The organism is Sphingomonas sp. GW821-FHT10F11, from assembly GCF_058809095.1.
This window is the reverse complement of sequence record NZ_JBXASH010000012.1, coordinates 1-57,186: the sequence shown is the minus strand read 5'-3', so window position 1 is coordinate 57,186 and position 57,186 is coordinate 1. Positions and strand designations below refer to the sequence as shown.

The window sequence follows — 57,186 nt, the reverse complement described above, 5'->3', positions numbered from 1 at the left end:
CGAGCGCCTCGCTGGTCAGCTTCGCGTTCTCCAGTTCCGGCAGCAGGCCGATGACAAAATCGACGTCGCCGACAAGCAGGCTGCGCGACATCGCCGCGGCACCGCCGTTCACGATGCGAATATCCGCCTTGGGATGCAGGCGCAGGAAATCGTCCAGCACCGACGCCAGCAGAACACTGCCGCCGAACGGCATGGCACCGATGACGAGCCGGCTGCCGCCATCGTTCTTCAGAGCCCGGACTTCCTCGATGCCCCATTCGATCTCCTGAGCGGCAAGCCTAAGCCGCAAGCCCAGTTTCTCGCCGGCGGGACTGGCGATGACGCCGGCGGCGGTCCGATAGAGAAGGGAAATCCCAAGATTCGCCTCGAGTGCCTGAATCGACTTGTGCAGAGCAGAGGTCGATATCTTGAGGGCCTCCGAGGCTCCGTGAAAGGAGACATGCTCGATGGTGGCGGTCAACGCGCGTATCTGCGGGCGTGTGAGGCGGTTAATGGCGGCCTGCCGCGCCGCGGGCGGTGCCCAAGGCCCGACTTCGGCAAGTGCCTCCCCAATTTGTTCGAAGAACCGGCTGACTCGGGTGTGAAAAATCTCCCCAAAGCGGTTTAGTTGGGTCCCCCTCGGCAGGCGGTCAAGCAGCGACACGCCCACCGCGCCTTCCAGTGATGACAGGGAATAGGTGATTGCGGGTTGCGATAGGCCGCAGCGTTCCGACGCCATCCTCAAACTTTGAGAGCGGCCAACTTTCTCAAATGTGCCAAGCTGACGTAGCGTGATATCGCCAGCAAGTTTCGAAATATTGTCTGTTGGCATTGCGTCTCTCCTGCCGCAATTGTCCATTTATTATTGTCGTTATTGAATCCATTTTTGTCGATCATCGACAGGCATAATTATATACTATTGGTGTTCGAGCATCTCGGTGTGCAAATGCATCTCAATTCCCGCTCAAAAATACCGCGATCAACCCCGCTTTCGAGGAGTTTAGGCGGTGGATCAGTGTTCGTCTGCCGGTGTTCCCGCAACTCACTGTTCACGCGGATTGGACAATCGGCAGGCCTGTCCCGGGTACCGCGCGGGGAGCAGAAGTGAATGCTTGCCACGCTTATCTATCGCCGCTGCCCTCGTATCGGTGGCACAGCGATGCGGGCGTGCGACGAAGCGGCACGCCATGACATCATGGACGAGGATCCAATGTTGAAGCGCTTTTCGTGACGAACCTGCTGACACGGCTGTTCGTCGGAACACAGAGCAGTGGCCCGGACGGCGGAATCTTCGCTGCCTGGCTGGACGAGGCAACGGGCCGGCTCTCCGCGCTCGGTCCGGTTGCCGATGTCGAGCGGCCGACCTGGCTCGTCACGGATCCGCAGCGGCCCATCCTCTATTCGGTCAGCGAAGTCGGGAATGCGGGCGATAAGGAAGGGCAAGTCCTGAGTTTCGCGATCGGTGCCGAATGTGGGCTGCGGGCAGTGAGCCGCACGGAAGCGGGCGGCGGCGGGACGACCCATCTCACACTGGCCCCCGACGGCACGGCAATCTTCGCCGCCAATTTCGGCGGGGGGCAGGTCGCTGTCTTTCCGGTCGGCGGCGACGGCGCGGTGGCGCCCTATTCGTCGATCCGGCAGCAGACGGGCTCCGGACCGCATCGGCGGCAGCAATCGGCGCATCCGCATGGCGTCACGCTCGATCCCACCCAACGCTATCTGCTGGCGCCAGACATGGGGGCGGACCGCGTCTTTATCTATTCATATGATGCGGTTACAGCGACACTTGCCGAGGCGGGGCCCTCCGAGAAATTGCCGGCCGGCTCCGGTCCGCGATTGATCCTTTTTGGCCGTGACGGGCGCTTCGCCTATCTGCTGACCGAATTGTCGGCCGAATTATTTGCGTATCGCTGGGACGAGCGTGCGGGCCGTCTCACCCGGATCGGACGCACGCCGCTGGATGAGCCCGGGGCTGATGGCGATCGCAGCGCGGCTGCGATCACGATCTCCACCGATGGCCGCATTCTCTACGCATCCAACCGGATGACGGACGAAATCCAGGTCTATGCGATCGTCCCGGAGACGGGGTTGCTGAGCGAGACCCAGCGGATCGCGGCCGGTGGCGCCACGCCCTGGAGCATGGAAATTTCGCCGAGCGGGCGGTGGATGGTGGTCGCGAACAAAGGCTCAAATCTGCTCGCCGTATTCGGGGTCGACCCCGGAAGCGGCAGGCTGACCGCAGTCGAGAGGGGGCTCGCGGTTCCAGCACCGACCAGTATCGCGTTCGCCTGAGCTACGGTGTGACCGGTTCGCCGATGCGGACCGTGGCGCTGGCCATCGATCCGGGCACGCCCTGTGGTTTTTCGACTGTCACCGCGGCGCCGAGGACCAGATTATGTTCGAGGCACGCCTCGGCGACGCGACGGGCGAAGGTCTCGATCAGGACGATACGCTCGCGGGAAAGCGCATCGGCGATCCCCTTGATCCGTGCACAATCGAACACGTCCTCCGCCGAGTCCCCGTCCGGTGGCGTGACGGCCAGTGCGACATGGAGAATGAGCGGCTGAGGTCGGCCGATCTCGTGATGATGGACACCGATGTCGGCAAGCAGTTGGACATCGCGCAGCGCGATCGAACAGCGAAGGGGCGTGATCATCACATCATGGCGGTTCATCAGGCGGCCACCGGCTCCCCGGCCTTGGCTTCATCCCGCACCAACTTGTCGATCATACGAAGCGCGACGGTGGGCGCGCGATCGATCTCGAGCGCGACGAACTGGCGTACGCCCAGCTCATCCTGTGACTGCTGCATCGCCATTTCGATGTCGCGATCCTCGAGGAAGGTCTTCTCGAAGATGCCGCGCATCTTGCCCGACCACTCCTTGTCGCCGACCCTGTAGTTGCGCAGGTGCATCCAGAAGAAGTGGGTCGCGCCCGCGGTCTCGGGGGTGAGGAATTTGTAGCTGTTGTTGCGTAACCCCTTGTTGAAATTCTCTTCGGTCGGTTCCAGTCCCGCGGGCATGGTGATGATGTCGACGCGAGAGACGGTGGGGATATAGTAATAGAAGAACTGCCCGCGATCGACCTTCTGGTCACCAAAATCCTGGATCGCGGTGTCCATCGGGGAAGGTGTCGAGCCCAGCAGCCATTTGTACGCGACGATATAGTCGTCGGTCTTCTCCATTTTCACCGGCTCGCTCTTCGCGGCGGGGTTCCCGATGGTCATCTTGTGGACGAAGGTGGTGTGCGCCGGATCCATCAGATTCTCGACGATGTTGAGATAGCTGGATGGATGGTGCTGATAGCCGCCGTCGATCCGCTCCCAGCCATCGTCGTCATAATAGGCGATCCGGGGGAGCCGGGCCGGATCGGCGCACTCGGCCTCGCCCATCCAGATCCACGCCATGCCGTAGCGCTCCGCGATCGGATAGCTGCGCACCACCGCGCGGGGGGGCACCATGTCCTGACCCGGAATATGCGCGCAGCGACCGCCGCCGTCGAACACCATGCCATGATAGCCACACTGGATTCCGCGATCGACCAAAGTGCCCATCGACAGCGGCACCAGACGGTGCGGGCAACGATCGGCGAGCGCTGAGATCGCGCCGTCCTTGCCACGGAACAGCACGATGGGTTCGTCGAGGATGCGCCGGCCCAACGGAGCGTCGCCCAGCTCTTCCAGCCACGCGGCGGCATACCATTGGTTCTTGGCGAATTTGGCCATCGCTTCCTCTCCCGTCCCGCCATGCGGGGTTGTTCATTCGTTGCGCGGATTGCGCACTTTCCGTGGCGTCATACGCCGGGTGGGCGGCGCACCGAAGGGGCTGCGGCCTTGAACAATGATGTGCAGGGCTGTGAACAATGCGGTGTTCGCCGATGCGCGCGCGTGAAATGCCGGAGTTCTGCCGATCCGCTCGGTCCACCGGCCCGTCATGGCGACCGTTCAGGTTTCTGCACCAATCTGTTGTCCGAACCGGCAATTCCGGTGCCCTGACTTGGTGCCTACCCCCCGCGTCGGATGGGGCGCCGGGCTCGAAGCGCCCCGATCGCGGCGACGGCGCATGCCGCCCGCCTTTGGGAGAGGGAATGTGATTGCTGTTGCAATGGCGGACATGGCGCCGGTGGCCGAGGCTGTGCTGCTGGACGGTTATTCTTTCGAAATATCGGCAAGGGACGCGGGCTGGCTCGAAGCCATCAGCGCGATCGTGCCAGCGGGCACGGTGGTGTCTATCACCTACCTGCCGAACGAAACCGACGAGGCGCGGATAGCCGCCGCGTGTGAGGCGCGCCGGGTCGGGCTAGTGCCGATGCCCCATATCGCGGCGCGGCGCCTCCTGTCCGCCGAGGCGTTGCAGCGGCTTCTTTCGGGCCTCGCTTCCCGGGCGGCGATCGACCGGGTCTTTGTCATCGCGGGCGATCTTGCGGCCTCGACTGGCCCGTTTGCCGATGCGCTGGACCTGATCCGCAAGGCCCAATTCGGTCGGCATGGCGTGCGGCTGGTGGGGATCGCGGGCTATCCGGAAGGACACCCCCAGATCGCGTGCGACACGCTCGACCGGGCGCTGAAGGACAAAGTCGACGAGCTGGCCCAGCTGGGGCTGGCGGCGGAGATCATGACTCAGTTCGCCTTCGACGCCGACCCAATGGTGGCATGGCTGTCGCGCCTGCGCGCCGAGGGTGTTCAGGCGCGGGTCCGGTTGGGCCTGCCTGGGCCTGCCAATGTTGGCACGTTGCTCCGCTTCGCCGCGCGCTGCGGCGTGGGCGCTTCGGCCAAGGTGATGACCAAATATGGCGTGTCGATCACGCGACTGCTGAATACCGCGGGACCGGACAGGTTATATGGCGATCTGGCCCGCGGCATTTCGCCTGAAACGCATGGCGATGTCGCCATTCATCTCTATCCGTTCGGCGGCTTGCAGAAGATGGCCGAATGGGCACGCGACAACGCGCCGCGAGCCGCGAGCTGACCTTTCCCCGACCAGCTGGAATTTACCATGAACCCGACCCAAAGCGTATTCCGCATGACCATCTCGTGCCCCGATCGTCCGGGGCTGGTCGCTACGGTGAGCGGCGCCCTGTTCGCGACCGGCGCCAACATCCTCGAAGCGCAGCATTTCGCCGACCGGCTCAGCGGCCGCTTCTTTATGCGGCTGGAATTCCACAGCAATCTGTCGAAGGAGGCGCTCGACGAGTCATTCGCGGCGCTGAAGCGCGACGGCATGACGATCAACCTGAGGTCGGCGGGCGAAAAGCACCGCCTCCTGCTGCTCGTCTCGAAGTTCGATCACTGTCTGGTCGATCTGCTCTACCGCCACCGCATCGGCGAACTCGATGCCGAGATCGTCGGAATCGTGTCGAACCATTCGAAGGAGGCGCTCAAGACCTGGCTGCCCGAGCACATCTCCTTCCATCATCTGCCGGTTACGCCCGATACAAAGGCGGAGCAGGAGGCGCGGATCAAGCGGCTGGTCACGGAGACTGGCACGGACCTGATTGTCCTCGCGCGCTATATGCAGATTCTGTCCGACGACCTTTCGACTTTCCTAGAAGGACGCTGCATCAACATCCATCACAGCTTTCTGCCCGGCTTCAGGGGCGCGCGGCCCTATCATCAGGCGCACGCCCGTGGCGTGAAGATGATCGGTGCGACGGCGCACTATGTGACGTCGGATCTGGATGAAGGACCGATCATCCGCCAGGAGGTAGAGCCGGTGACGCATGCCGATTCCCCCGAGGACATGATCCGCAAGGGGCGCGACGTGGAGCGGCGCGTGCTGGCGCGCGCCGTACGCGATCACCTGGAACTGCGCACGCTGGTCGACGGGCATCGCACCATCATCTTCGGCGACTGATCATGGTGCAGGTGTTGCGTGGCGACGTCGTCGCAAACGCGCTGTGCGGCCGCCTCGCCGAGGAGGTGGCGTGCATGGCGGCGGGGGAGGGGGTGGTCCCGGGCCTCGCCGTGGTGCTGGTCGGCGAGGACGCGCCGAGCCGGGTCTATGTCGCGCGCAAGGTGATCAAGGCGCGCGAGGTCGGCATCCGCTCGTTCGAGCACCGCCTGCCCGCGGCAACTGGCGAAAAGGAATTGCTGGCGCTGATCGCCATGCTCAACGCCGATCCCGCGGTGCATGGCATCCTGATCCAGCTGCCGCTGCCGCCCCAGATCCGCTCGGCCCGGGTACTCGACGCGATCGATCCGGCCAAGGATGTCGACGGCTTCCATCCGGTCAATGTCGGGCGGCTCTCGACCGGCGGCGACGGGCTGACGCCGTGCACGCCCCTGGGCTGCATGCTGCTGCTCGAGGAAGTCGTGAACGATTTCCGCGGGCTCAAGGCGGTGGTCATCGGCAAGTCGAACATCGTCGGCAAGCCGGTCGCGCTGCTGCTGCTCGAGCGCGAATGCACGGTGACCGTCACCCATATGCACACCCGCAACCTGCCGGAGATTGTGCGGGGTGCCGACATCGTCGTCGTCGCCGCCGGCTCGCCAGGTCTGGTGCGCGGCGATTGGGTGAAGCCGGGGGCGATCGTGATCGATGTCGGGATCACGCGGGTGACCGGTGAGGGCGGCAAGGCGTGGCTGATCGGCGATGCCGCGGCCGACGAGATGGATCATGCCGGCGTCGTCACCCCGGTGCCCGGCGGCGTCGGGCCGATGACTATCGCCTGCCTGCTGAGCAACACCGTCAAGGCCGCCCGGGCAAGCCGCTGACACGCAAAAGGGGCGCCCGCCATATGGCGCGGGCGCCCCTCTCGCTTTTCCGCTGGGAAGGATCAGGCGCGATAGCCGGTGCGCGCGAACTGATCATAGGGCGAGGGTTGCACCGTCGCGCGGATCCGCGGGAAATCCTTGTGCGCGTCGAGCGACGCATCGCCGCCCGGATGTTCGCCCCAGGCGATAGTGACCTCGGTACCCGGCTCGGCATAGCGCTTGTCGATCACGCCAAGCGACAACAGCGTGCCGTAGCGCGGGAAGTTGGCGGTATACATTGACAGGCCGACCATCTCGCCATTCACCTCGACCCGGTCGCGCGGGTAGCGGAGCAGATAACCCGGATCGCCCATCACTTCCTTCACGTCGTCGGCATTGAAGACGAAGGTCACGCGGGTGCGCTTGACATCGTCCCTGGCCTTCTCCAGCGCCTCGCGGCCGATGAAATCATGGTTGAACGCGATCGAACGGCCATAGCCCAGCTCGTACGGCGAGACATAATAGTCCGCGATATTGTCCGAATAGAAGCTGCCATGAAGCGGCTTCTGCCCCTCGTACGAGAAGAGCGAGACGAACTTGCGGTAATCCTCCAGTTCGGGGTCGCTGTAGATGCCGGGGGTAGGGGTTGGGATCCAGCCGCTTTCGATGCCGTTGGTGTAATAGGCCTTGCCGCCCACCTGGACGAGGCCCGACGGTTCGCCCGCATCGAGCAGGGCCTGTTTGACCGCGTCATTGTCTTCCCACTGCCCGAGCAGCTCGAAGCCCGGCTGGCCAGCCATGCCATGGCGGAAGGCGCGCAGCGTGCGGCCGGCGATCGTCACCTCCTCCGAATGGAAGAACTTGACCTTGGGCGGAGTGGCACCGAGCGCGCGCTCGACCACTTCCATCGCCCTGGGCCCCTGCACCTGATAGCGGAACATCGCGGGCGGACCGTCCTTGCGGTTATGCGAGTCCGCATCCGCGCGATAGGTGACGTCATAGCCGCCGCGATCGGCGTGATAGCGCACCCAGGTCTGCGATGCGGGCACACCGCTGAGGATGAAGCTGTTCTCGCCCATCCGCATCAGGATGCCGTCGGTGATGATGTCGCCGTTCCTGGTGACGGGGACGAACTGCTTGGCCTGGCCGATCGCGAACTTCTCGTAATCGTTCGCGCTGACTGCCTTGAGCAGCTTCATCGCATCGGGACCGTCGATGAAAAGGTCGTTCATGTGATGGCACAGGTCATAGAGGATCACGCCGCTTTCATAGGCGTGCTGCTCCTTCTCCCATCCGCTGAATTCGGGCTGGACGACCGGCACGGTCTGCGTCGCTGGATCGGGTTTCCACAGCAGCTTCATCGGCGAACCCGCCTTGTCGATGCCGTCTTGCAAGCTGGGTGGTGTCATTGAATCCTCATCCTGGAAATGATTGTTTCTGAGTGTGGGATGCAGCGAAGGCGGGTGCCGGGCAACGGGGCTATGGCTGAACTCACTGTTGCGCATAGATGACCAATGGCGTTCCGCAGGTGCTCGACAGCGGCCTGCCGGAGGTGCACATCTCCGCTCCAAGCAAAGCAATGCAAAGCCCTTGAACAATGAGGGCGGGGAGCAGGATGGACAGACTGGTGACGATGACCACCTTTTCGAAAGTGGTCGATTATTCCAGCTTCACCGCGGCGGCGGAGGATCTCGGCATCTCGCGCGCACTGGTGTCGCGTCACATCACCGACCTCGAAGCCTATTTCGGCGTGCGGCTGCTCAACCGCACGACGCGATCGGTGAGTCCGACCGAGGCGGGGGTCAAATATTATGAGGTGTGCAAGCGTGTGCTCGCCGATCTGCGCGCGGGTGAGAGCGAAGTCACGTCGATCAAGGAGAATATCGGGGGAAATATCTCGATCGTCTGCCCGAAATGGGTAGGCAATTTCGACATCTCCGACGCCTGTGTCGATTTCTGCCGCGAGCATCCCGAGGTTACGATCCAGCTGCATGTCGGCGAGATTTCGCTCAACCCGCACGAATTCCTGAGCCGCGGCTTCGACGTGTGCATCCAGCCGCGACGGGTGCGCGATTCGGATATCATGGTGAAGAAGATCGGCGGGATCACCTATGTACTCGTCGCCTCGCCCGACTATCTGGCCGACCGCGGCGAGCCGGTGACGATCGCCGAACTCTCGGAGCATGATTGCCTGACCAAACTCTCCGAGGGGCATTGGGTGTTCGAGGACGGATCGCGCATCGCGCTGAAACAGCCGCCGCGCTTCGCTTCGAACAGTTTCTTCTCCTTGTGCACGGCCGCGGTGAAAGGCCTTGGGATCGCCATGCTGCCGCACCGGGTTGCGGTGCTCGATCTGTCGCGGGGCACCCTGTGCCAGGTTCTGCCCACGCTCGCGCTTGAGGAGGCGCCGCTCTATGCCGCCTATGCTCCCGGTGGAAACGTGCCGCGCAAGGTCCGCGAGCTGATCAATTTCCTCGGAGTGTGGTTCAAGAACCGGGCGCCTGACGATTATGGCGGCTCGATCCAGATCTACAACGACGCGCGGACGCCCGGCGGCCGGTGAACCACCCTCAGCGATGGCTGGCGTCGATCGTTGCCAGATCCTGTCCGACGATAATCTCGCCCTTGTAGAACGGCCTGATCCTCGCGACGAAATGCTCCGGATCATAATCCTGTCCCATGACATAATGGCTGAGGACAAGCTTCCTTACACCCGCGTCTGCCGCCAGCTTGCCGACCTGTTCGGGGCTCAGATGCTGCTCGCGCATATGCGTGATGAGTTTGTCGTATTTGCCGTTCGGATTGATCGCCAGCATCGCCGCGAGGATGCTGTCGACGTCGCAAATTTCGCTGACAAGGATGTCGGCGCCCTGCGCGAGCTGGGTCACTGCGTCCGAGGGGCCGGTGTCTCCGGTGAAGACCACCGATCCGAGCACGGTATCGAAGCGGTAGGAATAGGATTTGTCCTTGCCATAGCTGGCGCGGGTCGTGTGGAGGACCGCGAAATGCGTATTCGGCACCGCCGTAACGCGGACCTGGGCGTCCTTGAAGATCTCGGTGGGCCCGGCGAGATCGACGTCATGCGCGGGATAGAGGCTCTTCAGCGCCGGCCGGTCCGGAGACTGAACGCGGAAGATCTCCTCGCCGATCAGGAGCGCACTGTTTTCTCGCTCGAGATAGGTCTGGAGGCCAGGCGGCGCGAAGATCGGCATGGGTGCCGTTCGCCCCAGCATCCAGCCCGTCGCCATCACATAGCCGATGCCGAGCACATGGTCCCAGTGAAGATGGCTGATAAAGGCAGCCTCGACCGCGCGAGACGGCACGCCGGCCTTCATCAGCTGCTGGCCGGCACCGTCGCCGGCATCGATCAGGTAGTTCTTGCCGCCGATCTGCAGCAGGTTCGCCGGCTGGGAGCGCGCGGCGTGCGGCGGCGGACCGCCTGCGGTACCGAGCAGGGTGACACGAAGCCCCTTAAAGGGCGCCGGCCGGGCTGCACCGCTGGTTTGTGAGAACGAAACGGCCGGCAGGAGCATAGCGGCACAAGCCGCCGCCATCAGAGCCGGGGCCAGATAACGGCGGCGACGTGTCATGATACGCTTTCTCTTTCTTCAGGCCGGGCTCAGAAATCGAACCCGACGGTCGCGCCATAGGTACGCGGCGCGGCAACGGTGCCATTGTCCGCGCTGTTCGACGCGCCGATCTGCGAGCGGTAGAAGCTGTCGCCCAGATTCTTGCCCCATAGACGGACGAACAGAGTGTCGTTTGGCCGCCACGTCAGCGAGGCATCGATCGTGGTGTAGTTCTTCTGCAGCACGCGGTTGTCCGCATCGCCGTAATAGCCGTCATTATAGTAGAAATTCCCGGCGAGCGTGAACTTGCCGATGGAGGTCGGCACGTCCAGCGATCCGCCGATGCTCGCGGTGAATGCCGGGGTATTCTGCAACCGGTTGCCCGACGCATCGCCGCGCAGGAGGCAGTTGCCGCCGAGCGCCGTGAACGGGTTCCCGAACAGGCCGAGGCAGGACTGGCCGGGGGGAATGACGAACCCGGTCGGCAGCGGCAGCGGCACGGTGATGATCGCGTTCTTGAAATTGCGATACTCGGAATGCGTATAGTTGACCCCGCCGAACAGCCGGAAATTGCTGGTGACCCGCACCGACATGTCCGCATCTATCCCGTAAATCCGCGCACCGTCCGCCGTGTACACATTTTGCACGCCGGAAATGATCTGCTGAACCTGGATATTGGACTCGTCGTAATAATAGCCGGCGACGTTGAGGCGGACGCGGCGATCGAACAGGTCGGTCTTCAGCCCGATTTCATAGGCATCGACCACTTCCGGCTGGAGCAGCAGGATGGGGGTCGCCTGCGGGATGAACGTGCCGCTGCGGAAGCCGCGATTGTAGCTGGCATAGGCCAGCACCTCGGGCGAGAAGCGGTGATCGACCGACAGCCGCCACGAAACCTTGCTGAAGCGCTCGCTGTCCGTGACGACCGGCCCGGCATTGGTGACGTTGGTGTTGCTGTTGAAGGTGACGGTTTGCGCCCAGAGATCGCGACGGTCGGTCGTGTAGCGGACGCCCGCGGTAAAATTGGTGCTTTCCCCAAGGTGCAGCGTGCCTTCGACGAAACCGGCGAAGGATTCGAGCTTGTTGCTGTTGTTGTTGTCCGAACGGCCGTTGGCGCCGAGGAAGATGTTCGTGCCGGTGGTGCGCGACGGCAGCAGGCCGGCCTTGCTCCGCATGTAGAAGCCCCCGACCACCCAGGTGAAGGGGCCGCCGGCGTCGGAGATAAGGTTGATCTCCTGAGTGAACTGATTGTCGTAGTTGAAATTGTCGATGACGAGCTGGCGGTTGGTGGTGCCGTCCGGATCGAACACGGTCCGCAGTTCGGAATGGCGATAGGCGGTGACGCTCTTCAGCATCACGCTGCCCAGATCCTGCGAGATGGTCAGGCTGCCACCATATTGGCGTGCGCGCAGCAGCGGATCGGTATCGGCATAGATGTCCCGTTCGGGATTGCCGCCCAGGTTGATGATCTGCTGCGTGACGCTCTGGCCCAGCGTGTTGCGCGGGGAGAAGGCGCGGAAGGCCGGTTCGGTCGAATCGCGGCCGTTGAAGTCGCCCGCCAGAAGGACGCTGGTTCCGGCGCTGGGCTGCCACAGGATCTTGGCGCGGCCGGCCCAGGTGCGTGCGCTCTGGATATCGTGGCCGGTGAACAGGTTCTTGCCGAAGCCTTGGTCGCGATTTTCGTACTGCGCAGAAAGGCTCACCGCGATCGTGTCGCTCAGGCCGCCTGAGACATAGCCCGCAGCGGTCACCGTGTCGAAGCTGCCATAGCCGAATTCGGCACGAGCGGTGGGCTTGAAGCTGGGGCCCCGCGTGTTGATCTGGATAAGTCCGCCGGTCGCGTTGCGGCCGAACAGCGTGCCCTGCGGGCCCTTGAGCACGGTCACCTGCTCGACATCGTACAGCGACTGGAGCACCCCGAAGGCCGACCCGTAATAGACGCCGTCGACATAGACCGCGACTGGGTTCTCGATGCCCGGACCGACGCCCGTCGAACCGATGCCGCGGATACGCGGAAGCCCGAAGCCGGCGGTCGCCACGGTGATGTTGAGCGACGGGACGGTCGCCTTGAGATCCTCGGTGCTGGTCACGCCCGACGAGCGGAGCTGTTCGTCGCTGAGCGCGGTGATCGCGATCGGCACGTCCTGCGCGTTCTGCGAGCGCTTTTGCGCGGTGACGACGATGTCGTCATTGCCGGTGGTGGAATCGCGCGATGTCGCGTCGTCCTGCGTGGCCGGCGCGTTCTCGGTCGGCAGCGGTGCCGTAGGCGAGGTCTGGGCGAAGGCGGTGCCGCCCAGCAGCGACGCGATGCCGACTCCGGCGAGCAGCGCCGAACGCGCGGTGAAATGGAAACCCTTGGGCATCAAACCCCTCCCCTAAAATTGTCCCGCCGCATTTCATGCGCCGGGCTTGATCAACCGCTGGAAGGTTCGAGCGTGCTTGGGGTCGAGCTTGCGAGACGGTGCTGCGCAAATTCGACCTCAGGGCACGCATCCCTCCTATGTCGGCCATTGAACGGTAAAGTGTGATCGCCGTGTGAGTGATCAACATACCGCGCCCGACGATAATTTCTGCGCAGCCGCCCATGAAGCCGCGCTCCCGCCCTGATAGAAGCCGCCATTCGCACAGGCGAAGTGCAGGCCGGCGCCAGGCCTTGGATTGACATTGAAACGAATCAAGATATATCTTAATCATATCTTGAAGTTACGGAGTTGATGACATGCGTCCCTTTGGGCGGGGTTCACGCGGCTATGGTGGTGGCCCCCAATTCGACCCGATGGGTGAAGGCCGTGGCGGTTTCGGGCGCGGCTATGGCCGGCGGCGGATCATCGACGGAAGCGAATTGCGGCTGCTGCTGCTCTCGCTGATCGCGGTCGCGCCGCGGCATGGTTACGACCTGATCCGCTCGATCGAGGAACTCTCGGGCGGCGCCTATGCGCCGAGCCCGGGTATCGTCTATCCGGCGCTCGCGATCATGGCGGATCTCGATCAGATCGCGGCGGGCGAACAGGGCGGCGGTCGCAAGGTCTTCTCGATCTCGCCTGCCGGCGAGACCGAACTGGCGGCCAGGGCCAGGGAAGTCGAGGCGCTGCAGGCCCGGCTGAAGGACCTCGCCGGCGCAGATGCCGCGCAGCACGCGCCGGTCCGACGCGCGATGGACAATCTCAAGATGGTGCTCGGCAACACGCTGACCGGCCGGGCCGGCGTGGACGTGCACGCGGTCGCCGCCCTGATCGACGAGGCGGCAAGCAAGATCGAGCGGCTGGGCTGACCCGGCTTCGCCACTACCGCCAGATGGAAGAACCCAGGAGAAATGAGTTGAGCGAACAAGCCGGATCGAATGCAGCACCCGGCGCCACGGAGCGCGCGATGCCGGGCCTCTCCAAGGCCGGACCCGGCAAGAAGGGCGTGATGCTGATGAACCGGATCGGCCCGTCGGGGTCCCGGCTGTATATCGCCAATGCCGACGGATCGGACGAGCGTGCGCTGCCGCAATTCTCCGCGATGGATTATCACCCCAGCTTCTCGCCCGACGGTGAATGGATCAGCTTCACCAGCGAACCCGATGGCGATGGCCAGCCCGACGTCTTTCGCTGTCGCATCGATGGCAGCGGCCTTCAGCCGATCATGGCGACGTCCTCGCTCGAGGACGCCGCGGTGATCTCACCCGATGGCAAGAAGGCCGCTTATGTCTCCACGGCCGAGGGCTATAAAGCCAATATCTGGCTGCTCGATCTCGAAACCGGTGAGAAGGTCAATCTGACCGCCGACCCTGTCATTGCCGGCGATCCCGAAAGCCCGGACGGCTATTTCCGCCCGGCCTGGTCGCCTGACGGGCGCTGGCTGGCCTTTTCTTCCGACCGCAACACCAGCTGGACCGGGCATAGCGGCGGGCACGGCTGGGAACACACCCAGGAATTGTCGATCTACATCGTCGGAATGAATGGCGAGTTTCGCAAACTCGCCTCGAAGCCCGGCTATTGCCTCGGCTCGCCCAAATGGTCCCCGGACGGTAGCCGGATCGTCTTCTATGAAATCGAGACCGAACACACATGGGGCGCGCGCCGTCCCGAATGGATTGGCCGCTGCGGATCGCAGATCGTGTCAGTGGATGTCGCCACCGGGCAGGATCGCATCGAGCATACCAGCGGCCCCGAGCTGAAGCTGGCGCCGCAGTTCATGCCGAACGGCAAGGATATCGCCTATTTCGTCAAGGCTGGCGGCGGGCAGGGCGGCATCCGCGCGACCGACGCCGCCTGGATGACCAAGGATGTCCCCAACACCGGACTGCACTACACCTCCGGCGCCGAGTCCGTGCTGCGCCAGCTGCGCTCGCCCTGCTGGTCGCCCGATGGAAGCAAGGTCGTTTACGAGAAGGTCGACTTCACCTTCCGCCCGCAGGACAAGCTGCTCTACAGCTGGGATGACGAGTGGGAATATCGCTCGACCGACATCTACCCTGTGCTCTCGCGTCAGGGCCGGCTCGCTATCACCCAGAAGCAGCTCGGCACCTCGTCGATCGTGACGATGAAGCCCGATGGCAGCGACCAGAAGATCGTATTCGACGTCGCGGGCAAGGGCCTCGATCCGATCCTCAACAAGAAGGGGATCGCGGGCGCCTTCCAGCCGACCTGGTCGCCCGACGGTGCGTGGATCGCGTTCGGGCTCGGCAACTGGTTCCAGCATCGCACCGATCCGGGCAAGGCCAAGCTGCTGCGGGTGAAGAGCGACGGCTCCGACTATGAGGTGCTGACCGACGGCACCGAGCATTCGGGCTTCCCTAGCTACGCCGCGGATGGCCGCTATCTCGTTTTCCGTGTGTGGGGCGACGGCGCGTTCGGGCTGAGGATCATGGACCTGGAGGACAAGAGCGTCCGGGTGCTGACCACGGAGAGGGACAATCTGCCCTTCTGGTCACCCGATGGCACGCTGATCACCTTCACGCGCCAGTACGGGCCGGCGAACTATCATATCTGCACGATCCGGCCCGACGGTTCGGATTTCCGCGCGCTTACTGAAACCGGCGCCAATGATGCGCATTCGGTGTGGACGCTCGACGGCAGGATCCTGTGGTCGAGCGGCACCTACGGTTTCCGCGACGAGGCGGCGATCTACGACTTCACCTTCCAGCCCTATGGCCAGATCTGCATCATGGATGCCGACGGCGGCAACAAGCGGCTACTGACCGACAGCCTGTGGGAGGATTCGATGCCGCTCTATATCCCCAACGAGTTCCTGTGATGGAGGGACCCGCCACGCGTCACCAGGTAACGCGCATCCGCCGTGAGCCCCGTCGCCGCGCGCTCACCGTCACCGCCAGCGAACGGCTGGGGCCGCATATGCTGCGGCTGCACTTTACCTCGCCCGATCTTGCCGATTTCGAGAGCGCGGCGCCCGACGATCACATCAAGCTGTTCGTGCCGGATGGGGCAGGGGGGATGGCGATGCGCGACTATACCCCGCGCGCCTTCGACATAGCGGCACAGACATTGATGATCGACTTCGCGCTGCACGAGGCCGGGCCGGCGACCGCCTGGGCGCTGAGTGCCGCTCCGGGGGACCAGGTCCAGATCGGCGGGCCCAGGGGGTCGAATGTCATTGCCGATGATTTCGACTGGTATCTGCTGATCGGTGACGAGACCGCATTGCCGGCGATCGGGCGCAGGCTTGAGGAACTCCGGCCGGCCGTGCCGGTGCTGGTGCTGGCGGTGGTGGATGCGCCGGGCGACCAGCTCGCACTGCCCGACCGTGATGGACTTACGATCGAATGGAGCTGCCGCAGCGAGGGGCGCGATGATGCCACGCGCATGGCGGCGCGGCTCGATGCGATGCCGCTGCCGGCAGGGGAGGGCTATGTCTGGATCGCGGCCGAGTCATCGTTGGCGCGCGCTCTTCGGGTTCATATGGTCGAGAAGCTCGGCCATCCGCGCGAATGGGTGAAGGCGGCGGGCTATTGGATGCAGGGCGTCGCCGATGCCCATGAGCGGATTGACGACTGAGGCTCCACGCCCCGGTGCAGATACGGGCTCAGTCAAACCTGTCGAGCAGCGGATAGAGCGACGTCCGGCCGTCGGGTCCCACCGTGACCCAGGCGTTGGCGGTGAGGAACGGGCGCAGCCGGTGCGATTGTTGGCCGGGCAGGGTCGTGACCTCGCCGGTGGCGGGGCAGCGATAGGCCTTCAGGATCTGCGTCGTGCCGTCGCGACGCGGGGCGTCGATGGCCACCGCCATACCACGCTCGGGATCGCTTCCGATCGCTGCGCGGACGGCGCGCATCACGAAAAAGCGCAGCGCGACGAGCGCGGCGGCGGGATTCCCCGGCAGCGCCAAAAAAGGGCGGCGATCGGGCAGGCGTGCATAAAGGACCGGCCTGCCCGGCCGCATCCTCACGCCATGGAATTCGATCGTGGCGCCCAATTCCCATAAGACCCATGGCAAGGGATCGCGATCGCCCACCGAAACGCCGCCGGTGGTGACGAACATGTCCGCATCGGTTTCGACCAGGGCCCTGATCGCATCGAGGCAGGTCGTGGGATCATCGCCGACCGGCCGATGCAGCCGGAACGGGATGGCGGAATCGCGCAGGCATCCCGCCAGCATCGGCCCGTTGGTGTCGATCACCGAGGCGCCGCCGATGGCGCAGAGCTCATCCCCGGTCGGCTGAAGGGCGATGGTGGGAAGCCGGCGTACCAGAAGTTCTTCGACCCCGTAGCTGGCCAGTGCGCCAAGCGCCGGGCCGTGGATCATCCGGCCGCTCGTCAGCACAACCTCGCCCGCGGCCGCATCTTCTCCGCACCGGCGGATATTCATGCCGGGGGGCAGGGCCTCAGCGAGATGCAGCAGGTTTCCCCGCAGCGCCGCGCGTTCCTTTACGAGGATCGCGCCGCATCCGGCGGGGACAGGAGCGCCGGTGCCGATCGGTGCCGCCGTGCCACGGGCGAGCGGGGCGCCGCCGCTACCGGCGGCGATCGGATCGGTAAGCCTCAGCACCGCGTTGCCCGCTACGGCGTCGAGCGCGTGAATGGCAAAGCCGTCCATCGCTGAGGCATCGAAGGCCGGATAGGCCGCGCGCGCCATGACCGACGATGCGGTGCAGGCGCCATATGCGTCGCCCAGCGCCGACAAGGTGGCGGGTTGCATGCCTGTCGTATCGCCGATGATTCGCATGGCGTCGGCAAAGCTGGGCCGGAGCGGCGCTTGTGCTGGCGGTTCGGGCTTCACCCGGATCAAGGCCGCCGCCATCAGCCGGCGTCCGATCCGGCGACGTCGTCGAATTCGGTGGCGCGGCTTTGATGTGGAGCGGGCGGTGCATCGCGCAACCGCGTGATCGCCGCCGCCGCAATCGGGGAGAGGCCTGAAGGATCGGCGAGGATCGCCGCCTTCATCCGCGGATCCCAGAAGGCGATCATATGATCCGCCGTTGCGGCCGCCGCATTCCTGTCGCCCATCGTCGCGAAGTTCTTCGCGATCTGGTTGGCCATATGGATCAGGCGCTCGTGCTGGTTCACTCGGCCGGCTCCGCCGGGGCGGCGATCCGACGCGCGCGCGCGCTCAGCGCCTGATAATCCGCCTGCCAGTCGCTCGGGCCGTTGGACGGCGCGACCTGGACCGCGGTGACCTTGTATTCGGGACAGTTGGTGGCCCAGTCAGAATAGTCGGTCGTGATGACATTCGCCTGCGTCGTCGGGTGATGGAAGGTCGTATAGACCACCCCCGGCGCAACCCGATCGGTGACCTTGACCCGCAGCGTCGTCTCGCCCGAACGGCTGGTGAGGCGCGCCCAATCCCCCTCCTTGAGTCCGCGATCCTCGGCATCGGCCGGATGGACCTCGAGCAGATCCTCGGGATGCCAGGCGACGTTCTCGGTCCGTCGCGTCTGGGCGCCGACATTGTAATGGCTGAGGATGCGCCCAGTGGTGAGCAACAGCGGAAACCGCGGCCCGGTCTTCTCGTCGGTGGGGATATAGTCCGTCACCACGAACTTGCCCTTGCCGCGCACGAAGCCGTCGATGTGCATCACCGGCGTGCCCTCGGGCATGGCGGCGGTGGCGGGCCATTGCATCGAGCCGAGTTCGTCGAGCCGGGCAAAGCTCACCCCGGCGAAACTGGGGGTCAGCCGCGCGATCTCGTCCATGATCTCCGATGGGTGGCTATAGTTCCAGCCCAGGCCGAGCGCCATGGCGAGCCCTTGAGTCACTTCCCAATCGGCAAGCCCGTTGAGCGGCGTCATCACTTTGCGCACCGGCTGGATGCGGCGCTCGGCATTGGTGAAGGTGCCGTCCTTTTCGAGGAAGGTCGAACCGGGCAGGAAGATGTGCGCGTAATTCGCGGTCTCGTTGAGGAAGAGATCGTGGACGATCACGCATTCCATCGCGGCGAGCCCCGCCGAGACGTGGTGCGTATTGGGGTCGGACTGGAGGATGTCTTCGCCCTGGACGTAGAGCGCCTTGAAGCTGCCATCGACCGCGGCGTCGAGCATGTTGGGGATGCGCAGGCCCGGCTCGGGATCGATTGCGACGCCCCAGTCGGCCTCGAACAGCGCGCGGGTCCCGGCATCGGAGACGTGGCGGTAACCGGCGAGTTCGTGCGGGAAGCTGCCCATGTCGCACGCGCCCTGGACGTTGTTCTGGCCGCGCAGCGGGTTCACGCCGACGCCGGGGCGGCCGATATTGCCGGTCGCCATGGCGAGGTTGGCGATGGCCATCACGGTCGAGCTGCCCTGGCTGTGCTCGGTGACGCCAAGCCCATAGTAGATCGCGCCGTTGCCGCCGGTTGCGTAGAGCCGGGCGGCGGCGCGCAGCTCCTGCGGATCGACGTTGGTGACCGGCTGAAGCGCCTCGGGTGAATTTCTGGGGTTCGCGACGAACTCGGCCCAGAGCTGATATTCGTCCCAGTCGCAGCGTTCGCGCACGAACGCCTCGTTTGCCAGCCCCTCGGTGACGATCGTGTGCGCCATCGCGGAGAGGACCGCGACGTTGGTGCCGGGGCGCAGCGGCAGATGATGCGCCGCGTTGATGTGCGGGGTGCGAACCATGTCGATGCGGCGCGGATCGACCACGATCAGCTTGGCCCCCTGGCGCAGCCGCCGTTTCATCCGGCTCGCAAAGACCGGATGCCCGTCGGTCGGGTTCGCGCCGATGATCAGGATCACGTCGGCGGCCATCACGCTGTCGAAATCCTGCGTGCCGGCGGAGGTGCCGAAGGTGGTCTTCAGCCCATAGCCGGTGGGGGAGTGGCAGACCCGCGCACAGGTATCGACATTGTTGTTGCCGAAGCCCGCTCGGACCAGCTTCTGGACGAGGAAGGTCTCTTCGTTGGTGCACCGGCTGGAGGTGATCCCGCCGACCGAGTGGCTGCCATATGTCGCCTGGATGCGGCGGATCTCCGACGCGGCGTGATCGAACGCCTCCTGCCAGCTCACCTCGCGCCAGGGCTGGTCGATGCTCGCGCGGATCATCGGATTGAGGATGCGCTCCTGATGGTTGGCATAGCCCCAGGCGAAGCGGCCCTTGACGCAGCTGTGCCCGCGATTGGCCTTGCCGTCCTTCCATGGCACCATGCGGACCAGCTGCTCGCCGCGCATCTCAGCGCGGAAGGTGCAGCCGACGCCGCAATAGGCGCAGGTGGTCACGACGCTGCGATCGGGCGTGCCCACCTCGACCACCTTGCGTTCCTGCAGCGTCGAGGTGGGGCAGGCCTGGACGCAAGCGCCGCACGATACGCAATCGGAGGAGAGGAAGCTGTCGCTCGCCATCCCCGCCGACACCTTCGACCCGAAGCCGCTGCCGTCGATGGTGAGCGCGAAGGTCCCCTGCACCTCGTCGCAGGCGCGGACGCAGCGCGAGCAGACGATGCATTTGGAAGGATCGAAGTCGAAATAGGGATTCGACAGGTCCTTGGACTGACCGAGATGGTTCTCGCCCGCGCCGTACCGCACGTCGCGCAGGCCGACCGCGCCCGCCTGATCCTGCAACTCGCAATCCCCGTTCGCGGCGCAGGTCAGGCAATCGAGCGGGTGATCGGAGATATAGAGCTCCATCACGCCCTTGCGCAGCTTGTGCAGCATTGGCGTCTGGGTGCGCACGACCATGCCGGGTTCGACCGGCGTGGTGCAGCTGGCGGGGGTGCCCCGGCGGCCGTCGATCTCGACCAGGCACAGGCGGCAGGAGCCGAACTGCTTGAGGCTGTCGGTCGCGCAGAGCCTGGGGATCGAGGTGCCGATCTCCGCCGCGGCGCGCATCACCGTGGTGCCGGCGGGGACGATGGTCTCGCGGCCGTCGATGGTCAGCGCGACCGTCGCGGCTTCGTGGGATGCGGGCGTGCCCAGATCGGGCTGGGGTTCATAGCCCATGATACTGCTCCAGCCTTGCGAGGTCTTGCGGCGTGTTGATATTGGCCGGGATGGTGATGCTGGTGATGGCGCGTGAGCCGATGCGTTCCGCGAAGCCGCGGACCGAATGGCTGCCGGTACCGAACAGGATTTCTTCGATCGCGGCCGCGGTGCGCGCGGGCCACAGCCCGATCACGGGCTGCGAGGCAATATAGGCCGGTGCCGGTTCCAGAAGCGCGCGGATGTCGGTGGGAAGCAGCGCGCAATCGACCGGGATAGTCAGGGCCTGGTCGAAGCCATTGTCGAGCGCGTGGTTGAGTGCGCCCGCAAGCCCGCCCAGCGGGCCCATTCCGACGGCAGGCCAGTCGCTGATCGAGGGCGCAAGCCGCGTGCTTCGCCCGACCACCACCACGGTGTCGCAATGTGGCCGCAGCGCTTCGACGGCATGCTCCAGCAGCGGCCGACCGGCAAACAGCGCCTCGGCCTTGTCCGATCCGAAACGCGACGATTTGCCGCCGGCAAGGACTGCCCCAAGCGTCTTCATACGATGCTGCCGTGCGGATCGTTGAGGATCAGCACCGAATCCGTCCGCGCCAGCGCGACCAGCGCAAGCCCGGCGGCGGTGGCGCGTTCGACCGCGAGGCTGGTCGGGGCGGAGATCGTCACCAGCAGCGGACAGCCGGCGCGAACGGTCTTTTCTACCAGTTCATAGCTGCACCGCGCCGAAAGCAGGATGAAGCCGGTCGCCGGGTCGACGCCGGCGAGCGCGAGCGCGCCGATCAGCTTGTCGAGCGCGTTGTGCCGGCCGACATCCTCGCGGGCGCACAGGATGCGGCCATCGGGGGCGCAGAAAGCGGCGGCATGGACCGCGCCGGTCGATGCCCCGAGCGGCTGGTGATCGCGCAGCGAGGCCAGCGCATGCGCGATGGCGTCGCGGGTCGTGGCGATTCGTGCGCGGACGGGCGGGAGGGGGCGGAGAATCTGCTCGATGCTCTCCATCCCGCACAGGCCGCAGCTGCTTTCGGACAGGCGGGTGCGGGCGCGGTCGAGCACCGGACCCATGCGCTCGGGTGACAGCGCGATACGCGCAATCCATCCGCCATCGACCGGATGCACGTCCACGCCCGCGATTTCGGACACGTTCTCGACCAGGCCCTCGGCAAGCGTCAGGCCGACGGCATAGGCTTCGAGATCGGCAGGGGTGGCCATCATCACCGCATAGCCGATGCCGTTATATTCGATCGCCACCGGCGCCTCGATGGGAATGCTCCGCAGCAATTCCGCGTCGCCCGGTTCGGCCAGCCCCAGCCGGTGCGCCGCGACGCTCCGCTCCAGGGTCATGGCCGGATTCATTCTGCCGCCACCGTCGCGCGGGACACGAAATCCTCGGGGAAATGCGTGAGCGCGCTCATGACTGGATAGGGGGTGAACCCGCCCAGCGCGCAGAGCGATCCGAACTTCATCGTCTCGCAAAGATCGGCGACCAGCGCGAGGTTGGCGGGCACTGCCTCGCCGCCGATGATGCGGTCCATCGTCTCGCGCCCGCGTACCGCGCCGATCCGGCACGGCGTGCATTTGCCGCAGCTTTCCGCCGCGCAGAATTCGAACGCGAAGCGCGCCTGCGCCGCCATGTCGACACTGTCGTCGAATACCGTGATCCCGCCATGGCCGATCAGCCCGTCGGCGGCGGTGAAGGCTTCATAGTCGAAGGGCGTGTCGAACAGCGACGGCGGGAAATAGGCGCCGAGCGGCCCGCCGACCTGCACTGCGCGGATCGGGCGACCGCTGTCGGTGCCCCCGCCGATCGCCCCGACCAGTTGGCCCAGGGTCATGCCGAATGCGGTCTCATAGAGGCCGCCATGCCGGATATTGCCCGCAAGCTGGACCGGCATCGTCCCGCGCGAACGGCCCATGCCATAATCGGCGTATGCCTGTGCGCCCTCGGCCAGCACGAACGGGATTGCCGCAAGCGTCAGCACATTGTTGACGACCGTCGGGCAGCCGAACAACCCTTCCAGCGCGGGCAGCGGCGGCTTGGCGCGAACCTCGCCGCGCTTGCCCTCCAGGCTGTTCAGCAGCGAGGTTTCCTCGCCACAGACATAGGCGCCCGCGCCGACTCGGATTTCGATCTCGAACGGCGCGATCAGCGGCGCGGCGAGGCGTACCGCCGTTTCCATCTTCGCAACCGCGTGCGGATATTCGGAGCGGATATAGACGAACCCCTTCTGCGCGCCGACCGCCTCGGCGGCGATCGCCATGCCTTCGATCAGGCAATAGGGATCGCCTTCCATCAGCATCCGGTCGGCGAAGGTGCCGCTATCGCCCTCATCGGCGTTGCAGACGATATATTTGCGCCCGGGCGATGCGCGGCGAACGGTGTCCCACTTGATTCCCGCTGGGAAACCCGCGCCGCCGCGGCCCCGCAGGCCGGATGCCTTCACCTCTTCGACAATCGCTTCGGGGCCGAGCACGCGCGCGCGCGCCAGCCCATTCCAGCCGCCCGTTGCCGCATAGTCTTCAAGGCTGAGCGCGCGCGTCTTGCCGGCGCGCGCGAAGGTGAGGCGCGTCTGTCCGGCGAGGAAGGGATGGTCTTCGATCCGCCCGATGCCAAGCCCGCTCTTGCCCGAAAGGATCGCTTCGGCATCGGCGGGGGCCGCAGGCCCGAAGCCCATGCCGTCGATGTCGACCAGTGGCTCGAGCCAGTGCATCCCCCAACTGGAGGTGCGCACCACCTCATGCCCAAGCTCGGCAAAGCGTTGCGCGACACGATCCGCGCCGCACGCGATCGCCAATGCGTCGTCGGAGATGCGGACGATCGTCACAGCGCGCCGATCAGTTCGGCCACCGCGGCCGTATCGAGCCGTGCATGAACCTCGTTCCCTATCATCGCGTTAGGGCCCACCGAGCACAGCCCGAGGCAATAGACTGTCTCGACGCGCACACGGCCTCCGGCGATCCGCTCGGCTTCCACGGCGATGCGCTCGCTGCCGCGCGCCTGGCAGGATTCTGCGCGGCACAGCTTGATCGCGGGCCGCGCATCGGGCGTGCGGCTGAAATCGTGATAGAAGCTGACCACGCCCGAAACCTCGGCGCGGCCAAGATTGAGGTGCCGGGCGACCTGCCGGATCGCGTCTTCGGAAACCCAGCCGAACCGGGCCTGAAGATCATGGAGGATCGGCAACAGCGCGCCCTCGCGCGCGCCATGCACGAGCAGGATCTCGTCGATTGTCGCAGTGCCCGTTGTCACCGGGCAGGGCTGCGCCTTTTGGGCGGCTATTTCAAATCACAAACCGCTATCGATGATTGATACTCTCTATCATCTGTGACTGCGTATCGACCGCGCGAGCGGTGGCCAGCGCCGCGCTGGCGATGGGTGACAGCGGTTCGCGATCGGGCGCGATCAACGCGATGCGATTATGCTCGCGCAGGTCGCTGATTTCCAGCAGCCGAACGCCCAGCGCCTCCCCGATATAGCCCGAATGGCTGTTCGTCACGATGCTCGAAAGCCCGCCATGCGCGACCATCGACAGCAAGGCGAGATAGGAATCGGTCGTCGCGGCGGGTGTGACGGCAAGCTGCATCCGCGCCAGATGCCGGTCGAGGATGCGGCGGTTTTGCATTCCCTGGTGCAGCAGGCAGAGCGGCTGCGACACGGCCTCGGCCAGCGTCACGCTCTGCCGCCCGCTGAACCGGCCGCTGGTCTGGGTCGCGAAGCAGAAAAGCTCTTCGAACAGCGGCACCGCCTGGGTGCCGGCTGCGGGTTCGTCGTCGAGATAGGTGAGGCCGGCGTCGAGCTCGAAATTCACGATTCCCGCGGCGATCGTCGCCGAGGTAAGCTGGCGCACCGCGACGCGCAACTCGGGGTGCCGCGCGTTGAGCTTGCCGATGAAGCCGCCGACATAGGGCATCGCGGCCGGGATTGCGCCGAGGCGGAGTTCGCCCTTGAGGGGCCCCGGCGCATTGATCGCCTGGCGAAGCGCCTCATGCCCGGCGATCAACTGACGCACATGCGGCAGGATTGCATGCCCTTCGGCGGTCAGGTCGATGAAGCGCCGGTCGCGTTGCACGAGCCGTGTGCCCAGCAGCCCCTCCAGTCCCGCAATCCCCGCCGAGAGGGTGGGCTGGGTGATGTTGCACCGCTCCGCGGCGCGCGCGAAATGCTTCTCCTCGGCAAGCGCCACGAAATATTCGAGGAAGCGGAACTGCATCGCGTCAGCCTAGCCCAATGCGCGCCGCCTGTCGCGCAAGGTCGGGCAGCTCAGTCGGCGAAGGCGGGGTCCGGCGCCAGATCGCGCGATCCCGCCGGCGTGGCGCCCATCCGGTCATGCGCGAAGATCGTCAGCAGGACGATCGCCACACCAGCGGCCAGCGCCAGGGGAATGATCGCAAGGACCGCGTTGTCGACGCTCATCCCGCTGGCCAGCAGCCATCCGGCCAGCATCGGGCCGAAGATCGAACCGATGCGGCCCATCGCGGCGGCTGCCCCGACCCCGGTCCCATGCAGTGTCGCCGGATAGACGCGCGGCGCGATGCCGTAGAGCGTGAACTGCCCGCCGACGATGAAGAAACCGGCCACCGCCGACGCGGTGATCATCATCCTCGCCTCGCTCGCCCAGGCGAACAGCGCCAGGCCCAGCGCGACACCGCCGAAGGTAATCAGCATCGCGGGGCGTACCCCCAGCGCGTCGCACAGACGACCGGCGAAGATGGCGCCGGCGATCCCCGCGAGATTGAGCGCGAGCATCACCGATGATGCCATTGCCGGATTGAGCCCCTTGTCGATCACCAGCGTCGGCGCCCAGCCGAGCAGCAGCGAGAAGATGGTCAAGGTCAGGATGAACACGGCCCAGAGCGACAGCGTGGCGCCCGTGCGCCCGCCGCCGAACAACGCCTCGGCGGGCGAAACAACCGCCGCTGTCGGGTCCATCTTGCGCCCCGCGACCTCGGGAATGCCGAAAATGAGGAATGGCGACAGGATCAGCGTCAGCCCGCCGCCGACGTAGAAGAGGCCGGTCCAGCCCCAGGTCGGCACGACCGACAGGCCCGCAATGGCGGAAAGCACGCCACCGAACGGCATGCCGCACATCATCGCCGTGACCAGGGTCGTGGTGCGGCGCGGGCCGGCGATCGAGGCGATCGTCGCGATCAGATTGGGAATCGCGCCGCCGATCGAGACACCGGTCAGCGCCCGCGCGATCAGCAATGTGTGATAGTCGCGCACGAACGCGGTGAGGAGGGTGAAGACGCCGAGCGACAGGACCGACCCGATCAGCACGCCGCGGCGGCCGATGCGATCGGCCAGCGTGCCGCCGACCAGAGCGCCGAGCGCGAGCCCAGCCAGGCTCGCGCTGAGCGCGATGCCGAGTTGTTGCGGCTGAAGCCCGAATTCGGCGCGCAAGCCGGGGACGGCGACCGCGAGGACCTGAAGGTCATAGCCCTCCAGTGCGGAGATGCAGAAGCAGAGGAAGAAGATGAACCAGGCGCGCGTGCCAAGAGGCTGAATCGCGCTCATCGGGCGTCTCCGCGATCGGCCAGAATTCCGTTCGGCATCCGTCTCTCCCTACCAATCTCTTGGCTTGTTTCGTTCATTGTGGCCGGTGGCGGGGAGTCCGAGGCTATCTATTGTGGTCCATGGGTGATCGTAAAGGCGCCATCCTCCAAGCCGCATCCTGGGCTATGGCGACGGCATCGCCCGTTCCCATGGCTGTTTTCAGCCATCGGCACGCTCGGCTGTCGCGTTCGAAGGGCTTTCAAACGATTGGCCGGAGCCAATCATTAGTGCCTGTCGACCGGTAAGTCGCTCGAACCTACCGATTGTGACATCGCAATATTCCTGATCAAATCCGACAGGACGGGCAATGTGGGGGATGACAATCGCGCGCGATACAAAAAAGACCCCAAAGCGATCCCTTAGGGATTGACTATGGTGACCCCTACGAGAATCGAACTCGTGTTTTCGCCGTGAGAGGGCGACGTCCTAACCGCTAGACGAAGGGGCCGTACCTGCGGAGCGGCGCATCTACGGTGAGCGGGGCCCATCGTCAAGATGGCGCGCGTCTTCCCAACGCGTATCAGGGCAGAAGCATGTCCGGCGATAGATTCTTCACATCGGTCTGCCCGGTCAGCGCCATCGCCACCGCCATCTCATGGCGTAACAACTCGAGCATCTGCGTAACCCCCGCACCGCCTCTGGCCGCCAGCGCATAAGCCCATGCGCGGCCGAGCAGCACGCCCTTGGCGCCAAGTCCCAGCGCCCGCAGCACATCGACGCCGGACCGGATGCCGCCGTCCATCAGCACATCGGCGCGTCCCGCCACTGCGTCGACCACGCCCGGCAGCGCTGCGATGGAGGAGGGGGCACCGTCGAGCTGGCGCCCGCCATGGTTGGACACCACGATCGCGGTCGCGCCGACGTCGCAGGCGGCAACCGCGTCGGCCGGGTCCATCACGCCCTTGATCACGATCGGGCCGTCCCAATGCCGGCGGATCCAGTCCATGTCCTTCCAGGTGATCGATGGATCGAAATTGCGCGCGACCCAGGCGGTGAACTGGTCGAGCCCCGCACCCTCCGGCATTACCGGCGCGAAATTGCCCAGGGTGTGCGGCCCGCCGAACAGGCCGACATCGAACGCCCAATGCGGATGCGTCGCGATCTGGGTGAAGCGCTTGATCCGCGCCCTGAGACCCTGCTTGCCGGTCAGGCTCGATCGCACGTCGCGGTAGCGCGCACTGTGAACGATCAGGTCTACCGTCAGCACCAGCGTCACTACGCCGATCGCTTTAGCCCGGGCCAGCATGTCCTTCATGAACTCCCGGTCGCGGATCATGTAGAGCTGGAAGGCGAAGGGCTGGGTTACGCCCGCCGCCACTTCCTCCATCCCGCAACAGGCCGAGGCGGAGAGGATGAAGGGCACGCCCGCCGCCTCGGCCGCGCGCGCTGCCTGAACCTCGCCGCGGCGTGCATACATGCCCGCCAGGCCGACCGGCGCGAGCGCGACGGGCAGGGATGCCGGCCGTCCCAACAGGGTGGTGGAGAGGTCGATCTGCGAAACGTCGGTCATGACCTTCTGGCGCAGCTTCAGTCGCTGCAGGTCAGCGACATTGCTGCGCATGGTGGATTCCGAATAGGAACCGCCGTCGATATAATCGAACAGGAACAGCGGCAGGCGCGCTTTCGCGAGCAGCCGGAAATCGTCGATGCAGGCCGGTGTCACCCCGTCGATCTAGGTCCCGGGCCCGGCCCCCGCAATGTCATTGTTGTGCCAGGGCCCCGGGCTTCCCTTATCGGCTGCTCGGGGTCGCGATGGCGCCCGGGCGCGCATCGAACTTCAAGGTCGCGGCGTCGTCCCGGGCCAGCGCCCGGCCGTTGAAGCGATAGACCTCGATATCCTTGTCGACCGCGCACTGCAGCAGCACGGTCTTCGCAGTATCGCTGAAGGTCGCGCCCTGGCACCAGGCTCCGGTCTGGGCCTCGGCGATCGGGGTCAGGATCATCCCCTTCACGCCGTAGATCTTGAGCGCACCATGGGGCCAGTAACCGGCCGAACCTGGAGCACCGCCCGATCCGTTGTGCACGACGACCGCGAGATAGCGCCCATCGCGCGACAGGGTCAGATGCTCGGGCGTGAAACCGACTTCGACCGGATTGACCTTGCCGGTCGCCAGGTCGACCGCGGTCACGGTGCCGACACGCGGGCCGCGCGGCGGGGTGGTGCCGGCGGGTGGCGCATTGCCCTGCAAATTGGTGTTATAGGCATAGCGGCCGTCGGGGCTGAACGAGACGCCATAAGGTTGAACGCCGGTGGAGATCGGCTCGCCGCCGATCTTCACGCTGTCGCCCGATACGGACAGCCGCACGAGCTGACCGGCGCTCTGCGCCACCACGATGGCCCCCTTGCCGTTGGGCAGGAACGCCACATCGGTCGGCCGCGCCTTGGCGGGCAGCTGCACCTTGCCCGCAGGGGTCAGGCGCTTGTCCTTGATCGTGAAGACCGAGACCGTGTCGTCGCCGGTGCTGACCACCAGCGCGAGGGTGCCGGCGCGGTTGATCGCGACACCGCTTGCGCCGGGGCCGGCATGCACCGTCTGCGCCAGCGCCGGCGCGGTCGGGTCGGCGAGGTCGATCACCGACACGCCGTCGTTCAGTTCGATCGTACCGTCCGCCTTCAGGCGCTGCGCCGCCGATACCAGCGCAAAGCCGCCATTGCGTGCGACCGCGACGGCGGCCGGCGGGCCGATCATGCTCGCGGGCGCCGCGACCGTGCCGATCGTCTTCGGCGGATAGCTGCGCAGGTCGATCACCGATACGCTGTCGGCGGTGCGCCCTGCATCGCCGGGGCGGAGCTGCTTGCCGTCATTGGCCGACACGGCGAGCTGTGCCGAAAGCCCCGTGGGCACGGCCAGTGCGATGACGGCGGCGGCAAGGCTGATCCTGGTCTTCATGGGCGTCCCTCTCTTGTCATGAAGCAGGCCGCGCCTCGCCGGCGCGGCCTGCCGATGTCTTACTCTACTCCGGATCAGAAGGGATCGGTCCGCTTGGTATAGGCACGGCCCTTGTCCGCGGCCGGCGAATCACCACCGGTGCAGATCATCACGCCGTCCTTGATCTGGTCGATCACGTCACGCTCGTTGCACGAATTGAGGAAGCGCAGGCCATTCGCCTTGGTCGCCGCCAGTACGCGCGCGCGCACCGCGATCATCGACGGCGGATAACCCTCGAACGCACTGCCGGGAACACGCGGTTTCGGCGCGCCGACCAGATAGAAGCCATGATCGCCTGGCCCCCATTCGGCGAATGCCAGGCCGGGGGTGCGCACCGTGGATTCGACATTGGCGTCGGCACGAGGATTCTCGATCTTCACGCCAAAGATCAACTCGCCGTCCGGATTGAGCGGCCAGGGATCGGCAAGGCGCAGATATTCATTCTGGGTAAGCCCCCAGATTTCCGAGGCGAAGGCTTGGCTGCCATTGCCGCGAAAGCCCTGGGCAAGGCCCTGAACGACCGGCGCGAACGGATAGCGCGATGCCTCGACCATGATCTTGGCGGCCTCGGGCGACTCTGCGTTGCACAGCAATATGCCGTGCACGCCGGCGGCGAGCGCCTGCTGGATCATCCACGCATTGGCACGGACGGCGTCGGGCGTGCCCTGGATCGGCAGGGTGACGATCACGGCGGGGGTGCGGTGTCCGGTGCGGGTCGGCCCGGCATCGACCAGGCCACGCATGAAGTCGCGCAGCTCTTTGAAGTCGAGCGCCCCATGCTCCATCTCATAGGTGATGTAATCGGCCTTGGTTGCTGCCTGCTTCTTGCCCTCTTCGTACCCGCCGCCGGAAACCTGGGTGTAATAGACCGGCTGGCCCTTCAGCCACATGTCGATGATGCGGTTGACGTGCTTGCCCGTGCGGGTGGTCTTGGTCGGCATCGCCGGCTGGGCATCGACCGCAAAGGCCTGGCCGGGCGCCTGTTGGGTATGGGCCGGCATCGATGTCAGCGCGAGCGGCGCAGCGGCGGCGGCAAGCAGGAACAACCTCTTCATGTAGCATCTCCCCTGGTTTGGTTCGTTGGCGAACCCTATAGGATATAGCATGTCACGCACGACTCGCGGGCGCAATGGGGAGAATTGCATCCAAAATTACTTTTTTGCATACTTTATTTTCCGACGCGCGCGAGACCAAGGCGCTCAAGTCCCAAACTCGAGCGCCTTGTCGATGATTTCGCTAGTTATTCATTGACGATCAGGCAGCCGCCCGCCGCCGCTCCGCCATTTCGACGTTGAGCATCTCCGCCAGCAGGAACGCTAGTTCCAGGCTCTGCCCGGCATTGAGCCGCGGGTCGCAATGCGTGTGGTACCGGTCGGCCAGCGACTGCTCGGTCACATCGACCGCGCCGCCAGTGCATTCGGTCACATTCTGTCCGGTCATCTCGGCATGGATGCCGCCTGCGATGCTGCCTTCGGCGCGATGCACCGCGAAGAAGCCGCGCACCTCGGCCAGGATCCGGTCGAACGGTCGAGTCTTGTAGCCGTTCGACGCCTTGATCACGTTGCCGTGCATCGGGTCGCAGCTCCACACCACCGGATGGCCCTCGCGTTGCACCGCCCGGACCAGCTTTGGCAGGCCCGCCTCGATCTTGTCGTGGCCATAGCGTGTGATCAGCGTCATACGGCCGGGGATGCGCGCCGGGTTGAGCGTGTCGAGCATGCGCAGCAGCGCATCGGGCTCGAGGCTCGGCCCGCACTTCATGCCGATCGGGTTGCCGATCCCGCGCAGATACTCGACATGCGCCGATCCCTCGAAGCGGGTGCGATCGCCGATCCACAGGAAATGCGCGCTGGTGTCGTACCAGTCGCCGGTCAAGGAATCCTGCCGGGTCAGCGCCTGCTCATATTTGAGCAGCAGCGCCTCATGGCTGGTGTAGAAATGCGTCTCGGCCAGTTGCGGCACCGTCTCCGGGCTGATCCCGCACGCCGCCATGAACTCGAGCGCCTCGCCGATGCGGTCGGCGGTCTCGGCGAACTTCTTCGCCCAGGGGCTGCGGCCCATGAAGTCATGAGTCCAGCGATGCACCTGCGCCAGATTGGCGTAACCGCCGCCCGCGAACGCGCGCAGCAAGTTCAGCGTCGCGGCCGACTGGCTATAGGCGCGGATCATCCGCTGCGGATCGGGCGCGCGGCCTTCGGCGGTGAAGGCGATGTCGTTGACGATGTCGCCGCGGTAGGCGGGCAGTTCGACACCGTCCTGCACTTCGGTATCGGCCGAACGCGGCTTGGCGAACTGGCCCGCCATGCGGCCCAGCTTTACCACCGGCAGCTTCGAGGCATAGGTCAGGACGACCGCCATCTGCAGGATCACGCGGAAGGTATCGCGGATGTTGTTCGCGCTATGCTCGGCGAAGGACTCGGCGCAATCGCCGCCCTGGAGCAGAAAGGCCTTGCCCTCGACGACCTTGGCCAGGTCAGCGGTCAGGTTGCGTGCCTCGCCGGCGAACACCAGAGGCGGAAAGCTCTCGAGCGTCGTAGTCGCCGCGTCGAGCGCAGCGCTATCGGGATAGGTCGGAAGCTGGCGGGCTTCTGCCTGGGTCCAGCTGTCGGGGGCCCATTTGGCGGCCATGATACGAGTCCAGTGATGAATGAGGGCGGTTTCCTTGCGGGAATTCGCCTCCGCACGCAATCAAGGAAAAGTATCGGCTGCTCAGGCGGCGATCACATCCGGCAGGTTTTCCGGGGGCTGAATCCCCAGCCTGTGATAATCGACCCGAAGCCACCCGTCCGCGCCGAGATGAACCGCGCCGGGCTCGATCCCCGCGACTTCCTGCGCGAGCACGCCGATATGGAACCGGCGCGAACCGGCATAGCGGTACCGATAAAGCCCGATGCCGTTCGGCAAGCGCCGCACCAGCCTGATATCCCGTTTCAGCCGCGCGTCGGAAAGAAGAAAGATCAGGGCGCCGACCGCGACGATCCCCGCCACGACCAGAACCACCCTGACCACCGTCGATCTGGTGCTCCTTACCGGCGCGGGCGGGGCGGGAGGAACCGGAGGCGATGCCGGATCCTCGATCAACTGGCAGCTCAGCAAGGGCAGGTCCGACCGGCAACTCGAATCCATGCTCTCCGCGAAGCATTGCGTGCCGCCATGGATATGTTCGGTCCGGCCGCCCGCGAGCGGCCCGAGATGGGTGCAGCGATAGCTCGGCATCGGGTTTCTCCCCCGGGGCGGTGCCGCTCAAGGCCCCGCGGGGACCATTCTATCAGTTCCGGTTGCCGGGCGGAAGATGGAACCGGATCGGTCCTTTCAGGCCGCGATCCGGCTTGTCGACCGCCAGCGCTACGCTGCGATCCAATTCCCATGGAACCCTGGCGGCACGCGATGCGGGATACGGATGTTCGCCACCGGCGCGGCGCTGAAATCCCGCGCATCCAGGATCACCAGATCGGTGGTCTCATTCGGCAAATCCACGACCAGCCCGATCATCCACCCTTCGCCTTCGGCCGCCGCGTCGGATGCCGGCACGAACACGAACTCGCCTGGATAACGACCCGCGCCGAAATCATGCACCTCGCGGGTGCCTGTCTCCAGGTCGTGCTTCAGCAGGAAGCTCTCGCCAATGAACGCCTTGTCCGCATCCGGCAGGCCCATCGTCCAGGCATAGCGATAGGGCTGGCCGAAGCGCCGCTCGTCGGGCCGCGGGAATTCCTGCGGCGTGGCATCGATCGTGCGCCGCTCGACCGTCCCGGCCGCCGGATCGATCGTCCAGCGCTCCAGCCCGCGCGACCGCGCGTCCGGCCCCTGCGAACTGTCCGCGAACATCGTGTCATAGACACAGGCATCGAGGATCACCGTGCCGTCTGCCGTGTCGAACGCATTGGCGACATGGAAGATATAGCAGGGGTCGACATCCACCCAGATCGTCTCGTCGCCGCGCCCGTTTCGCGGCAGCAACCCGATCCGCGCCTGATGGTCCGGGTTCCAGCGATAGGGGAAGCTGTGCCCGCCGATCAGCGTCTTCATCGAGAAGGTCACCGGCAGGTCGAGGATCAGCACATACCGCCCGGTGATCGCACAGTCGTGGATCGACGGCCCGTGCTTCACCGCGATCGGCTCCTCGCGGGTCACCTTGCCCTCGGGCGAGATCACCACATGCCGCACCACCTCGGGGTCGGTTGCCTCATAGGCGATGGCATGCTGCTCGCCGGTCAGCGGGTCGAGATGCGGATGCGCGGTGAAGCTGCCCGTCAGCGTGTCGTCGAACGGGTTGAAGGTCTGCTCCTCCAGCGTGTCCGACAGCTCGACCGGATAGCTGCCCGCCTCGACCAGCGCGAAAGTACGCCCACCGATCGCCAGCACATTGGTGTTGACGGTTTCCGACATGCCACGTCGCGGTCCGGGGGCGGCGGGCACGCCCATCACGGCAGCGACCTTCTTCGATCGGATCCAGCGATTGCGATACCACAGCGCCTTGCCCTGCTTCACCGCCACGCCGTGCACCATGCCGTCGCCGGTGAACCAGTGATGGCCGGCCGGATCGGGATCGATCGGGTTCGGCCCGATGCGCAGGTAACGGCCATCGAGCGCGGCGGGGATCGTGCCGGTCACCGGCAGGTCCTCCAAGGTCAGTTCCTCGCGCATCGGCTTGTGGATGCCGGTCAGGAAGGGATGGTCGGTTACCACCTCCAGCCGCTTGCGATTGAACTCGGCGACCACGCCGATGCCCTTGGTCACCGTGCTGCGGATTGCGGTTTCGATCATGCTTGCCATTATGGCCTCCACACCTCAAAGTTTACGGTGTTCACATTACGACTCGAAGGTAACAGTGTCAACATCCGAATCCGAAACGGCCAAAAAAGCCTATCACCATGGCGATCTGCGCGCGGCGCTCATCGAAGCGGGGCTGAAACTGCTCGAGACCCGCACTGCCGACAATCTGTCCTTGCGCGAGGTCGCGCGGGCCGTCGGTGTCAGCGCGACCGCGGTCTATCGCCATTTCCCGGACAAGGGCGCGCTGATGACGGCGCTGGCGGGGGAGGGGCTCGCCCGGCTCGCGGTGGCGCAGCATGCCGCGTCCGATGCGGCCGGTGGCGGCGTCGCCGGGTTCAACGCGACAGGTGCTGCCTATGTCCGCTTCGCGCTCGCCAACCCGGCGCTGTTCCGGCTGATTTTCGCCAATCCCGCCTCGGTCGAGCACCAGCCGCACGAGCATGAGGACGATGCGATGACCTTCCTGCGCGCCAATGCGGCGATGGTTGCGGAAGGGAAGGGCGGCGACGCGCAGATCATCGCGCTCCAGGCCTGGGCGCTGGTGCACGGCCTGTCGATGCTGATGCTCGATCATCAGGTGCCGGTCGATGACGCGTTGATCGACCGGGTGATCGACGTGCGGGCGATCAAGTGAAGCGCAATCCGACCCAACGGGCGCTTATTTAGGCTCCTGCCCGCAGGACATGTCGCTTGCCGGGGCTGGCGCCTCGTCCTCCCACGGGCCGCTATGGCGTGGCTGCGGACCCGGGCCGCCACCCGGCGGGATCAGCGGATGCGGGTTGGCGCTTGGGCTCAATATGGCGGTGATCGCCTCGGCATAGCCGGACACCGAATCCTGCGCGCCGTCGATCGCCGGCTGGGCGTCGAACGGGACGGACATGCTGCCGCTCAGGCTTTCGTCGCCCTGGGCGACGAGTTCGCTGCCAGTCATCGTCGCGATGAAGTCGCCGGCGCGCGGCGCGGGCGTTATCTGGTAGGTCGCCTGCCAGGTCCGGTCGACCAGGTTCCCGCTGCGCGACGTGGCATCCTCGCCGAAAAGATGGAGGTTGTATTCGACATAGCAGACCGTGTGAGTCTGGACGGTCATGGTCGAACCATCCAGGGTCATCGTGCCCTCGATGCTGTAATTGTTGGTGCCGTTGGCGGACGACACATGCGTCGGGTCCTGGCCGCTGTCATAGGAATCGCTTTGGTAATTCAGCGCCAGCCCGTCGGCGGTGCGGCTCCATACCAGGCCGGGAATGGGCGCGGTCGACCAGCCATAGCTTATCTTGAGGTCGCCCTCGGAGACCGACACGCTGGTCGTGAGATAGGCCGGCTTCGCCGTCGAGAGCAGCACCGCCAGTGAAGTCCATTGCCCGTCGTTCATCGTTCCCGTCTCCGTTCGATGTGCGCTGCGTTCCTGCCCCTATTTCTTCGTCTCGGACAGGAAGATGAAGGAATAGTCCGCCGCATATTGCGGCTGCCCGTCGGCCCCGGCCTTGGTCACCTTGCGCAACCCGCCAGGGGCCGCCGCCTGCAACAGCGTCGGCGTCGCGATCGACGCGAAGACATGGCAGTCCATGCAGCTGTTGGATTTTTGCTGGAAGGATTCAGCCGTCGTGTTCGCGACGATCTGCCCCGGCCCGGCGGCACCGCCCTTCGGCGTCGGATTGCCCATGGTCAGCGGCACGCGCAGCCCAGGCCCCGGCGGCGGGTTGGGGACCATGGCCTGCGGCCACTGGACGTCGACCAGGCGGTAATAGTTGAACACCGATTTGGCCGGCAACTGGCTCCACACAAAGGCGGTCACGCCGTTCGCCGGCTCGCCCACCGGGTTGATCCGGGTGATCTGCATCGGCGCCTTGTAGGGCATGCACACGCCACCCTTGCCGCATGGCACTGGCGGCACATTGTGCCGGCACTGATAGACCGGGTCCTTTTGCGGCGTGCACTTGGCATCGAAGAAAGTGTAGCCCGGTGACGGCCGCTGGTTCGGATTGGCCGGCAGGGCAGGGGGCGAGAAGCCGCCGCCCGCCGCTTCGTCCGGGCTGTTGTCGATATGCTCGAACGTCGCCCACACCCAGGGCAGCTTCGGGAAGCGCTTGCGCGCGATATGCATCCCGACCAGCCCGACGGTCACCTGGCGAATCTTGCCGGTCGCCGGATCGCGAATGTCGGCGATGGCGGTCTTGTAGCGATAGTCGAGCGAATGATCCGCCGGCAACGGCGTCCAGGATGCCTTGATCTCCATCGCGCCGACATTCTGGCCATAGGCGTGGGTCTTGCCGACACAGTCGGTGTCGTCCCAGCCATTCTGGGTGCCGGCCGGGAAGTTCAGCCCGCCGCGGCGCGGCGCCGTCGGTGGCGCCGGCGGGGGCCCGTCCGATTGCGGCGTGCCCGGCTGGGTCGTGCATTTCAGCTGGCCGGCGGCGGTGGTCAGGTCGAACCCCGGCTGCTGGGTGATGTAATCGAACTCGTCCTCGTTCATCATCACTTCGTAATAGGTCACGTCGCCGCGCTGATTGGTCAGCCAATGGCCGCCCCCGCCCGCCTGGACGATGTCGGAGAGATCGAGGCTGCCGGTTTTCGCGATTCGGCTGAGCATCCTGATCGCGGGCCGCGGCGCCTGCCAGTCGGCCTTGAGCGACGTCGTGTTGCCGAACACCTCGGCGGCTTCGTGATAGCTTTCCCACACCGACCGGCCGGGATTGCCCGGCACGCCGAACTCGGCCCATGTCGCCTTGGGATCGGGGAAGCCGTTCTTCGCCGGATCGGCGCGCCAGTTGAGCGCGATGAACGCCTGCCAGGCCGAGCAATCGACCTGGATCTGGTTGAGTCCCGGATTGCTCGGCAGTGCGGATGTCCGGTTCGGCGCCAGCGCTCCGCACGGGTTGGCGACGCTGGCCTGGGGCCCGGGCGTCGGCTTGCTGTGGCAGCCGGCGAGTCCGATGCCGGCGACCGCAAGCGGCACGGCAAGCAAGGCGACCGGAAAGCGGCGGTCGTCCCGGCGCGGGCGTGAAGTCATGGTCCGTCTCCCCCTGAGCGCAGCGATGCTGCGAGCATCCCGCCGGATGAGCCTAATCTCCACCGGATGGCGGCCAAGCATCGCGCGAACACCGGATGAAGGGAACGGACTGCCGTGCATTTACCGCCACAATGACGGTAATTCTTCCAGCCATCACCCCATGGCGTACCGTCGCCCTGAGTTCCTAGAAGTGCAGCTGCACGCCGCCGCGGAACAGCGGCCCATAATGCTCGCGCTCGACCAGGAACGGCGTGCTGCCGACATAGCGCCGCCACGGCGCATCGGTCAGGTTGGAGGCGTCGCCGAACACCGTCACCTGCGGCACGATCTGATAGCTGACATGCAGGTCGAGCTGGCCGTTGCCGTCAGTGAACTGGTCGGTGCTGGCCGACTTGGTCAGCGTGTCGAGATAGGAGGAGCGATAGTTGAAGGCGAGCCGCGCGGCGATGCCGTATTTCTCGTAGAAGATCTGGACGTTGCCGATGTCGCGCGACTGGAAACCGAGCGGGATATCCCCCGCGCGGATCGACGGCGCCCTGGCGTGGCCCCAGACATGGGCATAATTGGCCGACACGCCGAGGCCGCTCAGCAGGCCGGGCAGGAAGGTGAACTGGGTCTGGGCGTTGAATTCGACGCCGCTGATCGTCTCCTTGTCGGCATTCACCTGCGTGCTCACATCAGCCTGCGCATAGGTCACGCCGCCATAGGTCGCTCCGGTCTGCCGGCTGGTGAAGGGATAGATCGGGTCGTCGATCTCCTTGTGGAAGATGCCGGCGGTGAACAGGCTGTCCGCCGACGGATAATATTCGATCGACGCGTCGAAATTCACCGCCTTGTATGGCTTCAGGTCCGGATTGCCGAGCGAGATCGCCGGCAGCAGGGGATCGTCCACCACGGTGACGAAGGGTGCCAGGCTCGGATAGGCCGGCCGGCCGATCGACGTGGTCACCGCGCCGCGCAGGAACAGATTATGCGCCGCCTCGAACCTGGCGTTCAGGCCGGGGAAGATATCGGTATAGCTGTTCCCGCCAAAGCTGTTGAACCCGTCCGTGAGTTTCGAATTCGCGTTGACGATCTTCGCGCTGGCGCGGTCCCGCGTATGTTCGACGCGCACGCCCGGCACCAGTGTCAGCGCCCCGAACTTCAGCGTCGCCATCACATAGCCGGCGGTGATCGACTCGGTCACGTCATAGTCGCTCGATAGCGTGTCGGCGAGTGTCCCGACGGCGTCGATCGCGCCGACGCCCGGATTCGCGTCGAAATAGGTCCGCGCCGCAGCGTAGTCGATGCGCTCGCCGAAATGGAACATGTCGTCATAAAAGCCGGAGTCGGCGGTATAGGCGACGTTGCTCAGCTTCCAGGCGGTCGCGCCGACCTTGTAGTCCTTCTTGTCCTGGTTGTTCGTTTTGTGCCGGTCGAGATATTTGAAGCCGGCCTTGATCGCGGAATCGTCGCCGATCCCGATCGGGTGACTATAATCGATCCGGCCCTGCCACAGCTCTTCAGAGGCCTGGCGCGTCTCGAGATTATATTTGCTGAAGCTGAACTGCGAAGGATCGTCGAACACGCCGGCCGAGGCGCCGGTCGGCACAAGCGTATAGGGGTCGGTGCTGCCGTCGAAAGTGGCGGTCACCTTGCCCTTGCCAGTGGCGAAGGTGAATTCGCTGCGGATCGGATCGATCTTCACCGCCTTGGTCCAGCCGCCCGATGCCTCCAGCGTGCCGCCGCCAAGCTCGAACTCGCCGCCCAGCGTGGCCGATTTGGTGTTGTCGTCCTCCTCGCGGCGACGGACCAGGATGGTGCCGGTGCTCTTGAGTGGCGTCGTGGTGAAATCGGTGACGGCCAGCCGGTTCTGATCGCGCGTCTCATGGTCCTGGAACTTGGAATAGCTGGTGCGCAGGTACAGCTTCACCCCGTCCCCCGGATGCCAGTCGAAATTGCCGACCACGCCAAGCCGGGTGCGCGTCAGATTATAATCGCGCAGGCCGTTCCCGTCCGGAATGCCGCCATGCGAGAAATCCTGTGACCCCTGGAAATTCTCGGATTCGATCGGACGGCGCGAATAATTGACCGAGAGGACGGCGCCGAACTGCTCGTTCGGCCCGAAGCGGCCGCCGATCGTGCCGTCGAGCTCATAGGGCGACTTGCCGTTGAGATCGTACCGGCCGACCGCGCCCCGCGCGTCGAGGAAGAAGGGCTTGCTGCTGTCGAACGCCGTCTTGGTGCGGACGTTCACTTCGCCGCCAATCGCATTGGCGTCCTGGCTGGCCAATAGCGACTTGGTCACGGTCACCGCCTGGATCATGGCGGAGGGCAGGTCGTCCAGCTTCACCTGGCGGCCGCCCGGCTCGGGTGCCGGCAGCGTCTGGCCGTTCAGGCTGACATTGACGAGCGCGGGGTCGATGCCGCGGATGATGACGTAGCGGCCCTCGCCCTGGTCGTTGGCGACCGACAGGCCCGGCAGGCGCTTGATCGCCTCGGCGACATTCTGGTCGGGCAGCTTGCCGACGTCGTTTGCGCGGAGCGTCTCGACCGTGTTGGCGGCATCGCGCTTCTCCGCCGCGGCCGCGCGCTGCGCCGCGCGCGTGCCGGTGACGACGATGTCGGGCCCGTCGGTCGTGGCGGCGGCGTCCTCGGCAAAGGCGGCGGGTGCGGCCAGGCCCAGCAACAGACCGGTGGCAAGCGCGGTAAGCGCCGGACGCGACAGAAGAACGGATCTAGCGATATGCATGACAGCCCCCTTGGCAGAGGCCGCCCGTTGGCCGGGTCGCATGACACTTCGGTGTCAAACGCGGAACATGACAATTTTTTAAGATTTCGTCATGTTGTGTTCATGCGTATTTCTCATCCATGCATAACAATATGATAGAGTCATTTAAAAGATATTAAATCTTCGATCAATTGACTGGAAATTAAATGATCTATTGTCTTTGATTTTCTCCGACTAACTTCCATCTATATTTGCTGTATCTCATAGGGTGAAGGCGATGTTCATGCGCCAATATGGTCTGGATCCTTGGCGGATAGCGCCGTTCTGGCCTCAACTCGCCTCGACACGCCCCGTCCGGCAACCCACAACATAAGCGGGGTCGGCCGATCCGGCCGGGACATGGAGGGGATGTCATGTCGTTTTTCACCAGCGTTACACGAACACGGCTGATGGCCGGCACCATCGGCTTCGGGCTGGCATTGGCCGCGTCCATGCCGGCCGGCGCGCAGGAGGTCGATGACAACGAGGTGAGCAATCCGCCGCTGCTGAAGGCGCGGGCCGAACCGCCCAGGCCGTTGCTCGCGCTGGCCGTGGGGGCGGAAGCGGAGACGGCGCAACCCGCGCCGCGCCGCGACAAGATCCTCGACCTGACCATCCAGTATCTCGATGGCCGGATCCGCAACCCGGCCAGCAAGACCCAGCATTTCGACAAGGTGCATCTGCGCAGCTATGTCGGCACCGATACCGACCCGAAAAACCCCTTCATCTCGCCGATGATCGAGGTGGCGCCGGGCGACACCGTCCGGATCGACCTGCACAACAAGCTCGATCCCGATCCATCCTGCCTCAGCATGAGCGATCATAATGCGGACACGCCGCATTGCTTCAACGGCACCAACCTCCACACCCATGGCCTGTGGGTGAACCCATCGGGCAATGGCGACAATGTGCTGCTGTCGATCAACCCGGGTGTCGATTTCACGTACGAATACAACATCCCCTCGGACCACCCCTCGGGCACCTTCTGGTATCACACCCACCGCCATGGCTCGACCGCGCTTCAGGTGTCGAGCGGCATGGCCGGCGCGCTCATCGTGCGCGGCAACCGCCTGCCAACGACGACGAAGCACGGCGACATCGACACGCTGCTGAAGGGCATGACGGAGCGCGTGCTGGTGCTGCAGCAGATCCAATATGCGTGCCGCGGGCCATCCCTGGCGCCGGGCAAGCTGGGTCCGATCAAGCAGACTTCGGCCGGCCGCTATATCTGCGACAAGGACGATGTGGGCGGGATCGAGGGTTATGACCAGTTCGGCCCCGACACCTGGCCGAAATCGGGCCGCTTCACCTCGATCAACGGCAAGGTGCTGCCCTTTTTCCGCACGACCCAGGGCAAGATCGAGCGCTGGCGGATGATCCATGGCGGCGTGCGCGACACGATCAGCCTGCAATTCTTCAAACTGAAAACCGGCAAGCTGAAGGCGGCGCTGCCGACCCTCACGCCCGAGAACCAGAGCAAGGCTATCGCCGACCTGTGCAGCGGCACGCCGCTCCCCTATACGGTCGTCGCCGCGGACGGCCTGACCATGGCGCACGGTCACCAGACCAACATCACCACCTTCCAGCCCGGCTATCGCTACGACGCGCTGGTCGTGTTCCCCGAGGCCGAGGCCTATTGCGTGGTCGATTCGTCGGCGCCGAAATCGGGCACGGTCAACGGGATCGAGGTCGGGCCGCAGCTGCTCGGCATCGTCCGAGTCGCGGCGGGCACCCCGGTGCCCGATATCGGCGATTATGTGCGCGACGCGCTGGTCGCGAACGCGAACCAGGCGATGCCGGCCGATGTGAAGCCCGCCGTGGTCGCCGACCTGACCAACGGGCTGAAATTCACCAATTTCACCCCGCATCCGGACATCGCCGACGACGAAGTGACCGGCAAGCAGGAGCTGACCTTCTTCATCCAGGTGCCGCCCAAACCGCTCCAGTTCCAGGTCGGCAACACGCTCGATACCAAGGATGCGAAGCCCTATGATCCCAACCGCATCGACCGCAAGCTGACGCTTGGCGGCGTCGACGAATGGACGCTGCAGTCCCACTTCGTCAGCCATCCCTTCCACATTCACGTCAATCCGTTCCAGATCGTCTCGATCAAGGATCCGATGGGCAATGAGGTCAGCACGTCCGATTCGGAGGACAAGGGCGACGGGGTCTCGGTCGATCCGCAATATCGGGGTCTCCAGAATGTCTGGAAGGACACTTTGTGGATCAAGAGCCTGATCGGTGAGGCGAACCCGCCGCCCCCGGGCTCGTCGGGCATCTACACGATCAAGGTCCGCACCCGCTACGAACGCTATATCGGCGAATATGTGCTCCACTGCCACATCCTCGACCATGAGGATCGGGGCATGATGCAGAATGTCGAAGTGGTGGTGCCTCAGGTGCCCATCCGCAAACCCATCGTGACGCCGCCCGGCGCGATTCCGCCGGGCGGGGCCGCCATGGACATGCCGGATCACCAGCACGACCAGTAAGGGCGGCACCGACGCCGCACCGCCGCCCGAACTGCCGGATGCCCGCTCCGGCAGCGGCGGGGGGTGGCCTGACGGCTAGCCCTGCTGGGTGCGATCGACCAGCCGCGTATAGAGGTGCCAGCTCGCATAACCGAGCACCGGCAGCACGACCGCGAGGCCCATGAACAGCGGGATGCAGGCGAGCGCGAGCAACACCGCGACGATCAATCCCCAGATGGCGATCTCGACCGGGTTGCGCCGCGCGGCCCGCAGCGACGTCTGCACCGCGGCCACGAAATCGACCGGCCGGTCGACCAGCAGCGGGAAGGACACCACCGTCGTCACCAGCGTGATCGAGGCGAACAGGAAACCGGCCAGGTTGCCGAACACAATGAGCTGCCACCCTTCCGACGTGGTGAAGAGCAGCGCGGCGAAGCTGGCGAGATCGGTCGGCTGCAGCGTGCCGAGCGTCGCCTCGTAGATCGCCCAGGCCACCCCGATCCAGGCAAGGAAGAGCAACGCGAGGAAGATGCCGAGCGCGGCGATCTGTGCCGCCGACGGCCCCCGGAACGGATCGAGGAAATGCACCCATTGCGCGTCGCGCCCTTCCTCGCGCCGCCGGGCCAGCTCGTAGAAACCGACCGCGATCAGCGGCCCGAGCAGCGACAGCCCGGCGATCAGCGGCAGCAGCAGCGGGAACAGTCTGCCCCCGAGCGTCGCCCCGGCCACGACCAGCATCAGCACGGGGTAGAGTATGGCGGCAAGGATGATGTCGCCGCGCTTGTCGAGGAAATCGGACCACCCTTCGCGCAGCGCCCAGGCCAGGTCGGCGCGACCGATTTCGCGCACGACAGGGGGGTGGGACGACGACGCGGCAGGCGTAAAGGGGGCAATGGCAACCATGACAAGCCTCTCCAGGCGAGGCAGAGCGGGCCGCCGCCCGTCTCGCGTTTCAGGTTGGTTCGTGGCCCTTGATGCGGCCACACGGCCCGGCGAAGCACGATACGCTTTTGCGGGGCGGATATGAAGTATCGATTGTGGCGGTGGGAGGGGAAGAAAAAGCCCGCGTTGCGCCCCAGATCCAGTCATTCGATCATGAAGATGACGCCCCCGAAAGCAGCCGTTTCGGGGACCGCCATGCATGTCGCGTGCAGCGATCCCGAAAAATGAAAAGGGCTGTTCGCTGAACGAGCGATGCAGACCGCGGCAGGGCAGCTTGACCGGGGGTCGCCGCCACGAAACTATCGGCGTGCACGAGCTGGGAGCGCGAGATGGACCGTCGAGAGTTTCTGGCAGGCGCTACGGCCATCGGCGCCCTTGGCATATGGGCGACGCGATCGGCCGCCGCAGCGTCGCGAGTCGCATGGCGCGAGGATCGCGCTCTCTATCCCCAGGGCGTCGCGTCGGGCGATCCGGACGAGCATAGCGTCATACTCTGGACCAGGCGGCCGTTCGACCAGGGCGAGCGGCACACGCTGACGGTCGAAGTGGCGCGGGACGCGACCTTCCGCCGCGTCGTCGCCACGGCGCGCGTGCCGGTGCTGGCGGCGGCCGACTGGACCTGCCGCGCGCTCGTCGGCGGGCTCTCGCCGGCGACGACCTACTGGTACCGCTTTACGGACGACAGTGGCGCCGGCAGCCGGATCGGCCGCACGATCACTGCCCCGCGCATCACCGACCGGCGCCCGGTCCGCTTCGCGTTCGTGTCGTGCAACAGCGTCAACGAAGGCGCGCAGAACGCCTATCGCCGGATGATCTGGGAGGACGAGCGCGCGCCCGACGACCGCAAGCTTGGCTTCGTGCTGCACCTGGGCGACTTCATTTACGAAGTGGTCGAATATCCCGACGAGCTGCCGCACCGTTATGGCCGCACCGTCTATGATCTCGGCCGGATACCCGACGCCCGCAAGGTCGGCAATTTCCACGTGCCGACCAACCTGGCCGGCTATCGCCACGTCTATCGCGCGCATATCGACGATCCCGACATCCAGGACGCGCGGGCGCATTTCCCGTTCGTGTGCATCGGCGACAATCACGAATTCTCGTGGCAGGGCTGGCAGAGCTTCATCAAATATGGCGGCAAGGTGGAGCCCGCGCAGCCGCTGCGCGTCGCGGCCAACCAGGCGTGGTGGGAATATATCCCGTCGCGAGTCCGCAAGGCATCGGGCGCCGGGCTCGATCAGTTCCGGCCGCCCGCCGTGACGACCGCGCCGATCGAGACGTTCGACGATCATGGTTTCGGCACCGAGGCCAATAACCGCACCGCCGTCGGCAGCATGACCGCCTGGCGCGCGCTGCGCTACGGGCGGCACGTCGAGCTGATCCTGACCGACCTGCACAGCTACAAGATGGCGGACCCGACGGACCGGCCCGAAGCGGCCGCGCTCGATTCGGGAGAGTATCCGGTCCTCCCGCAGGAGTGGATGGAGATCGTCGATGGCGGCAAGGACTATGCCGGCGGCAATCCCCCCGCGACCATCGCGATCGGCGACAAGACCATCCCCAATTATCGCAAGGACGAGCCCCCTTACACCGCGCTCGGCCGCGAGCAGAAAGCGTGGCTCAAGCAGCGGCTGACCCGATCGACCGCGACCTGGAAGATCTGGGGCGCGACCAACGGCACGCTCGACATGCGGACCGACCCGCAGAACCTGCCCGCCGGCCTGGTGAAGGCGGCGTGGATGGGCAAGGACTACGGGACGTTTGGCGGCGGCGATGTCAGCGGCGCGTTCAACGAGCGCGCTGAGATCTACGACCTTGTCCGCGACCACAAGGTGTCGGGGTTCGTCACCGTCTCGGGCGATCGCCACAGCTTCTGGGCAGGCTATGCCGCGCCCGCGCTGCCGCCCGCCGAGTTCGCGCCGGTCGGGGTGAGCTTCATCACGGGGTCGATTTCCGCGCCGGGCTTGGGCGAGGCCGCCGAATATTTTAAGGATTCCCCCGTGCTGCCGCTGTTCGTGCGCAAGACGGCGGGTGCCGCGCCCGAGCACACGATCAATCTGACGATCAAGCGCGGCGTGCGCAGCGCGCTGGAATATGCGGCGAGCGGCGACATCGTAAAGGCGCGGGCGCTGACCAATCCCGACGTCGCGCCGCATCTGGAATTCGTCGACATGGCCGGGCACGGCTATGCCGTGGTCAGTGCCGGGCCCGACGCGATCGACACCGAATTCGTCTGCATCGTCCGCCCGATCGCGCGCGCGACCACGCCCGACGGCGGCCCGCTTCGGTACCGCGTGTCGCACCAGGCACGCCTGTGGCGGCCGGGCGCGCCGCCGAGGCTGGAGCAGCGGGTGCTCGAGGGGGATGCCAAGTTGTCGGTTTGATGACATAAGGCGCTCAAATTACGCCATTCGCGCAGGGTTTCGTGCAGCCCGAAAGCCGCCATTCGTTCAGATCGGCTCAGGATCGCCCGGCTTCCTCGATGGGCGCGCGATCATTTCGCCCGCTCGTGAACGAAACAGTTTCAACGTCGGCGATGTGTTCGCCTTGTTGTAACCGATAACCAGGTCGATCGACGGCGCTTCACCCTCCAGCTGGCGACTGACTACGGTCAACGGCAGCAGATTCTTCGCATAGGCGGGCATCAGCGCCAGCCCGCAGGTCGACGCGACCAGCGAGATTGCCATCGCCAGATTGTCCACGCCATGGTCCAGTCCGATGTCCAGCCCAACGCGGCGCAGATAATCCTGCGTCACGGCGTGCAGCACCGTGGCTTTGTTCGAGCCGCCGATAAAGACCTCGCCGACCAATTCCGAGGGGTGGATCGTTTCCTGCCGGGAGAGGCGATGATCGCCGGGCATCAGGACGATCAGCGGCTCGCGATCCACCACATCGTAGCACAGGTCGAAGGCGGGTTCGGCTCGCATGAAAGCCATGTCGAGCCGGCCGCGGACGAGCGCCTCGGCAAGGTCCGGCGAATAGTCGCTCGAGATGGTGACCTCGATGTCTTTCAGCTCGTCGTGCAGGACCTGCATGGCCCGGGGCAGCCAACTCATTTCGTGACCCGTCAGGAAGCCGATGGCGAATGTCTTCCTTGTCGGCGCCGCGGTCCTGCGTGCGGTTTCCACCGCGGCGTCGACCTGCGCGAGCGCCAGCCTGGCATGGTCGAGAAAGACCTTGCCCGCCGGAGTCAATGCGATGCCCTGCACGCTGCGGGCCATCAACGGGACACCGACTTCATATTCGAGATCGCGGATCTGGCGGCTGAGCGAGGGCTGGGCCGTGTGCAGCCGTTTGCGCGCCGCGACTGTCAGGCTGCCTTCCTCGGCGACGGCGACGAAATAGCGAAGGTGCCTCAGTTCCAATGCTCGCTCCATGCCTCATAGGTATGGGAGGCCAACCTACAAAGTCTTTTCCGGCAGCGCCAGCCATACCCACTTCCAGTCCAGCAGAGCGGATCTGCCGCAACTCCCAACCGGGCTTCCGCCACGGGCGAATCCCATATCTCGAAGGACTGGATACGTGAGCACTCAAGTTGTTTTGATCACCGGTGGATTGACTGGAATAGGGCGGGCCGCCGCCATCGCCTTCGCCAGGAAAGGCGCAAAAGTGGTCGTTTCGGGCCGGCGTGACGAGGCCGGCAAGGCGCTCGCCGATGAACTGCGCACGCTTGGAACGGAGGCCGAGTTCGTCAATGCGGATGTTCGCAAGGAGGACGATATCCGCGCCTTGGTCGACAAGACCGTCGCACGGTTCGGGCGACTCGATGTCGCGGTGAACAATGCAGCCACCGAAGGCGATCGCGGGCTGATCACCGAGCAGACGCCCGAAAGCTTTGCCACGACATTCGACACCAACGTCCTCGGTGTAGTCCTCAGCATGAAGCACGAAGTGCGCGTCATGCAGGCGCAGGGGAGCGGCAGCATCATCAACATCTCCTCGACCTACGGGCATGAGGGGGCGGCCGGGGCGTCGATCTATGTCGGCGCCAAGCACGCCGTCGAAGGCATCACCAAGTCGATTGCGCTCGAAGTCGCGAAGTCGGGAATTCGCGTAAACGCTGTCGCGCCCGGCCCTACCGACACCGGCATGTTGACCCGCTTCACCGTCACGGCGGAGAACAAGGCGGCCCTGGCGACGCAGGTTCCGCTTGGTCGGCTCGGCCTTTCCGAGGAAGTCGCCGACGGCATCGTCTTCATCGCGTCGGACGAGGCCAGATTCATCACGGGGCATGTCCTCAATGTTGACGGCGGACACAGCGCCAACTGATCCCGCCCGGGCGCGAAGCAAGCTTCGCGCCCGTTCGAGGCCCCACCAGGCATCGCACTCGCCCGCCCTGCATATCGCCCGAGCGGCACCGGAGAGAATCCAATGACCCAGTACAGCCACGACACAGCTCCGACCCAGTTCGTCGAGGCGCAAGGCATCCGCTTCGCCTATCGCCGCTTCGGCAAGCAGGGCGGCGTTCCGATCGTCTTCAACCAGCATTTCACCGGCACGATGGACTATTGGGATCCGGCCGTGACCGATGGCCTCGCGCGGGACCGTGAAGTGATCCTGTTCAACAATGCCGGCGTCTCCAATTCATCGGGCGAGACGCCAACCAGCTTCCAGCAGATGGGCGCCAATGCGATCGCCTTCATCCGGGCCCTGGGTCTAGATCAGGTGGACGTGCTCGGCTTTTCGATTGGCGGCTTCGTCGCACAGGAGATCACGCTGCAGGCGTCTGATCTGGTCCGCAAGCTGATCCTGGTCGGCACCGGTACGCGCGGTGCCGACATGTCGCAGAGCCAGTCCCAGGCGATCTTCGCCGGCAACTACGACCCGCCGGAACATCTCTGGCTCGCAGTCCATTTTTCGCCGTCCGAGGCGGGCCGCGCCGCCGGTCTCGCTTTCATCGAACGCAAGCTGCGCCGTCAGGATCGCGATCCGGAAGTCAACGAGCAGACCGTCGCCGCGCAGCTCGATGCAATCGGCAAATATGTGACGCCGAGCGAAGGGGTGCTCGATTACCTCAGGACGATCCGGCAGCCGGTGCTGGTCGTGCAGGGCAGCAACGACGTGATCATTCCGACGAAGCACTCCTACGTGCTCCAGCAGAATATCCCGAACGCCCAGTTGATCCTCTATCCGGACTCCAACCACGGCTCCTTCTATCAGTATCCGGAGCTGTTCGTGGCCCACGCCACACTGTTCCTGAACGCCTGACCCGCCCCGCCCTTTCATCGACGAGCCGTCCCCGTCGCGGACATCTCCGCGGCGACCGGCCCCTCAGGCCCAAAGGAGACTGATCATGAGCGCTTATATCACCGTCGAACTCACGGTTCGCGACGTCGAAGCCAAGAATCGCTATTCGGCGGCAGCCGACCCGATCCTGAAATCATTCGGTGGCGAATTCCTTGCCGGTGGGCCTATCACTGCGCTGTTCGGCGAGCAGCAATTCGCCAACGGCTCGATCATCCGTTTCCCGGATCGTGAGGCGGCACTGAGCTTCTACAATGCACCTGAATATCAGGCGCTGCTCGAAGGCCGCGCATTGGGTATCGACTGCCGCTTCAGCCTCTTGGGCTGACGAGCCAGGGACCCCAGATCTGTCACCCAATTCAAATGCAGGATGATGCGATGACCAAGACCATCAAGATTCCCGGCCCGGATCACCCGATCAGCATCGAGCGCAATCCCAAGCGTGTCGTCGTCATGCTTGGAGACCAAGTGATCGCGGATACCACCGACGCTCTGACGCTGCGCGAGGCCAGCTACGCCGCTGTCCAGTATATCCCGCGCAAGGATGTCGACATGGCGGCGCTCGATCGGTCCGAGACGTCAAGCTACTGCCCATTCAAAGGCGATGCGTCCTACTACAGCATCCCGGCTGGGGGTGCGCGCTCGGGCGATGCGGTCTGGACGTATGAAGCGCCATATGGTGCCGTCGCCGCGATCAAGGATCATCTCGCCTTCTATCCCGATCGCGTGGACACCATCGAAGAATGCGATTGACACCTTTCAGGCCACAGCCGCCCCAAGGGGCATCGGTTCGGCACGAAGTTTCGCATTGCGATGATATGCTGGCTTTTCGCGTTCCCCACGATGTCGAATCTTGTTGGTAGCGGACATTCTCGCGCATCGGCATGAAGGGTAAAGGGCTGGTCTGGTTTGGTCCGCTCTCTCGCCCTCACTGCCGAAAACAGCCGTTCCGATAACGGCCAAATTCAGTCATGTGCCAGGCTCGGCCCGAGAAGATCGCCGGCCACCGCTCGCATCGACCCCCTCAATACCCCGCGTCGAGATCCACCACGTTCCGCATCTCCCGCCCCGCGAGAAACGCCTCCAGATTCTCCACAAACAACGCCGCCGCGCGCTGAAACATCTTCGTCTGGCTCCGCCCCGAAAGATGCATCGTGTGGATCGTGTTCGGCGCATCCCATAACGGATGCTCCGGCGGCAGCGGCTCAGGGGTCACCGTGTCGAGGAACGCCCCCGCGATCCGCCGCCTGGTCAGCGCCTCGATCAGCGCGTCCTGATCGACCATGTCGCCGCGCGCGATGTTGACCAGCCAGGCGCTCGGCTTCATCGCCGCCAGCTCGTCCGCGCCTATCAGCGCCTTGGTTTCGCCGGTCGAGGGCGCCGCCAGGATCACCCAGTCATAATCGCCGATCGTCGCGACCCAGGCGTCGGGCGTCAGCGTGCCGTCGCGGCCCGACCGCGTCACGCCGGTCACCTCGACGCCGAACGCCTTCAGCCGGTCGCCGATCAGCGCGCCGATCGTGCCGTATCCGACGATCAGCGCTTTCGTCTCGAACAGCTCGATCTGCCCCGGCGGGGTCAGTGTCCATTCGTGGCGATCGGCGATGCGCACTACTTCGTCGAAGCGCTTGGCCGCGGCGAGCACGCCCATCACCGCATATTCCGCCACCGCCAGCGCATTGATGCCGGTGCCGTTGGTCACGATCGTGCCCTGCCGGCGCAGCGCTGGCAGGTCGAGAAAGTCGATCCCGGCCAGGATCGTGAACAGCCATTTGAGGTGCGTCGCGCGCAGCACCGCCTCGCCGATCGTGCCGGTGCGCTGCATATCGACCCAGGCGATGTCGGCATCGACGATCATCGCCATCGCGTCCTCGCGGCTGGCGAACCAGGACACATCGAGTCCCGCGGGCAGCTTCGGTTCGAGCAGCGGACGGGCGAGGGCAGGGAGGACGGCTTTCATCGGGGCACCTCTCGTCGCCCCGGATGGGCTCCGGGATCGCAGCCGGTTCATGCCGCGCGGTCCGCGCCGCGACAAGCCTGGTGCCCTCGGTGCCGGATCGATTCAATGCTTTGGCGAGTCAGCGCAGGAGACGGCCGCGCAAAGGCCTGCCCGACGCGCACCCGCTCTTTGATATCGTCGATGAATGTTGGACGTTTTTTCCGCGATTTTTGCCGCGGAACAGCGGAAGTTTCGGCTGTTCCGCCGCGATTTTACCGCTGTTATGCGATAACAGGGAAAGCGCCAGCAAGCCGTTGTAAAGCAGGCGAAAATCCGTGCCGAAAATCCAACATAACAGCGGAAAGAAAAAATGCGCTGCCGCTGCCCGAGTCGTGTTGGAAGATTTTGGGCCTAGAGCTTCGGCTTCCAGTCCCAGCCCAGCAGGTCGCCGTCCATCACCTCGACGCCGGCCGCCGCCAGTTCGTCGCGGATCGCATCGGACTGCGCAAAGTCCTTCGCCGCCCGCGCTTCCTTGCGTTCGGCCAGCCGCGCCTCGATCGCCTCGGACGAGATCGCCGCACTCGCCGGCTTCACCCGCAACGCTTCCCGCGTCAGCGTGGCGAGCTTCAGGCCCAGCACCTCGTCGAACACCGCCAGCGTCTTCAGTCGCGTCGCCGGCGACAGCTTCTTGTCGCCGAGCATCTCGTCCAGGACCGGCAAGGCGCGGGGCGTGTTGAGATCGTCGGACACGGCCGCGTCCAGCGCGTCGAGATAGCGCGCCGCATCGCCCGTCTCGGTCCCGTCGATCCGGTCGCGGAGTGCCTGCGCCGTCATCACCAGCCGCTTCAACCGGGTGGAGGAGGCGGCAAGATTCTCGCCGCTGAACTCCAGCTCGCTCCGGTAATGCGCGCTCAGGCACATCAGGCGATAGGCGAGGGGGTGGATGCCGGCATCGATCAGCGTCTGCAGCCGGGTGAAGTCGCCCGACGACTTGCTCATCTTGCCCTTCTCGCGCTCGACCAGGAAGTTGTTGTGCATCCAGATCGTCGCGCCGGTGTCGGCGCAGTCGCAATGCGCCTGGTTCTGCGCGATCTCGTTGGGGTGGTGGATCTCGCGGTGGTCGATGCCTCCGGTATGGATATCGAAGTTCGCACCGAGGAAATGCTGGCTCATCACCGAGCATTCGAGATGCCAGCCGGGCGCGCCGCGGCCCCAGGGCGATTCCCACTCCATCTGCCGGTTCTCGCCCGGCGGGGATTTGCGCCAGATTGCGAAATCCTGCGGGTTGCGCTTGCCCGCGACCGGGTCAATCCGTCCTTCGCGCTCGTCATCGGCGACGCGCGCGAGCCGGCCGTAATCGGGCACGGTCGACACGTCGAAATACAGCCCGCTCTCCAGCTCGTAGCAATGCTGGGGCGCGATCTTCTCGGCAAAGGCGATCATGCCCTGGATATGGTCGGTCGCGAGCGGGAAGTGAGTCGGGGTGCGGATGTTGAGGTCCGCGATATTCTCCTTGAACGCCGCGGTATAATGCGCGGCGATATCCCAGATGCTCTGCGCGCTGGCCTTGGCCGCCGCTTCCATCTTGTCGTCGCCGGCATCCGCGTCGGAGGTCAGGTGGCCGACATCGGTGATGTTGATGACATGGGTGAGCGGATAGCCCTTCCAGGTCAGCACCCGGCTCAGCGTGTCGGTGAAGACATAGGCGCGCAGATTGCCGACATGGACATAATTGTAGACCGTCGGCCCGCACGAATAGACGCGGACATTGGCGGGGTCGATCGGGCTGAACGGCTCGAGCGAGCGGGTCAGGCTGTTGTACAGGGTCAGGGGCGTACCGGTCATGCGCGCCGCAATAGCGGGCTGCGGCCATCGTGCAAACGCCTCGCGGCCACAGCCCGCCTCCTGGCCCCCCGGACCAGGGTCTCGATGAAAAAGGGGCCCCGGCCGACGAGGGATAGGCCGGCCGGGGCGGTGCGGCGACAGGGGCGCGCCGCACCATCTCGTGGCGCTAGCGCGCGATGCCGATCGTCGCCGTGCCGGTATAGCCCGCGCTCGGGCTGCCGGTCAGCGTCGGCGTCATCGCGGCGATCTGCGCGCTGGTGTTGTCGCCGAACACGCCGTCCGAACTGATCGGCGTCGCCGCATAGCGCGTCGCGCTGCCGGGATAGGTCGTGGTGTCGGCAAAGACGGCCGCACAGGCGGCGGCGGGCATGGCGAGCTGCGATGTCAGCACCGCATATTGGCCGTTGGTGGCGGCGGACAGGCTCGAAAAGACCTCGAAATGCATGTGCGGATACCGCCCCGAATAGGCGGCGGGGAAGATCGTGGTGAAAGTGACCTGCCCGGCGCTGTCCGTCACCTGGATGCCGCGCAGATAGCTTTCCGCGGCCGCGGTATAGAGCGAATAATTGCCGCTCCGGTCGCAGTGCCAGAGATAGACGGCATAGCCGACCAGGGGTGCGCAGGCGCTGTTCACGTTCACGACGGTCAAGGTGATATCGACCCGGACGCCGCCCGCCACGGTCGTGGAACTGATGAAGCTCGACCTGATGTCGCTTCGGACGATGCCGCTCACGGTCAGCACGTTGGAGGTCGATCCGCTCGAGGTGTTGGTGCCGTCGCCAGGATAGGGGCCGGAGGTCTCGGCCGGATCGGCGATGCAGGTCCCGCTCGATGTCGAGGTCGGCGTCGGCGTTGGGGTGGGGGTTGGAGTCGGCGTCGGTGTCGGCGTGCTGCTCACCACGGTGAGGCTGTCGCTCGACGAACCCGAGCTGCCGCAGCCGGCGACCAACGCGGCGGTGCCGGCGCCGGCGAACCATTTGAGCGCGCGCCGGCGCTCGACCAGCGCTGCCATGACCCGCAGGTCATGCGCAAAGCCCCGGTCGTGATCGTCGTCCTGATGATGGTCCATGATTGTCTCCCTGAAAGTGTCGGGAGACATCTGGAGGCCGAAGCGCACCGCGATATTTCGGCGGCTCACGCCTTTGTTGCAGCATATTTCAGCGCGCCAGCGGCAGCCGCACCAGCACGCGCCCGCCGCCGTCATGGCTGCCCAGCGAGACGGTCCCGCCATGCGCCTCGGCGATCGACCGGACGATGGCGAGGCCAAGTCCGGTGCCCCCCGTCTCGCGATTGCGAGAGGGGTCGCCCCGCATGAAGGGCTCGAACAGCCGGTCGGGCAGGGGGCCGAAGCCGGGGCCGGCATCGTCGATCCTGATCTCTGCAACCGCGCCGTCGATCCGCCACGACAGCGCCGCGCTGTCGCCGTAGCGGACCGCGTTCTCGACGAGATTGCCGAACAGCCGGCGCAGGGCGCCGGGATCGCCCCGCACGATGGCGCGCTCGCCATGCTCAAGCGTGGCTGGCACACCGGCCACGCTCATGTCCTCGACCAGGCTGTCGAGCAGGCTGCCGAGATCGATTCGCTGGTCGGCGCGCTCCCCGACCTCGTTCCGCGTAAGCCGCAGCGTGTCGCCGAGCATCGTGCGCATCTCGTCGATATCGGCGGCGGCGCGCACCCGCGCTGTTTCGGGCAGCTGCTCGATCCAGAAGGCGATGCGCGACAGGGGGGTGCCGAGGTCATGGGCGATCGCCGCGAGCATCACGGTACGGCCCTCGGCGTCGCGCGTCAGGCGTTGGTGCATCGCCGAGACGGCGCTGGCCAGGTCGCGCACCTCGGCCGCGCCGCCTTGCGGGATCGGCCCGAGCGGCGCGCCGACCCGGGCGGCGGCGGCGGTCCGGCCCAATAGGCGCAGCGGCCGGGAGATCGCCCGGGACAGCAGCCAGGCCGGCCCCGCGAGCAACAGGATCGCGCCCAGCACCGCCAGGAACATGGTGAGCTGCCACTGGGAGACGAGCGGCTGCGCCTCGGTCCGCACCACGCGCCAGCGCGCCTTGTCGACCGCACCGATGGTGAAGCCGCCGACCACCGCGCCCGGCGCGAACACCATCCGCTCGTCGCGATAGGCGACGACCCGGCTCGACGGCAGGCCGATCGCGGCGGCGACCTGCTCCGCCAGCTCCCGATCCGGCTGCTCGCCCCGGCGCGGTGTCGGCTCGTTCGTCGCGATGCCGAACGTCAGCCCGCGCGGGGGGCTCATGCTCATGCGCGGCGCGCCCGGGCGGGGAGGGGGCGGCTTGCCGAACCGACCGTCCTGCGGCCTGCGGGGAGGGGGCATCGGCCCCGGCGCCGGGATCATCGCGGTGCGGGCAAGTGGCGTTCCGGTCCTCAGCACATGGGCAATATTGTCCATCATCTGCGGCGCCGGGCGCGGCGGCGGGCCGATGAAGGTGATAGCGATAAAGCCAGTCGCCATCACTGCCACCGCGCCGATCACCAGCGCGAAGATCGAAACCGCGATCGAACGCGGGCGGCTAGCGGCGGGCGACATCGGCGACGAACATATAGCCTTCGTTGCGCACCGTGCGGATCAGGTCCTCCGCGCCGCTCCGTTCGAGCTTCCGCCGCAGCCGGCTGATCTGCACGTCGATCGCCCGGTCGAAATGCTCGGTGTTCACGCCCCGCGAGAGATCGAGCAGCTGGTCGCGGTTGAGCACGCGCCGCGGGTTCTCGACCAGGGCGAGCAGCAGGCGGAACTCGCCGTCGGACAGGTTGATGACGACATCGTCCGGGTCGATCAGCTCGCGCCCGACCGGATCGAGCCGCCAGCCGGCAAAGCGCCACCAGGCGCGGGCCGGGGCTGTGGCGCGGCGCTCGCCAAGCTGGTTGCGTCGGAGCACCGACCGTATCCGGGCGAGCAGCTCGCGCGGGTTGGCCGGCTTGGCGAGATAGTCGTCCGCCCCCATTTCGAGCCCGACGATCTTGTCGACCTCCTCGCCGATCACCGACAGGATGATGATCGGCGGGCTGGTGTCGCGATCCAGGCTGCGCAGAATGGAAAGGCCGTCCTCGCCCGGCATCATCACGTCGAGCACGATCAGCGCATAGTCGCGGGCCGCCATGGCCTCGCGCATCGCCGCGCCATCGGCCGCGACGTCGACCAGATAACCATGGCTCGCCAGGAACTCGGCCGTCAGCTCGCGGATACCGGGGTCGTCGTCGACGACGAGGAGGCGGGTGGCGAGGTCCACGGTATCGGCTGTCTCTTGCATCCGCTGGCAGTTGATATCCACGCGTATCGCCTGCATTGCAGCGCTGCAATGAATTGAGGATTGCGCCGCCCTGTTGCGCGCGGGCAACACCTCCTGCCCCCATCGCCAGGGGCATTTCGGCTTGAAAACACGCGTCTCGCCTGATAGGGGCCCTCCCACACGGCGCAAACCCATGTTTGCGACGACCTATTTCTATTGACCGGAGACCTGCGGGTTTATGCAAATCATCGTTCGCGACAACAATGTCGACCAGGCGCTGCGCGCCCTGAAGAAGAAGCTGCAGCGCGAGGGCGTCTATCGCGAGATGAAGCTGCGCCGTCACTACGAGAAGCCCAGCGAGAAGCGCGCCCGTGAGCGTGCCGCTGCCGTCCGCCGCGCCCGCAAGCTGGAGCGCAAGCGGCTGGAGCGTGACGGGGCGCGGTAAAACCGCCGGTGCGGGGGCTGGCGCCCTCGCGCTTCCTGTCTTCTCAATCCCGGCCGCCCCTCAAGGCGCCGTGTAAGGGTGCCCGACGATGTCCACGATCACCGCAGTGCCGCTGCAGCCCACGAAGCGTAGCGTTCTGGTGTATCTGTGGATCGGCATCCTGGTCGCGGTGCTGGGCGCTGGCTGGCTGGCGATGCGCGGCACCGAGCAGGTCGTCGCGCTCAAGGGCTCCAATGCCCAGTTCCTCGCCTGGAACAAGACCCGCCCCGGCGTGGTCGAGACCGCATCCGGCCTGCAATATCAGGTTCTGAAGCCCGGCGAGGGTCCCCGGCCGACCGCGACCGACCTCGCGGGCGTGATGTATGTTGGCAAGCTCCGCGACGGCACCGTGTTCGACGCCTCGCAGCAGCCGGTGCCGTTCCCGCTCTCCGGCGGCGCGGTCCCGGGCTTCCTCGAGGCGCTGAAGCTGATGCCCAAGGATGCGAAGTACCGCTTCTGGCTGAAGCCGGAGTTGGCGTACGGCAGCCAGTCGCCCGATCCGACCAAGATCCCCAACGACTCCATCCTCATCTTCGACGTCGACATGCTCGGCTTCATGCCCGAGGCGGTCTATCGCCAGCGCATGATGCAACAGCAGCAGATGCAGCAGATGCCCCAGGGTGGCCCGCCCGCGGCGCCCTGATCCGTTCCCTTTCCAGCTGCCGCGCGAACCCCTGCGCCGCGGCACTCAGGAGCCTCCCGATGGCCACCATTCCGCCGACCGCCAAGAAGCCCTTCGACGCCAAGCCGATCCTCTATGTAGTGCTCGGCATCGCCCTCGGCGTGCTGGCCACGCTCGGGACGCTCCAGGGCATGGCCTGGTGGAAGGTGCAGAACGAGCCGTCGGTGGTCTTCCTCAAGAAGAACCGCAGCGACAAGACCGTGGTCGAGCTGCCCTCGGGCCTGCAGTACAAGATCATCACCCCCGGCAAGGGCGGGCCCAAGCCGACCGACTCCGACGTCGCCCTGGTTAATTACGAAGGCAAGCTGACCGACGGCACCACCTTCGACAAGTCGCAGCAGCCGACCCCGATGAAGGTGAACGAGGTCGTGCCCGGCTTCTCCGAAGCGCTGAAGCAGATGTCCAAAGGCTCGAAGTACCGCTTCTGGATCAAGCCGAGCCTCGGCTATGGCGACAAGGTGACCGGCCCGATCCCGGCCAATTCGGTGCTGGTGTTCGATGTCGAGCTGCTCGATTTCCTGCCCGAGGCGGTGATCCGCCAGATGCAGATGCAGCAGCAGATGCAGGGCGCCATGCCCCCGGGCGCTGGCGTGCCGCCACCGCCGGGAGCGCCCGCACCGAAGAAATAAGCCCGGCGCAAGCCGTCCGACCCCTCGGGCGGCTGTGCCTAGTTGTGGAGCCTCAACAGGTTGTTCTCGGTTAGGCCGAGGCGGCTGATGGGTGTGTGGTGTTTTAGACTGCGATGTGGT

Annotated in this window: 49 protein-coding genes and 1 tRNA gene (1 of these 50 only partly in view); 18 read left to right on the top strand and 32 right to left on the bottom strand. The window is 65.5% G+C overall.

Annotation, left to right across the window (positions count from 1 at the left end; genetic code table 11):
- A protein-coding gene (locus AC1RT8_RS23320; RefSeq protein ID WP_493078793.1) for a LysR family transcriptional regulator crosses the window boundary here: on the bottom strand, positions 1-811 show its 5' portion. It extends 431 nt beyond the left edge of the window; the window shows 811 of its 1,242 coding nt (coding positions 1-811); it begins with the start codon at positions 809-811; its stop codon lies off the left edge, out of view.
- 395 nt (positions 812-1,206) lie between these two features.
- On the opposite strand from AC1RT8_RS23320, the gene AC1RT8_RS23315 reads away from it, so the two are divergent.
- The gene (locus AC1RT8_RS23315; protein ID WP_493078792.1) at positions 1,207-2,271 is read left to right on the top strand and encodes a lactonase family protein; all 1,065 of its coding nucleotides are present in this window, start codon (positions 1,207-1,209) and stop codon (positions 2,269-2,271) included.
- Position 2,272: 1 nt separating this feature from the next.
- Here AC1RT8_RS23315 and AC1RT8_RS23310 read toward each other — a convergent pair whose 3' ends face one another.
- Together AC1RT8_RS23310 and AC1RT8_RS23305 are read right to left on the bottom strand one after the other, a co-directional pair.
- Positions 2,273-2,653 carry a dihydroneopterin aldolase gene (locus AC1RT8_RS23310; RefSeq protein WP_493078790.1) on the bottom strand — a complete coding sequence of 127 codons (381 nt, stop codon included), beginning with the start codon at positions 2,651-2,653 and terminating at the stop codon, positions 2,273-2,275.
- The gene (locus AC1RT8_RS23305; protein ID WP_493078788.1) at positions 2,653-3,702 is read right to left on the bottom strand and encodes an aromatic ring-hydroxylating dioxygenase subunit alpha; all 1,050 of its coding nucleotides are present in this window, start codon (positions 3,700-3,702) and stop codon (positions 2,653-2,655) included. Before AC1RT8_RS23305 ends, AC1RT8_RS23310 begins: the two co-directional genes overlap by 1 nt.
- Before the next feature lie 379 nt (positions 3,703-4,081).
- Between AC1RT8_RS23305 and AC1RT8_RS23300 the strand changes: the two genes are divergently transcribed.
- From AC1RT8_RS23300 to AC1RT8_RS23290, 3 genes are read left to right on the top strand one after another with little or no spacing between them, the layout of a single operon-like run.
- Positions 4,082-4,945, top strand: coding sequence for a methylenetetrahydrofolate reductase (locus AC1RT8_RS23300; protein WP_493078786.1), 864 nt, complete (start codon positions 4,082-4,084; stop codon positions 4,943-4,945).
- A gap of 27 nt (positions 4,946-4,972) precedes the next feature.
- A complete protein-coding gene (purU, locus tag AC1RT8_RS23295) occupies positions 4,973-5,830 on the top strand; it encodes a formyltetrahydrofolate deformylase (protein ID WP_493078784.1) in 858 nt (285 codons plus the stop codon).
- A gap of 2 nt (positions 5,831-5,832) precedes the next feature.
- On the top strand, positions 5,833-6,690 hold the full coding sequence (locus AC1RT8_RS23290; protein ID WP_493078782.1) for a bifunctional 5,10-methylenetetrahydrofolate dehydrogenase/5,10-methenyltetrahydrofolate cyclohydrolase: 858 nt from the start codon (positions 5,833-5,835) through the stop codon (positions 6,688-6,690).
- Positions 6,691-6,752: 62 nt separating this feature from the next.
- Here the strand turns inward: AC1RT8_RS23290 and AC1RT8_RS23285 are convergent, their stop codons facing one another.
- Positions 6,753-8,078: an aminomethyl transferase family protein gene (locus tag AC1RT8_RS23285; RefSeq protein ID WP_493078780.1), complete on the bottom strand. Its 1,326-nt coding sequence runs from the start codon at positions 8,076-8,078 to the stop codon at positions 6,753-6,755.
- Positions 8,079-8,284: 206 nt separating this feature from the next.
- Between AC1RT8_RS23285 and AC1RT8_RS23280 the strand changes: the two genes are divergently transcribed.
- Positions 8,285-9,232 (top strand): LysR family transcriptional regulator, encoded by a 948-nt coding sequence (locus tag AC1RT8_RS23280; RefSeq protein WP_493078778.1) that lies wholly within the window; start codon positions 8,285-8,287, stop codon positions 9,230-9,232.
- 7 nt (positions 9,233-9,239) lie between these two features.
- Here AC1RT8_RS23280 and AC1RT8_RS23275 read toward each other — a convergent pair whose 3' ends face one another.
- Positions 9,240-10,259 (bottom strand): MBL fold metallo-hydrolase, encoded by a 1,020-nt coding sequence (locus tag AC1RT8_RS23275; protein WP_493078777.1) that lies wholly within the window; start codon positions 10,257-10,259, stop codon positions 9,240-9,242.
- A 29-nt stretch (positions 10,260-10,288) separates the two neighbouring features.
- Complete coding sequence (locus tag AC1RT8_RS23270; protein ID WP_493078776.1) at positions 10,289-12,601, bottom strand: TonB-dependent receptor; 2,313 nt, start codon at positions 12,599-12,601, stop codon at positions 10,289-10,291.
- A 413-nt stretch (positions 12,602-13,014) separates the two neighbouring features.
- On the opposite strand from AC1RT8_RS23270, the gene AC1RT8_RS23265 reads away from it, so the two are divergent.
- Genes AC1RT8_RS23265 through AC1RT8_RS23255 form a run of 3 tightly spaced genes read left to right on the top strand, consistent with a single transcriptional unit; the run spans position 13,015 to position 16,237 of the window.
- Entirely contained in the window at positions 13,015-13,509 is a 495-nt protein-coding gene (locus AC1RT8_RS23265; protein ID WP_493078774.1) for a PadR family transcriptional regulator, read from the top strand.
- 47 nt (positions 13,510-13,556) lie between these two features.
- Positions 13,557-15,479, top strand: coding sequence for a hypothetical protein (locus AC1RT8_RS23260; protein WP_493078773.1), 1,923 nt, complete (start codon positions 13,557-13,559; stop codon positions 15,477-15,479).
- Positions 15,479-16,237: a siderophore-interacting protein gene (locus tag AC1RT8_RS23255; protein WP_493078772.1), complete on the top strand. Its 759-nt coding sequence runs from the start codon at positions 15,479-15,481 to the stop codon at positions 16,235-16,237. Before AC1RT8_RS23260 ends, AC1RT8_RS23255 begins: the two co-directional genes overlap by 1 nt.
- A 28-nt stretch (positions 16,238-16,265) precedes the next feature.
- Here the strand turns inward: AC1RT8_RS23255 and AC1RT8_RS23250 are convergent, their stop codons facing one another.
- The 16 genes from AC1RT8_RS23250 to AC1RT8_RS23175 form a co-directional block, all read right to left on the bottom strand.
- Entirely contained in the window at positions 16,266-17,480 is a 1,215-nt protein-coding gene (locus tag AC1RT8_RS23250; RefSeq protein WP_493078771.1) for a molybdopterin molybdotransferase MoeA, read from the bottom strand.
- Entirely contained in the window at positions 17,480-17,746 is a 267-nt protein-coding gene (locus tag AC1RT8_RS23245) for a formate dehydrogenase subunit delta (RefSeq protein WP_493078769.1), read from the bottom strand. The genes AC1RT8_RS23250 and AC1RT8_RS23245 overlap by 1 nt, the downstream gene beginning before the upstream one ends.
- A complete protein-coding gene (gene fdhF, locus AC1RT8_RS23240) occupies positions 17,743-20,589 on the bottom strand; it encodes a formate dehydrogenase subunit alpha (RefSeq protein WP_493078768.1) in 2,847 nt (948 codons plus the stop codon). Before fdhF ends, AC1RT8_RS23245 begins: the two co-directional genes overlap by 4 nt.
- A complete protein-coding gene (mobA, locus tag AC1RT8_RS23235) occupies positions 20,579-21,112 on the bottom strand; it encodes a molybdenum cofactor guanylyltransferase (protein WP_493078766.1) in 534 nt (177 codons plus the stop codon). Before mobA ends, fdhF begins: the two co-directional genes overlap by 11 nt.
- A complete protein-coding gene (fdhD, locus tag AC1RT8_RS23230; RefSeq protein ID WP_493078764.1) occupies positions 21,109-21,909 on the bottom strand; it encodes a formate dehydrogenase accessory sulfurtransferase FdhD in 801 nt (266 codons plus the stop codon). Before fdhD ends, mobA begins: the two co-directional genes overlap by 4 nt.
- A gap of 8 nt (positions 21,910-21,917) precedes the next feature.
- Positions 21,918-23,390: an NADH-ubiquinone oxidoreductase-F iron-sulfur binding region domain-containing protein gene (locus AC1RT8_RS23225; protein WP_493078763.1), complete on the bottom strand. Its 1,473-nt coding sequence runs from the start codon at positions 23,388-23,390 to the stop codon at positions 21,918-21,920.
- The gene (locus AC1RT8_RS23220) at positions 23,387-23,815 is read right to left on the bottom strand and encodes an NADH-quinone oxidoreductase subunit NuoE family protein (protein ID WP_493078761.1); all 429 of its coding nucleotides are present in this window, start codon (positions 23,813-23,815) and stop codon (positions 23,387-23,389) included. The genes AC1RT8_RS23225 and AC1RT8_RS23220 overlap by 4 nt, the downstream gene beginning before the upstream one ends.
- A gap of 46 nt (positions 23,816-23,861) precedes the next feature.
- Positions 23,862-24,776: a LysR family transcriptional regulator gene (locus AC1RT8_RS23215; protein WP_493078759.1), complete on the bottom strand. Its 915-nt coding sequence runs from the start codon at positions 24,774-24,776 to the stop codon at positions 23,862-23,864.
- A gap of 50 nt (positions 24,777-24,826) precedes the next feature.
- Entirely contained in the window at positions 24,827-26,080 is a 1,254-nt protein-coding gene (locus AC1RT8_RS23210) for an MFS transporter (protein WP_493078758.1), read from the bottom strand.
- A gap of 412 nt (positions 26,081-26,492) precedes the next feature.
- A tRNA-Glu gene (locus AC1RT8_RS23205) sits at positions 26,493-26,567 on the bottom strand.
- A gap of 72 nt (positions 26,568-26,639) precedes the next feature.
- On the bottom strand, positions 26,640-27,782 hold the full coding sequence (locus AC1RT8_RS23200; RefSeq protein WP_493078756.1) for an L-lactate dehydrogenase: 1,143 nt from the start codon (positions 27,780-27,782) through the stop codon (positions 26,640-26,642).
- 67 nt (positions 27,783-27,849) lie between these two features.
- A complete protein-coding gene (locus AC1RT8_RS23195; RefSeq protein ID WP_493078754.1) occupies positions 27,850-29,010 on the bottom strand; it encodes a lactonase family protein in 1,161 nt (386 codons plus the stop codon).
- 74 nt (positions 29,011-29,084) lie between these two features.
- The gene (locus AC1RT8_RS23190) at positions 29,085-30,104 is read right to left on the bottom strand and encodes a hypothetical protein (protein ID WP_493078752.1); all 1,020 of its coding nucleotides are present in this window, start codon (positions 30,102-30,104) and stop codon (positions 29,085-29,087) included.
- Positions 30,105-30,303: 199 nt separating this feature from the next.
- A complete protein-coding gene (locus AC1RT8_RS23185) occupies positions 30,304-31,677 on the bottom strand; it encodes a class II 3-deoxy-7-phosphoheptulonate synthase (protein ID WP_493078750.1) in 1,374 nt (457 codons plus the stop codon).
- An 81-nt stretch (positions 31,678-31,758) separates the two neighbouring features.
- Entirely contained in the window at positions 31,759-32,265 is a 507-nt protein-coding gene (locus AC1RT8_RS23180; protein WP_493078748.1) for a tail fiber domain-containing protein, read from the bottom strand.
- Positions 32,266-32,394: 129 nt separating this feature from the next.
- Positions 32,395-33,825 carry an 8'-apo-carotenoid 13,14-cleaving dioxygenase gene (locus AC1RT8_RS23175; protein ID WP_493078746.1) on the bottom strand — a complete coding sequence of 477 codons (1,431 nt, stop codon included), beginning with the start codon at positions 33,823-33,825 and terminating at the stop codon, positions 32,395-32,397.
- A gap of 55 nt (positions 33,826-33,880) precedes the next feature.
- Here AC1RT8_RS23175 and AC1RT8_RS23170 point away from each other — a divergent pair, with 55 nt between their 5' ends.
- On the top strand, positions 33,881-34,459 hold the full coding sequence (locus tag AC1RT8_RS23170) for a TetR/AcrR family transcriptional regulator (protein WP_493078744.1): 579 nt from the start codon (positions 33,881-33,883) through the stop codon (positions 34,457-34,459).
- Positions 34,460-34,483: 24 nt separating this feature from the next.
- Here AC1RT8_RS23170 and AC1RT8_RS23165 read toward each other — a convergent pair whose 3' ends face one another.
- From AC1RT8_RS23165 to AC1RT8_RS23155, 3 genes are all read right to left on the bottom strand, one after another.
- A complete protein-coding gene (locus AC1RT8_RS23165) occupies positions 34,484-35,194 on the bottom strand; it encodes a hypothetical protein (protein WP_493078743.1) in 711 nt (236 codons plus the stop codon).
- A gap of 39 nt (positions 35,195-35,233) precedes the next feature.
- On the bottom strand, positions 35,234-36,832 hold the full coding sequence (locus tag AC1RT8_RS23160) for a hypothetical protein (protein WP_493078741.1): 1,599 nt from the start codon (positions 36,830-36,832) through the stop codon (positions 35,234-35,236).
- 184 nt (positions 36,833-37,016) lie between these two features.
- Positions 37,017-39,563 (bottom strand): TonB-dependent receptor, encoded by a 2,547-nt coding sequence (locus AC1RT8_RS23155; RefSeq protein ID WP_493078740.1) that lies wholly within the window; start codon positions 39,561-39,563, stop codon positions 37,017-37,019.
- Between the two features lie 392 nt (positions 39,564-39,955).
- Here AC1RT8_RS23155 and AC1RT8_RS23150 point away from each other — a divergent pair, with 392 nt between their 5' ends.
- Entirely contained in the window at positions 39,956-42,073 is a 2,118-nt protein-coding gene (locus AC1RT8_RS23150) for a multicopper oxidase family protein (RefSeq protein ID WP_493078738.1), read from the top strand.
- A 75-nt stretch (positions 42,074-42,148) separates the two neighbouring features.
- On the opposite strand, the gene AC1RT8_RS23145 is transcribed toward AC1RT8_RS23150, so the two are convergent.
- Positions 42,149-42,901: a DUF2189 domain-containing protein gene (locus AC1RT8_RS23145; RefSeq protein ID WP_493078737.1), complete on the bottom strand. Its 753-nt coding sequence runs from the start codon at positions 42,899-42,901 to the stop codon at positions 42,149-42,151.
- 422 nt (positions 42,902-43,323) lie between these two features.
- Here AC1RT8_RS23145 and AC1RT8_RS23140 point away from each other — a divergent pair, with 422 nt between their 5' ends.
- On the top strand, positions 43,324-45,378 hold the full coding sequence (locus AC1RT8_RS23140; RefSeq protein WP_493078735.1) for an alkaline phosphatase D family protein: 2,055 nt from the start codon (positions 43,324-43,326) through the stop codon (positions 45,376-45,378).
- Positions 45,379-45,444: 66 nt separating this feature from the next.
- Here AC1RT8_RS23140 and AC1RT8_RS23135 read toward each other — a convergent pair whose 3' ends face one another.
- On the bottom strand, positions 45,445-46,359 hold the full coding sequence (locus AC1RT8_RS23135; protein WP_493078733.1) for a LysR substrate-binding domain-containing protein: 915 nt from the start codon (positions 46,357-46,359) through the stop codon (positions 45,445-45,447).
- A 157-nt stretch (positions 46,360-46,516) separates the two neighbouring features.
- Between AC1RT8_RS23135 and AC1RT8_RS23130 the strand changes: the two genes are divergently transcribed.
- From AC1RT8_RS23130 to AC1RT8_RS23115, 4 genes are all read left to right on the top strand, one after another.
- Complete coding sequence (locus AC1RT8_RS23130; RefSeq protein ID WP_493078731.1) at positions 46,517-47,263, top strand: SDR family NAD(P)-dependent oxidoreductase; 747 nt, start codon at positions 46,517-46,519, stop codon at positions 47,261-47,263.
- Between the two features lie 102 nt (positions 47,264-47,365).
- Positions 47,366-48,202: an alpha/beta fold hydrolase gene (locus AC1RT8_RS23125; RefSeq protein ID WP_493078729.1), complete on the top strand. Its 837-nt coding sequence runs from the start codon at positions 47,366-47,368 to the stop codon at positions 48,200-48,202.
- Between the two features lie 85 nt (positions 48,203-48,287).
- Positions 48,288-48,566, top strand: a complete 279-nt coding sequence (locus AC1RT8_RS23120; protein ID WP_493078727.1) for a DUF1330 domain-containing protein — start codon at positions 48,288-48,290, stop codon at positions 48,564-48,566.
- A gap of 50 nt (positions 48,567-48,616) precedes the next feature.
- Positions 48,617-48,991 (top strand): DUF427 domain-containing protein, encoded by a 375-nt coding sequence (locus AC1RT8_RS23115; RefSeq protein WP_493078725.1) that lies wholly within the window; start codon positions 48,617-48,619, stop codon positions 48,989-48,991.
- Between the two features lie 271 nt (positions 48,992-49,262).
- Here AC1RT8_RS23115 and AC1RT8_RS23110 read toward each other — a convergent pair whose 3' ends face one another.
- The 5 genes from AC1RT8_RS23110 to AC1RT8_RS23090 all read right to left on the bottom strand — a co-directional run bounded on the left by AC1RT8_RS23110 (position 49,263) and on the right by AC1RT8_RS23090 (position 55,292).
- Positions 49,263-50,198: a D-2-hydroxyacid dehydrogenase gene (locus AC1RT8_RS23110; protein ID WP_493078724.1), complete on the bottom strand. Its 936-nt coding sequence runs from the start codon at positions 50,196-50,198 to the stop codon at positions 49,263-49,265.
- 390 nt (positions 50,199-50,588) lie between these two features.
- Positions 50,589-52,022 (bottom strand): cysteine--tRNA ligase, encoded by a 1,434-nt coding sequence (cysS, locus tag AC1RT8_RS23105; protein ID WP_493078723.1) that lies wholly within the window; start codon positions 52,020-52,022, stop codon positions 50,589-50,591.
- A gap of 166 nt (positions 52,023-52,188) precedes the next feature.
- Positions 52,189-53,091, bottom strand: coding sequence for a dioxygenase family protein (locus AC1RT8_RS23100; protein ID WP_493078721.1), 903 nt, complete (start codon positions 53,089-53,091; stop codon positions 52,189-52,191).
- An 88-nt stretch (positions 53,092-53,179) separates the two neighbouring features.
- Positions 53,180-54,571 carry a sensor histidine kinase gene (locus AC1RT8_RS23095; protein WP_493078720.1) on the bottom strand — a complete coding sequence of 464 codons (1,392 nt, stop codon included), beginning with the start codon at positions 54,569-54,571 and terminating at the stop codon, positions 53,180-53,182.
- Positions 54,555-55,292, bottom strand: coding sequence for a response regulator (locus tag AC1RT8_RS23090; protein WP_493078718.1), 738 nt, complete (start codon positions 55,290-55,292; stop codon positions 54,555-54,557). Before AC1RT8_RS23090 ends, AC1RT8_RS23095 begins: the two co-directional genes overlap by 17 nt.
- Positions 55,293-55,509: 217 nt before the next feature.
- Between AC1RT8_RS23090 and rpsU the strand changes: the two genes are divergently transcribed.
- The 3 genes from rpsU to AC1RT8_RS23075 all read left to right on the top strand — a co-directional run bounded on the left by rpsU (position 55,510) and on the right by AC1RT8_RS23075 (position 57,066).
- Positions 55,510-55,716, top strand: coding sequence for a 30S ribosomal protein S21 (gene rpsU, locus AC1RT8_RS23085; RefSeq protein ID WP_034160206.1), 207 nt, complete (start codon positions 55,510-55,512; stop codon positions 55,714-55,716).
- Positions 55,717-55,804: 88 nt separating this feature from the next.
- Positions 55,805-56,398, top strand: coding sequence for an FKBP-type peptidyl-prolyl cis-trans isomerase (locus AC1RT8_RS23080; protein WP_493078715.1), 594 nt, complete (start codon positions 55,805-55,807; stop codon positions 56,396-56,398).
- Between the two features lie 59 nt (positions 56,399-56,457).
- A complete protein-coding gene (locus AC1RT8_RS23075; protein WP_493078713.1) occupies positions 56,458-57,066 on the top strand; it encodes an FKBP-type peptidyl-prolyl cis-trans isomerase in 609 nt (202 codons plus the stop codon).
- Positions 57,067-57,186 lie beyond the last annotated feature (120 nt).

Excerpts from the sequence above, each read along its gene's own strand:
- AC1RT8_RS23290 (WP_493078782.1), top strand. The coding sequence starts at position 5,833 with ATGGTGCAGGTGTTGCGTGGCGACGTCGTCGCAAACGCGCTGTGCGGC.
- AC1RT8_RS23165 (WP_493078743.1), bottom strand. The coding sequence starts at position 35,194 with ATGAACGACGGGCAATGGACTTCACTGGCGGTGCTGCTCTCGACGGCG.
- AC1RT8_RS23175 (WP_493078746.1), bottom strand. The coding sequence starts at position 33,825 with ATGGCAAGCATGATCGAAACCGCAATCCGCAGCACGGTGACCAAGGGC.
- AC1RT8_RS23270 (WP_493078776.1), bottom strand. The coding sequence starts at position 12,601 with ATGCCCAAGGGTTTCCATTTCACCGCGCGTTCGGCGCTGCTCGCCGGA.
- AC1RT8_RS23110 (WP_493078724.1), bottom strand. The coding sequence starts at position 50,198 with ATGAAAGCCGTCCTCCCTGCCCTCGCCCGTCCGCTGCTCGAACCGAAG.
- rpsU (WP_034160206.1), top strand. The coding sequence starts at position 55,510 with ATGCAAATCATCGTTCGCGACAACAATGTCGACCAGGCGCTGCGCGCC.
- AC1RT8_RS23115 (WP_493078725.1), top strand. The coding sequence starts at position 48,617 with ATGACCAAGACCATCAAGATTCCCGGCCCGGATCACCCGATCAGCATC.
- fdhF (WP_493078768.1), bottom strand. The coding sequence starts at position 20,589 with ATGGGCTATGAACCCCAGCCCGATCTGGGCACGCCCGCATCCCACGAA.
- AC1RT8_RS23250 (WP_493078771.1), bottom strand. The coding sequence starts at position 17,480 with ATGGCGGCGGCCTTGATCCGGGTGAAGCCCGAACCGCCAGCACAAGCG.
- AC1RT8_RS23120 (WP_493078727.1), top strand. The coding sequence starts at position 48,288 with ATGAGCGCTTATATCACCGTCGAACTCACGGTTCGCGACGTCGAAGCC.
- AC1RT8_RS23180 (WP_493078748.1), bottom strand. The coding sequence starts at position 32,265 with ATGCCGAGCTATCGCTGCACCCATCTCGGGCCGCTCGCGGGCGGCCGG.
- AC1RT8_RS23185 (WP_493078750.1), bottom strand. The coding sequence starts at position 31,677 with ATGGCCGCCAAATGGGCCCCCGACAGCTGGACCCAGGCAGAAGCCCGC.
- AC1RT8_RS23095 (WP_493078720.1), bottom strand. The coding sequence starts at position 54,571 with ATGTCGCCCGCCGCTAGCCGCCCGCGTTCGATCGCGGTTTCGATCTTC.
- AC1RT8_RS23255 (WP_493078772.1), top strand. The coding sequence starts at position 15,479 with ATGGAGGGACCCGCCACGCGTCACCAGGTAACGCGCATCCGCCGTGAG.
- AC1RT8_RS23080 (WP_493078715.1), top strand. The coding sequence starts at position 55,805 with ATGTCCACGATCACCGCAGTGCCGCTGCAGCCCACGAAGCGTAGCGTT.
- AC1RT8_RS23210 (WP_493078758.1), bottom strand. The coding sequence starts at position 26,080 with ATGAGCGCGATTCAGCCTCTTGGCACGCGCGCCTGGTTCATCTTCTTC.
- cysS (WP_493078723.1), bottom strand. The coding sequence starts at position 52,022 with ATGACCGGTACGCCCCTGACCCTGTACAACAGCCTGACCCGCTCGCTC.
- AC1RT8_RS23075 (WP_493078713.1), top strand. The coding sequence starts at position 56,458 with ATGGCCACCATTCCGCCGACCGCCAAGAAGCCCTTCGACGCCAAGCCG.
- AC1RT8_RS23285 (WP_493078780.1), bottom strand. The coding sequence starts at position 8,078 with ATGACACCACCCAGCTTGCAAGACGGCATCGACAAGGCGGGTTCGCCG.
- AC1RT8_RS23150 (WP_493078738.1), top strand. The coding sequence starts at position 39,956 with ATGTCGTTTTTCACCAGCGTTACACGAACACGGCTGATGGCCGGCACC.
- AC1RT8_RS23305 (WP_493078788.1), bottom strand. The coding sequence starts at position 3,702 with ATGGCCAAATTCGCCAAGAACCAATGGTATGCCGCCGCGTGGCTGGAA.
- AC1RT8_RS23280 (WP_493078778.1), top strand. The coding sequence starts at position 8,285 with ATGGACAGACTGGTGACGATGACCACCTTTTCGAAAGTGGTCGATTAT.
- AC1RT8_RS23160 (WP_493078741.1), bottom strand. The coding sequence starts at position 36,832 with ATGACTTCACGCCCGCGCCGGGACGACCGCCGCTTTCCGGTCGCCTTG.
- AC1RT8_RS23310 (WP_493078790.1), bottom strand. The coding sequence starts at position 2,653 with ATGAACCGCCATGATGTGATGATCACGCCCCTTCGCTGTTCGATCGCG.
- AC1RT8_RS23300 (WP_493078786.1), top strand. The coding sequence starts at position 4,082 with ATGGCGGACATGGCGCCGGTGGCCGAGGCTGTGCTGCTGGACGGTTAT.
- AC1RT8_RS23275 (WP_493078777.1), bottom strand. The coding sequence starts at position 10,259 with ATGACACGTCGCCGCCGTTATCTGGCCCCGGCTCTGATGGCGGCGGCT.
- AC1RT8_RS23125 (WP_493078729.1), top strand. The coding sequence starts at position 47,366 with ATGACCCAGTACAGCCACGACACAGCTCCGACCCAGTTCGTCGAGGCG.
- AC1RT8_RS23155 (WP_493078740.1), bottom strand. The coding sequence starts at position 39,563 with ATGCATATCGCTAGATCCGTTCTTCTGTCGCGTCCGGCGCTTACCGCG.
- AC1RT8_RS23090 (WP_493078718.1), bottom strand. The coding sequence starts at position 55,292 with ATGCAAGAGACAGCCGATACCGTGGACCTCGCCACCCGCCTCCTCGTC.
- AC1RT8_RS23265 (WP_493078774.1), top strand. The coding sequence starts at position 13,015 with ATGGGTGAAGGCCGTGGCGGTTTCGGGCGCGGCTATGGCCGGCGGCGG.
- AC1RT8_RS23140 (WP_493078735.1), top strand. The coding sequence starts at position 43,324 with ATGGACCGTCGAGAGTTTCTGGCAGGCGCTACGGCCATCGGCGCCCTT.
- fdhD (WP_493078764.1), bottom strand. The coding sequence starts at position 21,909 with ATGACCCTGGAGCGGAGCGTCGCGGCGCACCGGCTGGGGCTGGCCGAA.
- AC1RT8_RS23100 (WP_493078721.1), bottom strand. The coding sequence starts at position 53,091 with ATGGACCATCATCAGGACGACGATCACGACCGGGGCTTTGCGCATGAC.
- purU (WP_493078784.1), top strand. The coding sequence starts at position 4,973 with ATGAACCCGACCCAAAGCGTATTCCGCATGACCATCTCGTGCCCCGAT.
- AC1RT8_RS23195 (WP_493078754.1), bottom strand. The coding sequence starts at position 29,010 with ATGAAGACCAGGATCAGCCTTGCCGCCGCCGTCATCGCACTGGCCGTG.
- AC1RT8_RS23190 (WP_493078752.1), bottom strand. The coding sequence starts at position 30,104 with ATGAAGAGGTTGTTCCTGCTTGCCGCCGCCGCTGCGCCGCTCGCGCTG.
- AC1RT8_RS23215 (WP_493078759.1), bottom strand. The coding sequence starts at position 24,776 with ATGCAGTTCCGCTTCCTCGAATATTTCGTGGCGCTTGCCGAGGAGAAG.
- mobA (WP_493078766.1), bottom strand. The coding sequence starts at position 21,112 with ATGAAGACGCTTGGGGCAGTCCTTGCCGGCGGCAAATCGTCGCGTTTC.